The sequence below is a fragment of the Arthrobacter sp. HS15c genome (genome assembly GCF_040812005.1).
GTDB lineage: Bacteria > Actinomycetota > Actinomycetes > Actinomycetales > Micrococcaceae > Arthrobacter.
The window spans coordinates 1-56036 of record NZ_JBFOHM010000011.1 but is presented as its reverse complement, the minus strand read 5'-3'; the positions used below and the strand labels follow the sequence as shown (position 1 = coordinate 56036).

The 56036-nt window shown below is 65.9% G+C and carries 53 protein-coding genes, 1 tRNA gene and 1 riboswitch (1 of these 55 running past the window's edge); of the genes, 24 read left to right on the top strand and 30 right to left on the bottom strand.

Going from position 1 to position 56036, the window contains the following annotated elements:
• On the bottom strand, positions 1-218 hold the beginning of the coding sequence (locus tag ABV518_RS18210; RefSeq protein WP_367769746.1) for a metal-dependent transcriptional regulator. It extends 478 nt beyond the left edge of the window; the window shows 218 of its 696 coding nt (coding positions 1-218); the start codon lies at positions 216-218; its stop codon lies off the left edge, out of view.
• A 278-nt stretch (positions 219-496) separates the two neighbouring features.
• Between ABV518_RS18210 and serC the strand changes: the two genes are divergently transcribed.
• The gene (gene serC, locus ABV518_RS18205; protein WP_367769743.1) at positions 497-1627 is read left to right on the top strand and encodes a phosphoserine transaminase; all 1131 of its coding nucleotides are present in this window, start codon (positions 497-499) and stop codon (positions 1625-1627) included.
• Between the two features lie 157 nt (positions 1628-1784).
• Here serC and ABV518_RS18200 read toward each other — a convergent pair whose 3' ends face one another.
• Entirely contained in the window at positions 1785-2411 is a 627-nt protein-coding gene (locus tag ABV518_RS18200) for a DUF3027 domain-containing protein (protein WP_367769740.1), read from the bottom strand.
• Positions 2412-2419: 8 nt separating this feature from the next.
• A complete protein-coding gene (locus tag ABV518_RS18195) occupies positions 2420-2803 on the bottom strand; it encodes a cold-shock protein (RefSeq protein ID WP_108597270.1) in 384 nt (127 codons plus the stop codon).
• Between the two features lie 195 nt (positions 2804-2998).
• On the opposite strand from ABV518_RS18195, the gene ABV518_RS18190 reads away from it, so the two are divergent.
• The 7 genes from ABV518_RS18190 to ABV518_RS18160 all read left to right on the top strand — a co-directional run bounded on the left by ABV518_RS18190 (position 2999) and on the right by ABV518_RS18160 (position 10567).
• Entirely contained in the window at positions 2999-3232 is a 234-nt protein-coding gene (locus ABV518_RS18190; RefSeq protein WP_310166994.1) for a hypothetical protein, read from the top strand.
• Between the two features lie 10 nt (positions 3233-3242).
• Positions 3243-5780 carry a helicase-associated domain-containing protein gene (locus ABV518_RS18185; protein ID WP_367769736.1) on the top strand — a complete coding sequence of 846 codons (2538 nt, stop codon included), beginning with the start codon at positions 3243-3245 and terminating at the stop codon, positions 5778-5780.
• A 13-nt stretch (positions 5781-5793) separates the two neighbouring features.
• Positions 5794-7440, top strand: coding sequence for a DNA repair helicase XPB (locus ABV518_RS18180; RefSeq protein ID WP_367769733.1), 1647 nt, complete (start codon positions 5794-5796; stop codon positions 7438-7440).
• Positions 7441-7493: 53 nt separating this feature from the next.
• Positions 7494-7817: a hypothetical protein gene (locus ABV518_RS18175; protein WP_367769730.1), complete on the top strand. Its 324-nt coding sequence runs from the start codon at positions 7494-7496 to the stop codon at positions 7815-7817.
• Positions 7818-7893: 76 nt separating this feature from the next.
• Positions 7894-8607: a response regulator transcription factor gene (locus tag ABV518_RS18170; RefSeq protein WP_131134146.1), complete on the top strand. Its 714-nt coding sequence runs from the start codon at positions 7894-7896 to the stop codon at positions 8605-8607.
• Positions 8608-8609: 2 nt separating this feature from the next.
• On the top strand, positions 8610-10172 hold the full coding sequence (locus tag ABV518_RS18165; RefSeq protein ID WP_367769726.1) for an ATP-binding protein: 1563 nt from the start codon (positions 8610-8612) through the stop codon (positions 10170-10172).
• Between the two features lie 107 nt (positions 10173-10279).
• Positions 10280-10567, top strand: a complete 288-nt coding sequence (locus ABV518_RS18160) for a WXG100 family type VII secretion target (RefSeq protein ID WP_367769723.1) — start codon at positions 10280-10282, stop codon at positions 10565-10567.
• 93 nt (positions 10568-10660) lie between these two features.
• Here ABV518_RS18160 and ABV518_RS18155 read toward each other — a convergent pair whose 3' ends face one another.
• Entirely contained in the window at positions 10661-11776 is a 1116-nt protein-coding gene (locus ABV518_RS18155; RefSeq protein WP_367769721.1) for an RNase H family protein, read from the bottom strand.
• A gap of 211 nt (positions 11777-11987) precedes the next feature.
• On the opposite strand from ABV518_RS18155, the gene ABV518_RS18150 reads away from it, so the two are divergent.
• Positions 11988-13298, top strand: coding sequence for an ABC transporter substrate-binding protein (locus ABV518_RS18150; protein ID WP_367769718.1), 1311 nt, complete (start codon positions 11988-11990; stop codon positions 13296-13298).
• Between the two features lie 126 nt (positions 13299-13424).
• On the opposite strand, the gene groL is transcribed toward ABV518_RS18150, so the two are convergent.
• From groL to ABV518_RS18125, 5 genes are all read right to left on the bottom strand, one after another.
• Positions 13425-15053 (bottom strand): chaperonin GroEL, encoded by a 1629-nt coding sequence (gene groL, locus ABV518_RS18145; RefSeq protein ID WP_131134151.1) that lies wholly within the window; start codon positions 15051-15053, stop codon positions 13425-13427.
• 293 nt (positions 15054-15346) lie between these two features.
• A complete protein-coding gene (locus ABV518_RS18140) occupies positions 15347-16612 on the bottom strand; it encodes an ABC transporter substrate-binding protein (protein ID WP_367769715.1) in 1266 nt (421 codons plus the stop codon).
• Positions 16609-16815, bottom strand: a complete 207-nt coding sequence (locus tag ABV518_RS18135; protein ID WP_131134153.1) for a cold-shock protein — start codon at positions 16813-16815, stop codon at positions 16609-16611. The genes ABV518_RS18140 and ABV518_RS18135 overlap by 4 nt, the downstream gene beginning before the upstream one ends.
• A 157-nt stretch (positions 16816-16972) precedes the next feature.
• Positions 16973-17590 carry a LytR C-terminal domain-containing protein gene (locus ABV518_RS18130; protein ID WP_367769711.1) on the bottom strand — a complete coding sequence of 206 codons (618 nt, stop codon included), beginning with the start codon at positions 17588-17590 and terminating at the stop codon, positions 16973-16975.
• A 51-nt stretch (positions 17591-17641) separates the two neighbouring features.
• A complete protein-coding gene (locus ABV518_RS18125; RefSeq protein WP_310167008.1) occupies positions 17642-17971 on the bottom strand; it encodes a DUF3263 domain-containing protein in 330 nt (109 codons plus the stop codon).
• A gap of 134 nt (positions 17972-18105) precedes the next feature.
• On the opposite strand from ABV518_RS18125, the gene ABV518_RS18120 reads away from it, so the two are divergent.
• Together ABV518_RS18120 and ABV518_RS18115 are read left to right on the top strand one after the other, a co-directional pair.
• Positions 18106-18876, top strand: coding sequence for a uracil-DNA glycosylase (locus ABV518_RS18120; protein WP_367769707.1), 771 nt, complete (start codon positions 18106-18108; stop codon positions 18874-18876).
• 14 nt (positions 18877-18890) lie between these two features.
• The gene (locus ABV518_RS18115; protein ID WP_367769704.1) at positions 18891-19733 is read left to right on the top strand and encodes a siderophore-interacting protein; all 843 of its coding nucleotides are present in this window, start codon (positions 18891-18893) and stop codon (positions 19731-19733) included.
• On the opposite strand, the gene ABV518_RS18110 is transcribed toward ABV518_RS18115, so the two are convergent.
• The 3 genes from ABV518_RS18110 to ABV518_RS18100 form a co-directional block, all read right to left on the bottom strand.
• Positions 19730-21217, bottom strand: a complete 1488-nt coding sequence (locus ABV518_RS18110) for a threonine/serine exporter ThrE family protein (protein WP_367769701.1) — start codon at positions 21215-21217, stop codon at positions 19730-19732. The genes ABV518_RS18115 and ABV518_RS18110 overlap by 4 nt on opposite strands.
• A gap of 26 nt (positions 21218-21243) precedes the next feature.
• Positions 21244-22614 (bottom strand): peptidoglycan bridge formation glycyltransferase FemA/FemB family protein, encoded by a 1371-nt coding sequence (locus ABV518_RS18105; RefSeq protein ID WP_367769698.1) that lies wholly within the window; start codon positions 22612-22614, stop codon positions 21244-21246.
• An 80-nt stretch (positions 22615-22694) separates the two neighbouring features.
• Positions 22695-23831 carry a lipid II:glycine glycyltransferase FemX gene (locus ABV518_RS18100; RefSeq protein WP_367769695.1) on the bottom strand — a complete coding sequence of 379 codons (1137 nt, stop codon included), beginning with the start codon at positions 23829-23831 and terminating at the stop codon, positions 22695-22697.
• 98 nt (positions 23832-23929) lie between these two features.
• Between ABV518_RS18100 and ABV518_RS18095 the strand changes: the two genes are divergently transcribed.
• The gene (locus ABV518_RS18095; RefSeq protein ID WP_367769692.1) at positions 23930-24475 is read left to right on the top strand and encodes a TspO/MBR family protein; all 546 of its coding nucleotides are present in this window, start codon (positions 23930-23932) and stop codon (positions 24473-24475) included.
• On the opposite strand, the gene ABV518_RS18090 is transcribed toward ABV518_RS18095, so the two are convergent.
• The 6 genes from ABV518_RS18090 to ABV518_RS18065 all read right to left on the bottom strand — a co-directional run bounded on the left by ABV518_RS18090 (position 24472) and on the right by ABV518_RS18065 (position 32827).
• Positions 24472-25884 carry an L-serine ammonia-lyase gene (locus ABV518_RS18090; protein WP_367769688.1) on the bottom strand — a complete coding sequence of 471 codons (1413 nt, stop codon included), beginning with the start codon at positions 25882-25884 and terminating at the stop codon, positions 24472-24474. The genes ABV518_RS18095 and ABV518_RS18090 overlap by 4 nt on opposite strands.
• A 103-nt stretch (positions 25885-25987) precedes the next feature.
• Complete coding sequence (gene glyA, locus ABV518_RS18085) at positions 25988-27322, bottom strand: serine hydroxymethyltransferase (RefSeq protein WP_367769685.1); 1335 nt, start codon at positions 27320-27322, stop codon at positions 25988-25990.
• Positions 27319-27702: a glycine cleavage system protein GcvH gene (gene gcvH / locus ABV518_RS18080; protein ID WP_367769682.1), complete on the bottom strand. Its 384-nt coding sequence runs from the start codon at positions 27700-27702 to the stop codon at positions 27319-27321. The genes glyA and gcvH overlap by 4 nt, the downstream gene beginning before the upstream one ends.
• 156 nt (positions 27703-27858) lie before the next feature.
• Positions 27859-29007 (bottom strand): glycine cleavage system aminomethyltransferase GcvT, encoded by a 1149-nt coding sequence (gene gcvT / locus ABV518_RS18075; protein WP_367769679.1) that lies wholly within the window; start codon positions 29005-29007, stop codon positions 27859-27861.
• Between the two features lie 10 nt (positions 29008-29017).
• Positions 29018-31864, bottom strand: a complete 2847-nt coding sequence (gene gcvP / locus ABV518_RS18070; RefSeq protein ID WP_367769676.1) for an aminomethyl-transferring glycine dehydrogenase — start codon at positions 31862-31864, stop codon at positions 29018-29020.
• A gap of 199 nt (positions 31865-32063) precedes the next feature.
• Positions 32064-32162, bottom strand: a riboswitch (glycine riboswitch).
• A 125-nt stretch (positions 32163-32287) separates the two neighbouring features.
• The gene (locus ABV518_RS18065) at positions 32288-32827 is read right to left on the bottom strand and encodes a TetR/AcrR family transcriptional regulator (RefSeq protein ID WP_367769673.1); all 540 of its coding nucleotides are present in this window, start codon (positions 32825-32827) and stop codon (positions 32288-32290) included.
• Between the two features lie 68 nt (positions 32828-32895).
• Between ABV518_RS18065 and ABV518_RS18060 the strand changes: the two genes are divergently transcribed.
• On the top strand, positions 32896-34503 hold the full coding sequence (locus tag ABV518_RS18060) for an MFS transporter (protein WP_367769670.1): 1608 nt from the start codon (positions 32896-32898) through the stop codon (positions 34501-34503).
• 117 nt (positions 34504-34620) lie between these two features.
• On the opposite strand, the gene ABV518_RS18055 is transcribed toward ABV518_RS18060, so the two are convergent.
• Positions 34621-35100: a Dps family protein gene (locus ABV518_RS18055; protein ID WP_131134167.1), complete on the bottom strand. Its 480-nt coding sequence runs from the start codon at positions 35098-35100 to the stop codon at positions 34621-34623.
• 204 nt (positions 35101-35304) lie between these two features.
• On the opposite strand from ABV518_RS18055, the gene ABV518_RS18050 reads away from it, so the two are divergent.
• Genes ABV518_RS18050 through ABV518_RS18040 form a run of 3 tightly spaced genes read left to right on the top strand, consistent with a single transcriptional unit; the run spans position 35305 to position 38955 of the window.
• The gene (locus ABV518_RS18050) at positions 35305-36357 is read left to right on the top strand and encodes a nitrilase-related carbon-nitrogen hydrolase (RefSeq protein WP_367769667.1); all 1053 of its coding nucleotides are present in this window, start codon (positions 35305-35307) and stop codon (positions 36355-36357) included.
• Positions 36354-37379 carry an agmatine/peptidylarginine deiminase gene (locus ABV518_RS18045; RefSeq protein ID WP_367769663.1) on the top strand — a complete coding sequence of 342 codons (1026 nt, stop codon included), beginning with the start codon at positions 36354-36356 and terminating at the stop codon, positions 37377-37379. Before ABV518_RS18050 ends, ABV518_RS18045 begins: the two co-directional genes overlap by 4 nt.
• Before the next feature lie 13 nt (positions 37380-37392).
• Entirely contained in the window at positions 37393-38955 is a 1563-nt protein-coding gene (locus ABV518_RS18040; RefSeq protein WP_367769661.1) for an APC family permease, read from the top strand.
• Positions 38956-39058: 103 nt separating this feature from the next.
• Here ABV518_RS18040 and ABV518_RS18035 read toward each other — a convergent pair whose 3' ends face one another.
• The 3 genes from ABV518_RS18035 to ABV518_RS18025 form a co-directional block, all read right to left on the bottom strand.
• Entirely contained in the window at positions 39059-39610 is a 552-nt protein-coding gene (locus tag ABV518_RS18035; protein ID WP_367769659.1) for a hypothetical protein, read from the bottom strand.
• 293 nt (positions 39611-39903) lie between these two features.
• Entirely contained in the window at positions 39904-40206 is a 303-nt protein-coding gene (locus ABV518_RS18030; RefSeq protein WP_131134172.1) for a DUF4193 domain-containing protein, read from the bottom strand.
• A gap of 108 nt (positions 40207-40314) precedes the next feature.
• Complete coding sequence (locus ABV518_RS18025; RefSeq protein ID WP_367769657.1) at positions 40315-40512, bottom strand: hypothetical protein; 198 nt, start codon at positions 40510-40512, stop codon at positions 40315-40317.
• A gap of 161 nt (positions 40513-40673) precedes the next feature.
• On the opposite strand from ABV518_RS18025, the gene ABV518_RS18020 reads away from it, so the two are divergent.
• Positions 40674-41021, top strand: a complete 348-nt coding sequence (locus tag ABV518_RS18020) for a hypothetical protein (protein WP_367769654.1) — start codon at positions 40674-40676, stop codon at positions 41019-41021.
• 103 nt (positions 41022-41124) lie between these two features.
• On the top strand, positions 41125-41973 hold the full coding sequence (locus tag ABV518_RS18015) for an HAD-IIB family hydrolase (protein WP_367769651.1): 849 nt from the start codon (positions 41125-41127) through the stop codon (positions 41971-41973).
• A gap of 11 nt (positions 41974-41984) precedes the next feature.
• Here ABV518_RS18015 and ABV518_RS18010 read toward each other — a convergent pair whose 3' ends face one another.
• The 6 genes from ABV518_RS18010 to ABV518_RS17985 all read right to left on the bottom strand — a co-directional run bounded on the left by ABV518_RS18010 (position 41985) and on the right by ABV518_RS17985 (position 45479).
• The gene (locus tag ABV518_RS18010; protein ID WP_367769648.1) at positions 41985-42344 is read right to left on the bottom strand and encodes a DUF6510 family protein; all 360 of its coding nucleotides are present in this window, start codon (positions 42342-42344) and stop codon (positions 41985-41987) included.
• Positions 42341-43078 (bottom strand): FAD-binding oxidoreductase, encoded by a 738-nt coding sequence (locus ABV518_RS18005; RefSeq protein WP_367769645.1) that lies wholly within the window; start codon positions 43076-43078, stop codon positions 42341-42343. Before ABV518_RS18005 ends, ABV518_RS18010 begins: the two co-directional genes overlap by 4 nt.
• A 10-nt stretch (positions 43079-43088) precedes the next feature.
• On the bottom strand, positions 43089-43682 hold the full coding sequence (locus ABV518_RS18000; protein WP_367770131.1) for a sulfite oxidase-like oxidoreductase: 594 nt from the start codon (positions 43680-43682) through the stop codon (positions 43089-43091).
• Positions 43683-43864: 182 nt separating this feature from the next.
• Positions 43865-44302 (bottom strand): VOC family protein, encoded by a 438-nt coding sequence (locus ABV518_RS17995; RefSeq protein WP_367769643.1) that lies wholly within the window; start codon positions 44300-44302, stop codon positions 43865-43867.
• 60 nt (positions 44303-44362) lie between these two features.
• Positions 44363-44439 (bottom strand) — tRNA-Thr (locus ABV518_RS17990).
• A gap of 152 nt (positions 44440-44591) precedes the next feature.
• Positions 44592-45479, bottom strand: a complete 888-nt coding sequence (locus tag ABV518_RS17985) for a DsbA family protein (protein ID WP_367769641.1) — start codon at positions 45477-45479, stop codon at positions 44592-44594.
• 179 nt (positions 45480-45658) lie between these two features.
• On the opposite strand from ABV518_RS17985, the gene ABV518_RS17980 reads away from it, so the two are divergent.
• From ABV518_RS17980 to ABV518_RS17965, 4 genes are all read left to right on the top strand, one after another.
• The gene (locus ABV518_RS17980; protein ID WP_367769638.1) at positions 45659-47161 is read left to right on the top strand and encodes a trehalose-6-phosphate synthase; all 1503 of its coding nucleotides are present in this window, start codon (positions 45659-45661) and stop codon (positions 47159-47161) included.
• Complete coding sequence (gene otsB, locus ABV518_RS17975; protein WP_367769635.1) at positions 47151-47996, top strand: trehalose-phosphatase; 846 nt, start codon at positions 47151-47153, stop codon at positions 47994-47996. Before ABV518_RS17980 ends, otsB begins: the two co-directional genes overlap by 11 nt.
• Before the next feature lie 220 nt (positions 47997-48216).
• Positions 48217-49299: a sn-glycerol-3-phosphate ABC transporter ATP-binding protein UgpC gene (locus ABV518_RS17970; protein WP_310167036.1), complete on the top strand. Its 1083-nt coding sequence runs from the start codon at positions 48217-48219 to the stop codon at positions 49297-49299.
• Between the two features lie 107 nt (positions 49300-49406).
• On the top strand, positions 49407-50825 hold the full coding sequence (locus tag ABV518_RS17965) for a DUF4032 domain-containing protein (protein WP_367769631.1): 1419 nt from the start codon (positions 49407-49409) through the stop codon (positions 50823-50825).
• 66 nt (positions 50826-50891) lie between these two features.
• Here ABV518_RS17965 and ABV518_RS17960 read toward each other — a convergent pair whose 3' ends face one another.
• Positions 50892-52262 (bottom strand): FAD-binding oxidoreductase, encoded by a 1371-nt coding sequence (locus tag ABV518_RS17960; RefSeq protein ID WP_367769628.1) that lies wholly within the window; start codon positions 52260-52262, stop codon positions 50892-50894.
• Between the two features lie 204 nt (positions 52263-52466).
• Here ABV518_RS17960 and ABV518_RS17955 point away from each other — a divergent pair, with 204 nt between their 5' ends.
• Both ABV518_RS17955 and ABV518_RS17950 read left to right on the top strand, forming a co-directional pair.
• Positions 52467-54194: a glycoside hydrolase family 13 protein gene (locus ABV518_RS17955; protein WP_367769625.1), complete on the top strand. Its 1728-nt coding sequence runs from the start codon at positions 52467-52469 to the stop codon at positions 54192-54194.
• Positions 54195-54197: 3 nt separating this feature from the next.
• Complete coding sequence (locus ABV518_RS17950) at positions 54198-55223, top strand: LacI family DNA-binding transcriptional regulator (protein WP_367769622.1); 1026 nt, start codon at positions 54198-54200, stop codon at positions 55221-55223.
• On the opposite strand, the gene ABV518_RS17945 is transcribed toward ABV518_RS17950, so the two are convergent.
• The gene (locus ABV518_RS17945; protein ID WP_367769618.1) at positions 55220-55735 is read right to left on the bottom strand and encodes an SRPBCC domain-containing protein; all 516 of its coding nucleotides are present in this window, start codon (positions 55733-55735) and stop codon (positions 55220-55222) included. The two genes, ABV518_RS17950 and ABV518_RS17945, sit on opposite strands and share 4 nt — an antisense overlap.
• Positions 55736-56036 lie beyond the last annotated feature (301 nt).

Sequence of the window (56036 nt, the reverse complement as noted above, 5' to 3'; positions counted from 1 at the left end):
GTGGCCCGCTTGCGGCCTGCCTCCGTCAGCTCCAGGTGGCGGTCTCCGGAGACCACCACAAGGCCATCACGTTCCATCCGGCCGATGGTTTGGGACACCGTGGGCCCGGAGTGTCGGAGCCGCTCGGCGATGCGTGCGCGAAGAGCAACGATGTTCTCTTCCTCAAGCTCCAAAATGGTCCGAAGATACATCTCCGTGGTATCGATCAGATCCGTCATCCAGCTCAGCTCCTCGAGCGCAGTACCTTGCGTTGTCCCACCGTATCGCGTACCGACAGCGACGTAGTCCGTTGAAAAGCTTAGCCTATTTTGAGTTTGTCCGGATAATTCCTGGGCCGCCGGAGGCTTGTCTCAATGGCTGGACTATGACGGTGCCGGTTCCCGCCCAATCGGCGGTTCAGGCAGAATAAGGGAGGTCCGTGTTGCAGCCATCGTCGACTGCCGGCCATCCCACCGTCCCGGACGTGAGTTACGTCCACGCCGAAATTGGAGCCCCTGTGAGCGAAACCAGCATCACTATTCCTGCCGACCTCCTGCCAAAGGACGGACGGTTCGGCGCAGGACCTTCCAAGGTCAGGCCGGAACAGATTGAAGCACTCTCAGCCGCGTCCAAGACCATCCTGGGCACCTCCCACCGCCAGGCCCCGGTCAAGAACCTCGTCGGTTCTGTCCGCGAGGGCCTCAGCCAGTTCTTCCGTGCCCCCGAGGGATACGAAGTAGTACTGGGCGTCGGCGGCTCAACCGCGTTCTGGGATGTTGCCAGCTTTGGCCTGGTGGAAAAGAAGGCCCAGCACCTGTCCTTCGGCGAGTTCGGCTCCAAGTTTGCCTCCGCCACCAACAAGGCGCCGTTCCTGGACGCTTCCTCCATCATCAAGTCCGAGCCCGGTACCCGCCCGGTTGCCCAGGCCGAGGCCGGCGTGGACGTCTACGCCTGGCCGCAGAACGAGACCTCCACTGGTGTGTCCGCGCCGGTAAAGCGCGTGTCCGGAGCCGACGACGGCGCCCTGGTCCTGGTGGACGCGACGTCGGCCGCCGGCGGCCTGGACGTGGATGTTGCCGAAGCGGACGTGTACTACTTCGCTCCGCAGAAGAACTTTGCGTCCGACGGCGGCCTGTGGCTTGGCCTCTTCTCCCCCGCCGCGCTGGAGCGCGCTGCCCGGATCAAGGCAAGCGACCGCTGGATCCCGGACTTCCTGGACCTGCAGACGGCGATCGACAACTCCCGCCTCAACCAGACCTACAACACGCCGTCGTTGTCCACCCTGGTGACCCTGGACGCCCAGGTGCAGTGGCTGAACGCCAACGGCGGCCTGGACTTCGCGTCGGCCCGCACGGCAGACTCCGCCGGCCGGATCTACTCTTGGGCTGAGGCCTCCGACTACGCCACCCCGTTTGTGGCCAAGGCCGAGGAACGCTCCAACGTCATCGCCACGATCGACTTTGACGACTCCGTTGACGCGGCTGTGGTTGCCAAGGTGCTGCGTGCCAACGGCATTGTGGACACCGAGCCCTATCGCAAGCTGGGCCGCAACCAGCTCCGGATCGCAACGTTCGTGGCCATCGAACCGGCTGATGTCACCGCGCTGCTGGCCAGCATCGACTTTGTGGTGGGCGAACTGCGCAAGTAACTCCCCGCCACCTCATCGATTGCTCCGCAGGCGCCGTTTTGGGAGTGCTAAAGGGCGCTGTTGGAGCAATCGATGGGACGGCGTGGCAGGGCGTTAACGTTCGACGGCGCCGTCCGGGTGTGGTCCCGGGCGGCGCCGTCTGCTGTTTGAATCGGATTTACTCGGAGTCTTCGTCGGGCTCTTCAGTGCCCGGCTCCGCGTCTGCTTCGTCCGTGTCCGGCTCACCGGCGTCAGACTCGTCAGCGTCCGGCTTACCGGCGCTGGGCTCTTCCGTGTCAGCCTCTTCCGTGCCCGGCTCCTCGGTGTCGGACACTGCCTCGGCATCGGCTGCCCTATACCCGGAGTCCAGCGCTTCCTCGTCCTGGGCGTCCTCGGGGCGTACGCGTTCTGCCCAGGGCACCCATTCCGGTGCAAGGATGGACTCCTCGGACGGCAGCAGGCCAAGCTCGCTGATGGTGACCACCTTGGAGCGCGAGTTGCGCGTCAGGACGGCGAACCACTGCCACCCCTGGTAACCGGGCAGGCGCGACTCAAAAAGGTGTGTCACCAGCCGGTCACCTTCACTCTTGGCGCCGAGGTGGGTGCCTATGGTGGACGCCGCGGTGATGCTTTCGACGGCGGAGCGGGCCACATCAACCGCTCCGGCAAGGAAGGCATCCGGTTTGCCGACGCGCCACACGGGCACACCCGCACGGCGCTTGGTTTCGGCCACGGCGGCAGCGGCGGCCGGGGCGATTACCTGCTCCGTTGCCGTAGGGTCGGGCTGTTCAGCTTCCGGGTTCATCAGCAGGCCTAAACGTCCAGCTCGTCGGCAACCTTACGCAGGGCTGCGGCGATGGCCTTGCCCTTGTTGCCTTCCGGGTACTTGCCGGCGGACAGCGTGCCGGAGAGGTTGTCCAGCACGCTGACGAGGTCCTGCACCAGCGGTGCAAGGTCCTTAGCGCTGGGCCGCTTGGCCTTGGCGATGGACGGCGTCTTGTCCAGGACGCGGAGGCCCAGGGCCTGTGCGCCCTTGCGGCCGTCAGCCACGCCGAACTCCACGCGGGTTCCGGCCTTCAGCTCGGTGACGCCCTCGGGGAGCGATGATTTGGGCAGGAAAACCTCCTGGCCGTCCTCGCCCGCGAGGAATCCGAAACCTTTTTCCTTGTCATACCACTTGACCTTGCCGGTAGGCACGTAATCAACCTTCTTCGTTCTGACGTCTTGAGACACGGCCGGCAGTCACCGCATCCGCATTGATATGCGGGTTCAGGGTATGACTGCCCGGGCCGAGTTGGTCTGTTGCTTTCAAGGTTATCCTGCCGGGCGCCCGAATCCTGCTTTACGGGCCGTTATACGAAGGCCCGCCGAAGGACTGTTAGCGTTACGTCCATGACACCCTCGCGTTACCGGCGCCTCCTGATGATCTGCGCGGCTGCGGTCGCCCTGCTCTCGCTCGCGGCAGTAGGTGCGGTGATGGCACTGGCGTTTGCCGGCTCCGCCGCCCCCGTGTGGGTCACCTCCACTGCCCTGTACGGCCTGCCGGTTGCCTTCCTGCTGATGCTCTTCCTGATCCTGGACAGCGTGGCAGGGCGGCGCCGGGCAGGAAAGCCCGGCGGGCGGTAACGTTGGACTGATGTCCCTTATCCGCGCGCTGAGCAAAGAACTGGAGGCACGCAGCGACGAGTCGTTGCGTGCGCTGTTCGCCGCGCGGCCCGACCTCATTTCGCCCGCAGTTCCGGACTTTTCCGCCCTGGCCGCACGTGCCAGCGCCAGGGTCAGCGTGCAGCGCGCACTGGAGCGCCTGAACAAACCGCAGATGCAGGTCCTGGAGACACTGCACCTCTGCACCAATACCGACACCGCACACAGTGCCTGCGCGGCCGGACTGCGGAAGTTCATTCCCGGCGCGTCGGTGGCGGCCATCGAGCGGATCCTCGGCTCCCTGCAGGACCTCGCGCTCGTGCACCGGGCGGAACCCCCGCACGGCACCGCGCCCACGGGCCACCGTCAGCACTTCTACCTCCCGGTGGGAACACTTCGGGATGTTGTGGGCATCTACCCGGCAGGGCTGGGACGGAGCTACACGGAGCTGGTCCGCCTGCAGCCTGCGTTCGCCCAGCGCGTGGTCCAGCTCGTCGCTGAGCTGCACCGCAGCGGGGTGGCCATCCATGAGGCCACCACGCCCATGGAGGCCGCGCTTGCCCTGCAGCACTGGACGTCCTCGCCGGAGGCGCTGCAGGCGATCCTGGCCGGCGCTCCGGAACGGACGACGGCGTTGCTCGCCCGATTCGGGAACTGGGCCATGGGTGCCGTCCCCCAGGCGCAACGGAAAGCCTCCGTGGCCACCGAAGCCGCCGACGTCGGGCCCGTTGACTGGCTGCTGGCCCGCGGCCTGCTGGTTCCCCTGGACGCAGCCCACGTGGAGCTGCCCCACAGCGTGGGAGTATCCCTTCGGGGCGGCGCGATTATTGAGGACTTCACGCTGACACCGCCGGTTCCGGAACTTGGCCACACCACTGCCGCGCTCCGCCGCAATGCCGCCCTGGGCGCCATCGCGGAAACGCTTCGGCTGGTGGGTGAACTCCTTTATGCGGTCAGGGAGCAGCCGCTGGCAACACTGCGCACGGGCGGTGTGGGGGTCCGGGAGATGCGGCGGCTGTCAGAAGGGCTCCGGATCGAGCAGCACCGCACTGGCGTCATGGTGGAGTTGTGCGCCCTGTCCGGCCTGATCCGGCTTGACGTCGATTCCTCGGCTTGGGTCCAGCCACCGGACCTGGAATGGCTGGTCCTCCCGCGGCAGGAGCAGTGGCTGTGGCTCGTTAATGCCTGGCTGGCCAGTGAACGTGTTCCGTCGATGGTGGGCCAGCCGGTCAATGGGCAGCAAAGCACGCCGGCCGTTCATCGCGGCGCGGCCGGAACCACCATCAATGCGCTCTCGGCAGAGGCCCAGCGGCCGGACGCGCCGGTTGTCAGGAAGCGGATCCTGGAAATCCTGAACCACCTGACGAACGAGGCCGCGGCACCGGAAGCCCATGCCCCCGTCCTGGACGCCGCCGCCGTGCTGCAGCGGGCCGAATGGGAACAGCCTCGGATGGCGCGCCGGTTCAGTTCGCTGATCCGTGGCGTCCTGGCAGAGGCCGACATGCTCGGCCTGACCGGTTCAGGTGCACTCAGCCAGCTGGGAAGCGCGATCGCCGAGGACAAACCCGACGAAGCGCTGGGGATCCTCGGTGAGCACCTGCCCGCGGCGCTGAACCATGTGCTGCTCCAGGCCGATCTCACCGCCATCGCGCCGGGATACCTGAGTCCCGAACTCAGCGAAAAACTGCTGCTGATGGCCGACGCCGAGGGCCAGGGCCCGGCCACGATCTACCGGTTTTCCACCGCGTCGGTGAGGCGGGCGCTGGAGGCCGGACAGGACGCGTCAAGCCTGCTGGCCTTCCTGCGGGAGCACTCCGCCACCGCCGTGCCGCAACCCCTCGAATACCTGGTGGAGGACACGGCCTCCCGCCACGGCCGGCTTCGGGTGGGCATAGCGGCGAGCTTCGTCCAGAGCGACGACGAAACGGCAGTGCTGGAGCTTGCCGCGGAGTCGAAGGCATCCGGGCTTGGCCTGGTGCGGATCGCGCCGACGGTCCTGATTTCCACGGCGCCGCCGCGCGAAACGGCACAGGTCCTGCGCGGCCTCGGACTTTCCCCGTCGGTGGAGGAATCCGAGCCGTCCCTGATCCGGCTGCGCCGCAGCATGCCGGCCCCGGCCAGCGCGCGGCCGGTCTACACCGCGCCGCGGACCGCGCCCGCCGACGCCGAAATGGATTCCCAGCTGGCCGTGCTGCGCCACCTCAAAACGTCCCACTCCGGTGGCCCGGACGGCCACGGGGCGGTCAGGGCACCGGGAGTGGGGGCGCCGCCGTCGTCCGTGTCTTTGTCCGGGTCCGGCGAAACCGCGACCCAGCTCGGCCTGGAGACCTTGCAGCGGGCCATCCGGCTCAAACAGACAGTGTGCATGAACGTGGTGGACGGCGGCGGCAACGCCAACCTGGAGACCGTTGTTCCCTTGTCGGTAAGCGGCGGACGGGTCAGGGTCTTCGATCCCGCGCGGGAGACCGAACGGGTGGTCTCCATCCACCGGATCATTGATATTGAGGCCGCAGAGGAACTGCGCCAGTGAAGGACGCCACCGCGTGAACGACGGACCGCTGATTGTCCAGAGCGACAAGACCATACTGCTGGAGGTGGACCATGAACTGGCCACCGAGGCCCGCCATGCCATCGCCCCGTTCGCCGAGCTGGAACGCGCCCCGGAGCACATGCACAGCTACCGGCTGACGCCGCTGGGCCTGTGGAACGCCCGCGCTGCGGGCCTGGATGCGGAGAAGGTCCTGGACACGCTGCTGAAGTACTCGCGCTTCCCGGTGCCGCATTCCCTCCTGATCGACGTCGAAGAGACCATGTCGCGTTACGGGCGGCTGCGCCTGGAGAAGGATCCGCAGCATGGCTTGGTCATGCGGACCGACGACTATCCGGTCCTGGAAGAGGTCATCCGGGCCAAGAAAATCCAGCCCCTGCTGGGGCCCCGGATCGACGGCGAAACCATTGTGGTGCATTCCTCCCAGCGGGGCCAGCTCAAGCAGCTGCTGCTGAAGATCGGCTGGCCGGCGGAGGACCTCGCAGGCTACGTGGACGGAACCCCGCACCTGATCGCCCTGAACGAGGACGGCTGGAAGCTCCGGCCCTACCAGCAGCTGGCCACCGAGAACTTCTGGGCCGGCGGCAGCGGTGTTGTGGTGCTGCCGTGCGGCGCGGGTAAGACGCTCGTGGGTGCAGCGGCCATGGCCGTCAGCTCAACAACAACGCTGATCCTGGTGACCAACACCGTGGCTGCGCGGCAGTGGAAGGACGAGCTGCTCAAGCGCACCTCCCTGACGGAGGACGAAATCGGCGAGTACTCCGGTGCGGTCAAGGAAGTCCGGCCCGTCACCATCGCCACGTACCAGGTCCTCACCACCAAACGCGGCGGCCTCTACCCCCATCTGGAGCTCGTGGACGGCAATGACTGGGGCCTGATCATCTACGACGAAGTCCACCTGCTGCCCGCCCCGATCTTCCGCATGACCGCTGACCTGCAGGCGCGCCGCCGGCTGGGCCTCACCGCCACCCTCGTCCGCGAGGACGGCCGCGAAGGGGAAGTCTTCAGCCTGATCGGGCCCAAACGGTATGACGCGCCCTGGAAGGACATCGAAGCGCAGGGGTACATCGCGCCGGCGGATTGCGTGGAGGTCCGGGTGGACCTCCCCCGCGACGAGCGTGTGGCCTATGCCATGGCCGAGGACGCCGACAAGTACCGGCTGTGTTCCACATCGGAGACCAAGACCCGGATCGTCGAGCAGCTCGTGGCCCGGCACCAGGGCGAGCAGTTGCTGGTGATCGGGCAGTACATCGACCAGCTGGACGAAATCGGCGAGCGCCTCAACGCTCCGGTGATCAAGGGTGAGACGTCCGTCAAGGAACGGCAGAAGCTGTTCGATGCCTTCCGGGCAGGCGACGTGCACACGCTGGTGGTGTCCAAGGTGGCCAACTTCTCCATCGACTTGCCCGAAGCGTCCGTGGCCATCCAGGTCTCGGGCTCGTTCGGATCCCGGCAGGAGGAAGCGCAGCGGCTGGGACGGCTGCTCCGTCCCAAGAAGGACGGGCGGGCTGCCCGCTTCTACTCACTCGTGGCACGGGACACCCTGGACCAGGATTTCGCGGCCAAACGCCAGCGCTTCCTGGCCGAGCAGGGCTATGCCTACCGGATCATGGACGCGAAAGATGTAGAGCAGCCCGGCTAGGCATTACAGCAGGTCAGCTCTTGCACGGCCGCGCCGGAGCGCACACTGTTGGAATGCGCCCCAAACTCCGCCCCGACGTTCCCCTGCCAGGCCAGGAATCCGTGTGGGACTATCCGCGTCCACCGCGCATCGAGCCAACCACAGAACGTGTGCTGATCGCCCTGGGCGGTGAAATCATCCTCGACACACAGGACGCCGCGCGGGTGCTGGAGACGAGCCATCCGCCCGACCGGGTCGCAGTCTATGCCGGCCGGATGGACTACTGCGAGGTGGACGGCGAGCGAGTGCTGCCGCAGGCCGGCGGCTTCTATGGCGGATGGATCACCGGCCGCGTGGCGGGACCGTTCAAGGGCGAGCCAGGCACGCTCGGTTGGTGATGCTTCATCCGGGCCCCGCATGGAACACCCACCATCCATCCAGAAAACTCCCAGACTCTGGGAGCATCATGGGAGTATGAAAAAGAACGGCCCAGAAGCGAAGCTCCTTGTTGTTGATGACGAACCCAACATCCGCGAACTGCTGTCCACCTCCCTGCGGTTCGCAGGCTTCGAGGTCGTCTCGGCAGGCAACGGGCGCGATGCCCTGGCGGCCGCCGAACTCCACTCGCCGGACCTCGCCGTACTGGACGTGATGCTGCCGGACATGGACGGCTTCACGGTCACCCGCCGCCTCCGCGCGTCCGGCAAACACTTCCCGGTGCTCTTCCTGACCGCAAAGGACGACACCGAGGACAAAGTCACCGGCCTCACCGTGGGCGGGGACGACTACGTCACCAAGCCCTTCAGCCTGGACGAGGTCGTGGCCCGGATCCGTGCCGTCCTTCGCCGCACCCAGCCACTGCTCGATGACGACGATGCCGTCATCCGGGTGGATGACCTGGAGCTCGACGACGACGCCCACGAAGTCCGCCGCGGCGGCACCGTCATCGAACTCTCCCCCACCGAGTTCAAGCTCCTCCGGTACCTGATGCTCAACCCCAACCGGGTGCTCTCCAAGTCCCAGATCCTGGACCATGTCTGGGAGTACGACTTCAACGGCGACGCCTCCATTGTGGAGTCCTACATTTCCTACCTCCGCCGCAAGGTGGACATTGATCCGGACGCCCCGGCACTGATCCAGACCAAGCGCGGCGTGGGCTACGTGCTCCGGACAGCAGAGAAGCGCTGACCTTGCTGGAGCGGTGGAAATCGGCCTCACTGAGGTCCCAGCTCGTCGCCATCATCATGGCGCTGCTGATCGTTGCGCTGACGGTGACCGGCGCGGGCACGCTGACGCTGCTCCATAGTTACCTCCAGGGCCAGGTGGACGACAAACTCAATGCCGCCGTCGAACTGGCCCACAAACAGCGGTCCTTCACGCAGCTGCAGGCCCCCAATCCGGTGCCCACCGACTACTCCCTGATCCTTTACACACCGGGCGAGGACCCCTACCCGTTCGGCGGTGATGCCATAAACCGCCCGGACATCAGCAACATCACCTCGGATGAAGCGCAGGATCTGGGAACCCGCCCCTACCAGGTCCGCGGCACCGACGGCCAGAACTGGCGGGTGGTGGCCGTGCCCGTCCTGGACAACGGACGCAGCGCGGTGGTTGTCATCGGCCTGCCCCTGCAAAGCGTGGACGACGTCCTCAAGCACGCCACACTCGTGGTCACAGGCGTGGGACTGCTGACCCTCCTGCTCGCCTCCCTGATTGCCAGCTGGACCGTGTCCCGCTCCTTCCGTCCGCTCGCCCGCGTGGAGAAGACCGCCGCCGCGATCGCCGCCGGCGACCTGTCCCGGCGCGTGGAAGTGGAGAATTCCGGAACGGAAGTGGGCCGGCTTGCCAGTTCCCTCAACGCCATGCTGGCGCACATCGAAACGGCCTTTGCCGCCAGGACGGCATCCGAAGGAAGGATGCGCAGGTTTGCGGCCGACGCCTCGCACGAACTCCGCACCCCGCTGGTGACCATCAGGGGCTTCTCCGAGCTGTACCGCCACGGCGCACTGGCAACCGACGAGGACGTGGCCACCGCGATGGGCCGGATCGAAAGCGAAGCCAAACGGATGGGCTCCATGGTGGAGGACCTCCTGCTCCTGGCCCGCCTCGACGAACAGCGGCCCCTCCAGCAGAAGCCCGTTGACCTTCAGCTGATCGCCCACGATGCCGTGGTGGATACTCAGGCCAGCGACCGTACCCGCAGCATCTCCCTGACCGGTCTCGACGGCGGCAACGCGGCTCCGGCGCCCGTCCTCGGCGACGAGGCGAAGCTCCGCCAGGTCCTGGGCAATCTGGTGGGCAACGCCCTGCGCTACACCCCGGAGGGCAGCCCGATCGAACTGGCAGTGGGCGTCCGGACGTCCGACGGCGGCCTGCCCGCCTCTGTGATCGAAGTCCGGGACCATGGCCCCGGGATTTCCGAGGACGACGCCGCGAAGGTCTTTGAGCGCTTCTACCGGGCGGATACGTCACGGACCCGCGAAACGGGCGGCAGCGGCCTCGGACTGGCCATCGTGGCGGCCATCGTGGGCTCACACGGCGGCAGCGTCAGGGTCCAGGCAACGGACGGCGGCGGGGCGACCCTGGTGGTCAGCCTTCCGGTCCGGGATGAGGAAGCCGATGGGCAGAACCCTGAGGCCCGTGCCGGTGAGGCGGGGATCCGCGAAGTCCAGGACCACGAAGTTTGGGACGACGGGCCTCGGGACCACGGAGACGGCGGAAGCGCCAACGACGGCCGCGTTATCCACATATAGGAACTCTCCGTGGCCCTCCCGGCGCCCCGCTCCTTAAGCTCGTTGCAGAGGTCCGGAGCAGCCGGACCGGGCAGCCTGGCTGTCCACCACCGTGAGAGGCAGCAGCCATGAGCATCATTTCCGTCGACACCGAACTCCTCCAGCTCAAGTCCGCCAACGTCAAGGCGACGGTGGACCGGATCAGCGCCGACGTCCAGGCCATGAAGCGCGGCCTGGACGAGCTCCAGTCCACGTGGCGGGGTTCGGCGGCCACCAACTTCCAGGCGCTGGTGACCGAATGGACCCTGACCCAAGGCAAGGTCGAAGCCTCACTGGCCTCAATCAACCTCGCACTGGCTTCGGCGGCGGCGACTTACGCGCAGGCCGAACAGGGCAACACCCAGCGCTTCAGCTGACGGTGATGGTGACTGTGACGTCAGGAAGTGGCGGACACGCCGTTCATCACGGGTGCTCCCCTGTGCCGATTGCGGCTGGCTGGTTGGCAGCTGTCAGGCTTCGGGGGTGCCCTGGTGGAAGCGGAGCCGCCACCTGCCGTTATCGAGGACCCACAGCGAGCTGCGGAGGATCGTGCCCGAGCGTGCGTAGCTCCGGTATGTCAGCAGGACCGCGCCGGCGCCGATGCGGTCCGCACCCAGAATTTCCAGCTCCGTCCGTTCACCGGGGTCTTCCTCCAACGCCATCATCATGGCATCGCGGGTCCAGACCCGCCCCGAGCTTCCGATCTCCATAAAGTCGGGGTGCAGCAGGACGCCGGTTCGGCCGATGTCGCCACGGACCTCTGGGCCGAGAAGCTCCCGTTCGAGGCCCTCCACGAGTTCCTCCGGCGACTTTCCGGCGACACCGGACGTGCCTAGTGGATCCTCCTCCAGCTCACTGAACAGATCCGGCTCGCTCAGCACGTCCTGGTCATTAAACAGGGAAGGTTCGCTGAAGAGATCGGGTCCGCCGGTGTCCGCCGCCGCACCGAACGCGCCGGGCCCCGAGCCTGCTGCAGCTGCTTTGGCTCCCGAGGCGTTCGCCGGGCCGTTGGCAGAGCCAGCGGCGTTGGCGGAGCCAGCGGCGTTGGCGGAGCCAGCGGCGTTGGCGGAGGCGCGCTCAGGCGCAGTGGCAGAAGCGGCTGCTTCCGGGCGGCCCGGGGCTCCGGCGAAACCCGGCCCCGAACGGGCCGCTACGCCCTGCTGGTATGCCGTGGCGGCAGCACGGGCCCGGTCATCGGCAGCCTCATTGAGGTCGTGGCCTGCATGCCCTTTGACCCATTCGAACGTGTACTTCCGGCCCGCGATTTCACGGTCCAGTTCCTTCAGCAGCTCGACGTTCAGGACGGGCTTGCCGTCCGCCTTCCGCCATCCCTTGCGCTTCCACCCGGGCATCCATTTGGTGATGGAGTTGATCACGTACTGGCTGTCGCACAAGACCCTCAGGTCTTCGTCGGGAACGTGGGCTGTGGCGCGGAACAGGTCCAGGACAGCCATCAGCTCGCCCTGGTTGTTCGTGCCGTGCGGCCAGCCGCCGGCCCGCCAGCAGTCGTCATTCACGTACCAGGCCCAGCCGGCCGGGCCTGGATTTCCTAAAGCCGAACCGTCGGCCGCTGCAGTAATCGTCACGGAACCATCCTGCCAGACAGCGCCGACAGCACATTTCGCCGGCCTCGCGGGAAACCGCTTACCGAAAACTCTTGACGTCAATGTCGAAGCGCGGCAGAATCGGAATCCTAACCGAGAAAGCGCTTTCTCGATTGAGCTGTCCCACCGGCACCGAGGCCGTCACGGGAACACAGACTGGGTGGACCTCCACCCTTTTGAGGAAGGCACATCAATGAAGATTCGGGCCAACAGCCGCAGGAAGTTCCAGTTCGGCGCGGTCGCCGTCGCTGTTTCACTGCTTGCCACAGGCTGCGGTGCATCCGGGGGTTCCAGCGAGAATGACCAGGTCACCCTCCGGTTCGCCTGGTGGGGCAACGAGTACCTCAACGCGCAGACGGAAAAAGTCATCGACGCGTTCGAGGCCGAACATCCCAACATCAAGATCGAATCCGAGCCGGGCGAATGGGCCAGCTACTGGGACAAGCTCGCCACCAAAACGGCGGCCAATGATGCGCCTGACGTCATCCAGATGGACCAGAAGTACATCGCCGAGTACGGCGGCCGCGGGGCGCTGCTGGACCTGTCCAAGCAAAGCGGGATCGACACCTCCAAACTGGACAAGGAATCCCTGGCGTCCGGGCAATACGACAAAGCACAGTACGGCCTGAGCACCGGCAAGAACGCGTACGTCATCATGGCCAACACGAAGGTCTTCGAGGCAGCCAACGTGCCTGTCCCTGACGACACCACGTGGACCTGGGACGACTTTATGGACACGGCAGCGAAGCTCAGCGCGGCGGGCGACGGGAAGAGCTACGGTGCCGCCTATGGCAGCAACGAGGCAGACCTCATCATCTGGCTGCGGCAGCACGGCGAGAACCTGTATTCCCAGGACGGGAAACTGGATTTCGACGCCTCTACCGCAGCGTCGTTCTGGGAGCGCCTCAAGGAGCAGCGTGATTCCAAGGCCAGCCCTCCGGCCACGGTAGCAACGGAGGACTCCGGCGCCGGCCTGGAGGAGAGCCTGTTCGGCACCAACCGGGTAGGCATGGCCTGGTGGTGGACCAACCAGCTGGGTTCGCTGGAAACCACCACGGGGAGCGGCATCAAGATGCTCCGCGCCCCCAGTGTCGACGGGAAGTCTGCTGACAACGGCATGTATTACAAGCCCACAATGTTCTGGTCCGCGTCCTCACGGTCCAAGCACCCGGAAGCTGCCGCAACGTTCATCAACTACCTGGCCAACAGCCCGGCGGCAGGCGCCATCCTCATGACCGACCGCGGAGTGCCCAGCAACTCCGAGATCGTGGAGAAGATCACGCCCGCCCTCAAGCCCGCGGACACCACCGTGGTGGCCTTCCTGAAGGACATCGAACCGGATGTTGCCGACGCGCCTCCCGTCCCGCCGGTGGGTGCAGGCAGCGTCCAGAACGTCATCAAGCGCTTCACCGACGAAGTCCTCTACGACCGGATGTCTCCCCAGGCAGCCGCCGAGGCCTTCAAGAAGGAAGTCGAAGGAATGCTGGCAACGGCCCGCAAGTAGCGGAGCCCGGAAGCCTGCACACGCCCGGCAACAAAGCACGGGTCACCGGCAAAAAAATAATGCGGCCCCCTCCAGTGGAGGGGGCCGCATTATGGTTTGCGCGGACCGTAGTCCGGGCGGTGGGGACTAGAAGCCGCCCATGCCGCCCATGTCGTCGCCGCCACCCATGGCCGGAGCGTTCTTCTCCGGCTTGTCGGCCACTACGGCCTCGGTGGTGAGGAACAGACCGGCGATGGAGGCCGCGTTCTGCAGTGCAGAGCGGGTCACCTTGACGGGGTCGTTGATGCCGGCGGCCAGCAGGTCGACGTATTCGCCGGTTGCTGCGTTCAGGCCGTGGCCTGCGGGCAGGCCGCGGACCTTGTCGACGACAACGCCCGGCTCGAGGCCGGCGTTGAAGGCGATCTGCTTCAGCGGGGCGTCGATGGCAACGCGGACAATGTTCGCGCCCGTTGCTTCGTCACCGGTCAGGTTCAGGTTAGCGAACGCCTTGGCGCCGGCCTGGATCAGTGCAACGCCACCACCGGCGACGATGCCTTCTTCAACGGCAGCCTTCGCGTTGCGGACGGCGTCCTCAATGCGGTGCTTGCGTTCCTTGAGCTCAACCTCGGTTGCGGCTCCGGCCTTGATGACTGCAACGCCGCCGGCCAGCTTGGCCAGGCGTTCCTGCAGCTTCTCGCGGTCGTAGTCAGAATCGGAGTTCTCGATCTCGGCACGGATCTGGGAAACGCGGCCAGCGATCTGGTCGGCGTCGCCGGCACCTTCAACAATGGTGGTTTCGTCCTTGGTGACAACAACCTTGCGGGCGCGTCCCAGGAGCTCCAGGCCGGCGGTCTCAAGCTTGAGGCCAACTTCCTCTGCAATGACCTGGCCGCCGGTCAGAACGGCGATGTCGGCCAGCTGTGCCTTGCGGCGGTCGCCGAAGCCCGGAGCCTTGACGGCGACGGACTTGAAGGTGCCACGGATCTTGTTGACGATCAGGGTGGCCAGGGCCTCGCCCTCGATGTCCTCGGCAATGATCAGCAGCGGCTTGTTGGACTGCATGACCTTTTCCAGGACAGCAACCAGTTCCTTGACGTTGGAGATCTTGGAGTTGACGATCAGGATGTACGGGTCCTCGAGGACCGTTTCCTGGCGATCGGCGTCGGTGACGAAGTACGCGGAGATGTAGCCCTTGTCGAAGCGCATGCCTTCGGTGAGTTCCAGCTCCAGGCCGAAGGTGTTGGACTCCTCGACGGTGATAACACCTTCCTTGCCAACCTTGTCCAGGGCCTCGGCAATGAGGGCGCCGATTTCGTCGTCGCCGGCAGAGATGGACGCCGTGGCGGCGATCTCTTCCTTGGTTTCGATTTCCTTGGCCGAAGCAAGCAGCTCCACCGTGACGGCTTCTACAGCCTTCTCGATGCCGCGCTTGAGGGACAGCGGGTCAGCGCCGGCCGCGACGTTGCGCAGGCCTTCCTTGACCAGTGCCTGGGCCAGGACGGTGGCCGTGGTGGTGCCGTCGCCTGCGACGTCATCGGTCTTCTTGGCAACTTCCTTGACCAGCTCGGCGCCGATCTTCTCGTAAGGATCGTCCAGCTCGATCTCCTTGGCGATGGAAACACCATCGTTGGTGATCGTGGGGGCGCCCCACTTCTTTTCGAGGACGACGTTGCGTCCACGCGGGCCGAGGGTGACCTTAACGGCGTCGGCGAGGATGTTCAGGCCCCGCTCAAGGCCGCGGCGTGCCTCTTCATCAAATGCAATGATCTTGGCCATAACGGCAGTAGTCCTTTCGGGACAGACGTTAAGAATGAACCCACTGCAGTGCCCGCGACGGACGATCCTTCGCCGGCGGCCTCTGTACGCCGCAGGATCCGGATCTCACTCCAGTAAGGTATTTCTTTCGCTCCTCGACCGGCGCCTGGGCTCCGGGACCGGCCTGGGCCGGGCGTCGCTTTAGCAGTCGGTGCGTAAGAGTGCTAAGTCAATAATTAGCACTCCATAGGTGAGAGTGCAAGCGAATAGTCCCGGAAACCAGTGTCTGCGGGCCCTCGTTTCGCTCCCGGCGATCAGCCAGCGGCGCGCCCTGCCGATTCCCGCCCGCTGAGCTTGGCCTTGTTGTCGGCTCCGTAGGTGAACACCATGAAGTTTGCGGAGGTGATGTCCCCGCTGGCGTCGAATCCGATCGGACCGGATTGCCCGTCGTAGTTGGCACTGGCCCCGGTCTTGAGCGCCGACACGCAGTCCTTGTAGGACGAGCAGGGGGCAGTCTGCTTCGTTTCCGTCCCCGGAGCCGTGCCGCCGGAGACGGCAATCAGGTTTGCGGCGATGGACCGGCCCGAGTCGTCGTCTGCGGCCGCGGCTGCCAGGACAGCCAGCGTCACGGCGTCGTAGGCCTCGGCAGCGTACGAGAGGTCCTTCAGCGACGGGTCGACGGTAAGGAGACGGGCCTGGAAATCCACGGAGGGGAACACGCCCGGCACCACTGCCCGGGCGCCGTCGAGCGCCTTGGATCCCAGTCCCGGACCATACTGGCCGAACGCGCCGTCGCTGAGGATGATCTTGCTCCCGGACAGTCCCGCATTGGTAAGCTCCGCGATGGCCCCCTGCGCGTCGTCCCGCGCGATGAGCACCACCGCATCAGGCGCCGCCTTCCGGGCCGCAGCGGCGGCCTGCCGCGCCTCGCCGGGCTTGAACGCTGGCGTGCTGGAGGTTTCCAGGCCGGCCCCCTTGGCTGCGCTGGCCACCGCGGCGGAGACATCCTTGCCGTAGGTGCTGTCCTGGTGCACGATCGCCAGGGTCTTTGCGCCGCCGTCCTTGGCGAGTTTGACGAGCACCGAGGCCTGGGCGACGTCGGCCGCCGCGGTGCGGAAGTAGTAGCCGCCGCTTTTGTACTTGCTCAGCCCGGCAGCCGAGTTGGCCGGTGAGATGAGCGGAATCCGTGCGGCGGAGAGAACGTCGATGACGGCGGCAGCGTGGCTGGAATCGGTGGGTCCGATCACGACGTCGGCCTTGGCTGCGGCCAGCTCCCTGGCCTGCGCGTCGGAGTCGCCTGCCGGCTGGGGCAGCAGTTCAACCGGCTTTCCCTTGAGGCCGCCGGTGCTGTTGATTTCCTGCACGGCAAGTTTGGCCGCGGCAAGCTGTGAGGCGTTGAGGAAGTCCTGCGCTCCGGTGCTGTCCAGGATCAGCCCGACGCGCAGTGTTCCGTCACCCGAGGCTTCCACCGAATCCAGCCGGGCATTTCCCGCCGCGGCGCCGCACCCGGCCAGCGCAAGCAGGAGGGCCGACGTTGCGGGTATGCGGACAAGCGAAGAACGGAAACTCGAGGACTTCACTCGGCCGGCCGGACGCTTTCTGCCTGCGGGCCCTTCTCGCCTTCGCCGATTTCCAGCTCCACGCGCTGGCCCTCATCGAGTGCGCGGTAGCCCTCACCCTGGATCGCGGACCAGTGGACAAAGACGTCGTCACCGGAGCCGTCCACGGTAATAAAGCCGTAGCCCTTTTCAGCGTTGAACCATTTCACGGTTCCCAGTGCCATGATGCCCACTCTTTCAGTAGCGTCCGTAAGGCCCACGCCACTGTGTGCCGCTTATTACGAACCGAAGCCTGAAATAACTCTAGCCAATGGCCGCCGGACCGGCCGAGGGGCAGGGCCGGGCGGGCCGTCAATAGTTATTCAGGTGTAACCCGGATGCCTACTTGAAGCCTGGCCCCAGCACCACAACCAGCGGCACCTGGAACTCGGCACTGTTGACCAGCGTGGGAATATTCAGGAGTTTGGAGAGTGCCTCGGCGTTGGCCTGCTGGGCAGCACCGGCATAGAAGATCACGGAGGTCTGCTGCGGCGTGCCGCCCCAGTTGCCTACCTGCCCCAGGGTCCAGCCGTCCGCCTGGACTATTGAGCTGACCCTGCCCGCAAGGCCGGCTGTACCTGCCCCGTTGTAGACCGCGAGGCCCTGGGACTTGTTCACGACGGCGGTGGGGACAGTAGCGGATGGCGTTGCACTCGGCTCAGGTTCGGTGCTGGCGGAAGCCTCGGAGCTCGCGGACGGTTCGGCGCTGGCGGACGGGTCCGCGCTTGCCTCCTGCGCAGCCGGCGTCTCCAGGCTCGTGGCGGCCTGGCTGCCTGCCTGGGTGAAGCCCAGCTGCGGGAGGAACAGGAAGGAGACGACGCCGATGGCCAGGGCTACGATGCCAACGGCAAGCAGCGGCCACAGGCGCGGCCTCGACGGCGCAGAAGCTGCCCGGTGGACGCCCTGGCGGGAGGCGGTCTCCGGAACCTTGTCGAATTCATCCCGAGCGTATCTGGTCATGGTGGCGAGACATCCTTGTTGATTGCTGCTGATGGCTCAGCACGTGCGTGGTTACGCGTCCGAACCCAGGCGGCGTGCAGTACGTGCCCGCTGTCGCGACGTACGTAGTCTACGCAATCTCTTGACGAGCATCGGATCGTGGGCAAGCGCATCCTCGGTGTCGATCAGCGCGTTGAGAAGCTGGTAGTAGTGCGTGGCGGAGAGGTCGAACAGTTCCCTGATGGCCTGTTCCTTGGCTCCGGCGTACTTCCACCATTGCCGCTCCAGGGCGAGCATCTGCTGCTCCCGCTCGCCCAGCGGCGAGTCACGGAGCGAAAAGTCAGCCAGCAGCAAGCCACGCTCTTCAGGCTCCGGCAGGTGTTCCCGAGCAGGTTCCGCCACGGCACACTCCTTCGCTGGATTTCGCTTGGATAAGGGTAAAAGTCCCACCCCCATGCTACGGACGAATAACAGCCTTGTCATTTACGCCGCGTTACGTCCTCTGCGGATCGGGGGCATGCTGAGACAATGGGTGCGTGTTTGATTCAGAGCCCCTCTTCGAGCTGGAGCCGGAAGCGGCGGAGTCTGTCGGGTTTGCCGAGATGGCTATGCTGCCGCTCCGCGACCTGATGGCCGGCGACTGGGCTGCCGCCCTGGCGGGGGTGGAAGAAGACCTGCGCGCCGTCCTGCGTTTCCTGGCCGCCGACGTCGCGGCCGGGCACCAGGTGCTGCCGTCGCCGTCGAACGTCCTCCGCGCCTTCCGGCAGCCGCTGGCGGAGGTCAAAGTACTGATCGTCGGGCAGGACCCGTATCCAACGCCAGGGCACGCCGTCGGCCTGTCCTTCGCCGTTGCCCCCGGTACCCGCCCCATTCCGCGCAGCCTGGCCAACATCTACAAGGAGCTCGAAGCCGACTTGGGGTTTCCCGCACGCGTCCATGGCGACCTGACGGCCTGGACGGAGCAGGGTGTGCTGCTCCTCAACCGCGTGATGAGCGTCCGGGCCGGCGCCGCGGGCTCCCACCGCGGGAAGGGCTGGGAGGAAATCACGACGGCGGCAGTCACCGCGGTGGCCTGCCGGCAGCGCGCTGACGGCAGCAGGCCGCCGCTGGTGGCGGTGTTGTGGGGCAAGGACGCGGAATCGGTCCGGCCCCTTTTGTCCGGCGCCGCGGTAGTCTCCAGCGCGCACCCCAGCCCGCTGTCGGCGTCGCGCGGTTTTTTCGGTTCCCGGCCTTTCAGCCAGGCCAACGCACTGCTGGAGATGCAGGGAAGCCCGGGCGTAACCTGGGAACTCCCGCCGGTCCCTTAGCTTAGGCTTGCCTTATGAGCACAGTTCCCGCCGCCACCAGCGCCACCAAAAAGACCCGTCCGCAGATCAACCTCACCGTGATCCGCCGCGAAGAGTTGTCGCCGCACATGGTCAGGATCGTTGCCGGCGGCGACGGCTTCGCCGATTACGTCAACAACGATTTTGTTGACCGCTACGTAAAGATCGCCTTTCCCCAGCCGGGCGTCAGCTACGAGCAGCCGCTGGACCTGTGGAAGATCCGGGAAACCATGCCCCGCGAGCAGTGGCCCTTCACACGCACCTACACGGTCCGCTGGGTGGACTCGGTGGCACAGGAACTGGCCATCGATTTTGTGATCCACGGAGACAAGGGGCTGGCCGGCCCGTGGGCGGCTTCCGCCCGGCCCGGCGATCCGTTGACTTTCACTGGACCCGGCGGCGCCTACAACCCGGCGTCGGACGCCGACTGGTACCTCTTTGCCGGTGACGAAGCTGCGCTTCCCGCCATCGCTGCTTCTTTGGAGTCACTGCCCGCGTCTGCGAAGGGAGTTGCGTTCCTCGAGGTGGACAGCGACGCCGACATCCAGCCCGTCACGGCCCCGGCCGGCGTGGAGGTCACCTGGCTCCGGCGCAACGGCGCTCCCGCCGGCACCGGCGACCTGCTGGTGTCGGCCGTCGCCAACGCCAACTGGCCCGCGGCCGGGAAAGTCGATGTTTTTGCCCACGGCGAGCGCGGCTACATGAAGGGCCTGCGCGACGTGTTTTTTGTCCAGCGGGGCCTCGAGCGCAAGCAGGTGTCACTGTCCGGTTACTGGGCCGCGGGCCGGGTCGAGGACGATTTCCAGGCCGAAAAGAAACTGCCCATCGGGCAGATCTAGCGGCGCCGGGCGCGCCTGCGCTCGTTGCTCGCCAGGCTGCGGGTCAGCGGCCTGGCCAGGGTGTCGCCCAGCACGATGCCGCCGGCCGCCCCCAGGACGATGGCGCCTGCGTTGAGCATGCCGCCCGCGCCGAGGAGGATCTCGGACTCCTCGATGGTCAGCACATACATGGAGCGGAAAATGGTCAGGCCCGGCAGCAGGATCAGGGCAGCCGGCACAGCGACCACCAGCTGCGGGGCTCCCATCTTCAGGGCCACCACCCGCGCCAGCAGGCCGATCACCACTGCGGACAATGCGGGCGAGAACCTGTCGCCGATGCCCAGGGCACCGCCGGCCAGCAGCACCAGGTAGCCGGCAACGCCCACGGCCGCAGTGGGCAGGAGTAGTTTCCATGCCGTCTGCTCGGTCACGCCGATGGCCATCACCGCCAGGGCAGTCAGGATCACCAGCACCCACAGGTCGTACGCGGGGGCGAACGTTTCCGTGACGTCGATCTCCTGCATTCCCGTCATGGACCCCACCACAAACGCAACGGCGATGCCGGCCACGAGTGCGCCGAAGGTCAGGACGGTGGACAGGAACCTTCCGGCGGCCGTCACCGGGAAGCCGTTGATCGCATCCTGCACGGACGAGACCAGGCGCCCGGTGGGCAGGAGCAGCAGGATGCCTCCCACCACCACAATGGCCGGCGCCGTGGTGAGGTTGAACTGCCAGAGCAGGAGTGCCATGAACGTCACCACAAACGAACACGTTGCCGTGGTGAAGAAGTCCGGCACCCGCCAGCGGCCCAGCCGGCGTGCCAGGAGGCTCACGCCGATGTTGACCACAAAAGCGATGGCTGACGACACCGGACCGCCGCCAAGGACGCCAACGAAAGCCGCTGCAAAGACGCCGAAGGCCACCGTCACCATCCAACGCGGGAAGGGCTTGGGGCTGGTGATGGCCTCGTCGAGGCGGCGGATGGCCTCGTCACGGCCCACTCCCCCGGCCACAATGTCCGTGACCAGCTGGTGGACCTTGGCCAGTCCGGCGTAGTTGTTGGTCCAGGACCGCACCACCCGCAGCAGGGCTATGGGCGTCTGGTCCTTGGGCGCGTAGTTGATTCCCACCGACTGGTTGGTGATGTCCACTTCGATGTTCTTGAGCCCCAGGGCTGCCGTCACGGCGATGATGCTGGTCTCCACTTCGAGGGCACCGGCGCCGTACCGGAACATGGTCTCGGCCAGGTGCAGGGCAAAGTCGAGGGTTTTGCGCGCGGAGGTGTCCACGCCGCCCACCTGGATCATCGGGTTGGCGTAGGGGCTGCCGGCGAGCCGGTCAACAATGCTCAGCGGCGCCGTCGGCGGATTCTCCCCCTGGACCAGGCGGCGGAGCATTCTTTTGGCCGCGACGTTCTGGCGGATCTGGGAGGGTGAGAGCGGCTCAGTCTTGGGCAGGCCGTCAGTTGGCGGCCTCTTCCCGGGTTCCTCGGGTCGATCTGTCACGCTGGTCCTCCTCCCGGGGATCGTGGTTAAGCGGTGTTTTCGGCCGGAGTCCGGTCTGCGGCAGGTGCGGCGTCCCCTGCCGGAGCCAGTCGTTTCAGCGGCAGCCTGCCCAGCAGGGTCCGGGCCGCCGACACCGCGGCGCGGGCCACGCGGTTGGCCTGGAACAGTACCGGCCGTACGGGCATCACGAAGTCTCCCAGCAGCTGGACCACTTCCCCGCCGAAGCCTTTCTTGAACGCGTAACCGCCGTGGCCTTCCTCGTCCTGTCCCTCGATGCCGAAGGTGCCATAGAAGTTGTAGCGCGTGTAGCCCTTTTCCAGCGCGTGCAGCATCATGCCCCAGTACAGGGACGTGGCGCCGTTGAAGTAGATGTAGTCCTGCTTGGTGCCGCCAATAACGCACACTAGCTCGTCGCCGAAGCAGACAAAGTGGATGGCAGCCACGGTGGCCACCCCCACGGAATCCGGGAACCGCTCAATGTCCTTGAGGCTGCGCTCGTAGCTGTCAACGAGGTCCTGCACCACCTTGAGGCGGTTGGCCTTCTTTTTGCTGCCGGTCTCCTCTACTTCGCGGCGGAGTTCGGCGGCCGCCGCCGACTCGGATTCAAGCCGTTCGGTGATGGATTTGCGGTACGCGGGGATGTCGATCTTGGCCATCATGAGCTTCGTGAACTCGGACGAGGTGGTCCGCAGCAGCTGCTCGTAGTATTCGCGTTCGCGGTAGATGAAGCCCTTTTCATCACCCGCCGTGCTCAGGGCGTCGTAGAACTCGTCCAGGGTTTCCAGGGTGGCCTGCTCGAGGAAGACGCCGTTCTTTTCGGCCTTCCGGATGGCTTTGCGGGTCCGGTAGCTGGTGCCCATGATGAGCTCCTCGGAGTCCTGGGTGCCCGCGAGGGTCTTGATGAACATCCAGTTGACGTTGGCGAAGTTCATCTCCGAGCCCTGGTGGGCGAATCCCAGGCTGGCGAGGGCAGCCACCAGCGGCCGGTTGTCCGTGATCTCAGGGTGCTCGGCGCCGTCCTCGTCGCGGGCGACGAAGGGCAGGTTCGGGGAAATCCGCAGCTCGGCGGCCTTGCGCTCCGTTGCCCTGGCTTTGAGGAGTTCGACGACGTCACGCACCAGGGCGTTGTCGGTGTAGTCCATGAGCGGGCCCTTGGCGCACTCGCACACCGTGTAGCCCCAGCGGTTGGTGGTGTAGTTCAGCTTGCCGGCGGCCACGAGTTCGCCGTTGCGCCGGACGCCGAAGAGCTCCACCGCCTGCCCGCGGGCACGCTGGAACCGGGCGAAGTCGGCGGACTGGATGAAGCTGTTTTGCGGGTGCGTGACGGAGAAGGCCTCGAAATCGGCGTCGCTGAGGACAGCGAACTCGAGCTCGGTTCCGGCCTTGATTGAATTCACGGAAAAATTCCTCACCTGTGGATGTGCTGCCGGGATGGTGGCAGCGCTGACCTGTTGTGGACGTGGTTGGGTGGCGCGGCTCAGTAGAACTGGTTGCCGGTGCGCATGGTTTCGAGGCGACGGAAGACACGTTCGGCGCCCTGGACCCAAAGCCGGTGCCGGACGGGTGCCAGGACAAAGTCGTAGCAGCCGACAAAGTCCGTGACTGTTTTGCTGAAGCTGGTCTTGAACATGCCCATGCCGTGAAGGGTGTGGGATTTGTCCTTGATCCGGGCGGCGGGCGGGGTGCCGCAGAAGTCGTACTCGGTGCAGCCAAGCTCCTTCATCCTGCGGATCGCGGCCCACTGGACCAGGTGTGAGTCGCCGTACTGCTTCCGGTTCTGCGTGGAACCGCCGTCTTTGTAGGTTGCTTTGGATCCGTAGTTGATGACAAAGGCGCCCACGCTGGGTTTGCCGTCTTCGTAGACAAAAAAGAAGCTTCCCTGCCCGCGGTCGCAGAATTCGTCCCAGAACCGGGCGTAGTACTCGTAGCTGCGCAGCGGCATGGACCCTTTGGCGTTTACGGTGTCCGCCATCAGGTCGTAGAGGGCGCGGTAGGTTTCCGGGCCCTGCTCCCGCTGGACCACCTCACAGCCTTCGCGCTCCGCGCGGCGGATGGCGTTGCGGGCGCGGGAGGAAATGGACCGGAACACTTCGTTCTCCGGCGCGGAGATGTCCAGCAGGGCCGTGGAGTCGTTGGACTGGATGTTGGGGGCCTTGACCAGGCCGGCGGCAGCGAGCTGCGACTGGACCTCCGGGGCGCCGACGATGTCCGGCTCCACCTTGATCGCGAAGACGTTCAGCTTTGCGGCCTTCACGAATTCGGCGCAGGCGGCGAGAGCCGGCTTGAGGTCCGCCGCGGAACCGATGTCGGGTCCCTTGATGAGGTACCAGAGGCGGCCCAGGACCGGGAATTTCTTCTCCAGCACCAGGTTGTAGCTGGCGCCCCCGCCGGACTCCAGGACCAGGAAGCGGACGTCCCAGCCGTTGCCGTTCTTCACTGACGCGTAGGCCGCGGACTGCAGCATGTTGCCGCCGTTTGGGTTGGCGGTGACGTGCTTGTCCCAGTTCTCAATTTCCTCGCCTGTGGCAAAGCGGGCGGTGAATTCTCGCAAGGGGGCCGTGTCCCGTCTGTTGGTCTTGTGCGCGGTTTTGTATGTGTGGCTGCGTGCGGACATGTAGCCACAAGTCTAAAGCCTGATCCTCTCCGGGCATTCCAGGGCCGCCCTCCGGGGCCCGCCTTGACTCGTTGTCCGCGCTTCGCGAGGGTTGACGGATGGAGCCGTACCCTGAACAGTCCAGCCGCCCGTCCGGGACCGCCGCACGGAAATATGGGACCGGCGCACAGGTCCTGGCTCTCGCCGTCTTCCTCGGAGCCTCCGCGCTGGTCGCCTGGCTGGGGGCCTTTGCCACGGTGAGCAACGTGAACGGCTGGTATGTCAGCGCCGACAAGGCTCCGTGGACCCCGCCGAACTGGGTGTTCGGTCCGGTCTGGACGGCGCTTTATGCGGCCATGGCGGTGGCCGCCTGGCTGGTGTGGCGCCGCCGTGTCCCGGAGTCGCGCCCGGCGCTGGCCGCCTACGGCATCCAGCTGGTGCTCAACCTGCTGTGGACGCCCGTGTTCTTTGGCCTCTACCCCGTGCTGGGCACGGTTGCGCTGTGGCTGGCGTTCGCGATCATCCTTGCACTGATTGTGGCTGTGACGGTGACGGTGCTCCGCTTTGGACCGATCAGCCCGGCAGCCGGACTGCTCCTGCTGCCCTATGTCACCTGGATTGTGTTCGCGTCATCCCTGAACGTCTGGGCGGCGCTGCACAATTAGCATTCGACGACGTTGACGGCGAGGCCGCCCATGGCCGTTTCCTTGTATTTGGAGCTCATGTCGCGGCCGGTTTCGCGCATGGTGACGATGACCTCGTCGAGGGACACCCGGTGCGAACCGTCGCCCCAGAGCGCCATTTTCGCGGCATTGATGGCCTTGGCTGCGGCGATGGCGTTGCGTTCGATGCAGGGCACCTGGACCAGCCCGCCGATGGGATCACACGTCAGGCCCAGGTTGTGCTCCATCGCAATCTCCGCCGCGTTCTCTACCTGCGAGGGGGTTCCGCCCATCACCTCGGCGAGGCCGGCGGCCGCCATGGACGACGCCGACCCCACCTCACCCTGGCAGCCCACTTCAGCACCCGAGATGGAGGCCTGCTCCTTGTACAGCACCCCGATGGCGCCGGCCGTGAGCAGGAACTTGACCACAACGTCATCCCGGTCCTGCTGCGTGGCGCTCTCCATGCCAGGGGCGAAGTGCAGGGCGTAGTACAGCACGGCCGGAATGATTCCGGCGGCGCCGTTGGTGGGGGCGGTGACCACGCGTCCGCCTGAGGCGTTCTCTTCGTTGACGGCCAGTGCGATCAGGTTGACCCATTCCTGCCAGTATTTGGGGTCCCGGTAATCGGGATCGTGGTCCCGGCTTTCCTTCAGGAGCCGCTCGTGCCAGTCGGGGGCGCGACGGCGGACCCTCAGACCGCCGGGCAGCAGGCCTTCGCGCTTGAGGCTGACCTGGACGCAGCTCTCCATGACGGAGTAGATGTGGAGAAGCCCTTCGCGGATCTCCTGCTCGGACCGGGAGGCCCGTTCGTTGACGAACATGACCTCGCCGATGGACAGTCCCTTGGACTGGCAACGGCCCAGGAGTTCGGCTGCCGTCCGGAACGGCAGGGGAAGTTCCTTCTTTGATTCATCGAGTTCCTTCAGCGCTGCATCTTCCTCCCCCTCGCGGACGATGAATCCGCCGCCGACGGAGAAGAAGGTGGCACTGTGGAGGACTTCGCCGTCGGCGTCGGAGACGGTGAAGGTCATGCCGTTGGTGTGCCGCGGCAGGATGGTCAGCGGGCGCAGGACCATGTCCTTCACGGCGTAGGGCAGGGGGACGGAACCGGACAGTTGCAGGGTGCCCGTTTCGGCGATGGCGGCCAGCCTGTCCTCCACCTCGTCGGGAAGGATCTTCTCGGGGTGGAAGCCCTCCAGGCCCAACAAAATCGCGGTCATCGTCCCGTGCCCGTGGCCGGTGGCGGCGAGCGAGCCGTACAGGTCGACCCGAAGGCCGGCCACTTTGTCCAGGGCGCCGGACTGCTTGAGCTCCTCGGCAAACACCGCAGCAGCCCGCATCGGCCCGACAGTATGCGAGCTCGAAGGTCCAATTCCGATCGAAAAAAGATCAAAGACACCAACAGCCATAACTAATCCTTACTCATTTGTGACTCATGTGCAGTTGGTCGGGTGCAGAGCACGCGGAGGATGCCGGTCCCACCGGGCAACCAGCCCGGCGGGACCGTTGGCGTCAGGCGAGGTTGGCAACGCCCGGGTAGAGCGGGTGGGCTGCGGCGAGGACCTCGACGCGGTGACGCAGCCCGGAAAGGTCCGCGCCGGCGTCGGCCATCAAAGCCTCGGCGATGATGTCCGCGACCTCGCGGAAGGCTGCCTCACCGAAGCCGCGGGTGGCCAGCGCCGGGGTGCCGATCCGCAGCCCGGAAGTGACCATCGGCGGGCGCGGGTCGAACGGCACAGCGTTGCGGTTGACCGTGATGTCGATCTCCGCGAGCCGGTCCTCGGCCTGCTGGCCGTCCAGTTCGCAGCTGCGGAGGTCCACGAGGACCAGGTGCACGTCGGTGCCGCCGGAGATCACATTGATCCCCTTGGCGGTGACGTCCGGCTGGACCAGGCGGTCGGCCAGGATCCGGGCGCCGGCCAGGACGCGTTCCTGGCGTTCCTTGAACTCGGCGGACGCGGCGATCTTGAAGGCCACGGCCTTGCCGGCGATGACGTGCTCCAGCGGCCCGCCCTGCTGGCCCGGGAACACCGCCGAGTTGATCTTCTTGGCGATCGCGGCGTCGTTGGTCAGGATGATGCCGCCGCGCGGACCGGCGAGGGTCTTGTGCGTGGTGGAGGTGGTCACGTGGGCGTGCGGCACGGGTGAGGGGTGCAGCCCGGCGGCGACGAGGCCGGCGAAGTGGGCCATGTCCACCATCAGGTAGGCGCCCACGGAATCGGCGATCCGGCGGAACTCGGCAAAGTCCAGCTGCCGGGCGTACGCGGACCAGCCGGCAACGATCAGCTGCGGCTTGTGCTCCTGGGCCAGGCGCTCCACCTCGGCCATGTCGATCCGGTGGTCCTCTTCGCGGACCTGGTACGGGATGACGTTGTAGAGCCGGCCGGAGAAGTTGATCTTCATGCCGTGGGTCAGGTGCCCGCCATGGGCCAGGTTCAGGCCCATGATGGTGTCGCCCGGCTTGATCAGCGCGTGCATCACCGAGGCGTTCGCCTGCGCACCGGAGTGCGGCTGGACGTTCGCGAACTCGGCGCCAAACAGGGCCTTGACCCGGTCGATGGCCAGCTGCTCGATGACGTCGACGTGCTCGCAGCCGCCGTAGTAGCGCTTGCCCGGGTAACCCTCGGCGTACTTGTTGGTCAGGACCGAGCCCTGCGCCTGCATAACAGCCACCGCGGTGTGGTTCTCCGAAGCGATCATCTCCAGGCCGTCCCGCTGGCGGCCCAGTTCGTCGTCGATCTTGGCTGCGATCTCCGGGTCCAGCACGGACAGGTCCGCGTCCAGGCTCGGGGAGACAACCTGCTCGAACACTGCCGTGCTGGTGCCTGCGGCAGCGGCGCCGCTCACAGCTCGCCGCCGTTCTTGGAGGCGTAGTCCTGGGCGGAGAGCAGCGGGCCCTCGGACTCGGCAGCCACCTTGAACAGCCAGCCGGCGCCGTACGGGTCGCTGTTGATCAGTGCGGGGTCATCGACGACCGCCGGGTTGGTTTCCGTGACTTCACCGGTCACCGGGGCGTACAGGTCCGAAACGGACTTGGTGGATTCCACCTCGCCGCAGGTCTCCCCCGCGGTCACGGTCGAGCCGACCTCGGGCAGGTCCACGTACACAATGTCACCGAGGGCGTCCGTGGCCACGGCGGAAATGCCGATGGACACCACGTTCCCGTCCTCACGGGAGACCCACTCGTGTTCCTCGGAGTACTGCAGTTCAGCGGCAACTTTAGCCATGTGTTTTTCCTTCAGTTAGGTTTGCGAAAAGCGAGAGAGCGTCGGTTAAAAACCTGCGAAAAGTGAGAGAGCGTTGGGGCTGGGATTCCGGCAGCGTGCGTCAGAGCGACGAAGGAGCAGCACGCAGAGGATCTCAGCCCCAACGCAACCCGAAAGCTACTTTTGGCGCTTGTAGAACGGCAGGGCCACCACTTCGAACGGCTCCGTCTTGCCGCGGAGGTCGATGTCCAGGGCGGTGCCGGGCTCGGTGAGGGCGACGTCGACGTAGGCCATGGCCACCGGATAGCCCAGGCTTGGCGAGGGCTGGCCGGAGGTGACTTCGCCAACCACTGCGCCGTCCTTGAGGACCGGGTAGTGGCCGCGGCCGGCACGGCGGCCCAGGCCCTTGAGGCCCACCAGCCGGCGGCCGGTGGTGGTGCTGGCGCCGGCTTCCTTCTTGGCGGCGAGCGCGGCCTTGCCCACGAAGTCGCCTTCCTTGGAAAGCGCGACGACGGGTCCCAGGCCGGCGGCGAACGGGTCGCCTTCCAGGGAGAGCTCGTTGCCGTACAGCGGCATGCCGGCCTCGAGGCGGAGCGAGTCGCGGGAGGCGAGGCCGGCAGGCACCAGTTCCCCCTCGTCGGCAATGGCGACGATGGCCTGCCAGAGCGCGGCGGCGTCGTCGTTGGCCACGAAGATCTCGAAGCCGTCCTCGCCGGTGTAGCCGGTGCGTGCCAGCAGGAGCTCCTGGCCGGCTCCGGCCACGAGGAAGGGGACCTCGACGGCGGCGTAGTACTTGAGCCCGGTGACCAGGCTGTGCTGGGCGGCGGGGACCAGGCGGAGGAGGAGCTCCTCTGCTTTGGGGCCCTGGACGGCGATGAGCGAGGTCTCGGCGGAGACGTCCTCAACCACGACGTCGAAGCCGGCGGCCCGCTCGGCCAGCGCAGCTGCCACCGTCATGGCGTTGCCGGCGTTGGGGACCACCAGGAAGCGGTCCGTGCCGTCCGCAGCGGCCGGACGGCGGTAGGTGATGAGGTCGTCGATGATGCCGCCGTCCTCATTGCAGATCAGCGAGTACTTTGCCTTGCCCACGGCCATCGCGGAAATCTTGCCCACCAGGGCGTAGTCCAGGAATGCTGCGGCGTCCGGGCCGGTCACCCAGACTTCGCCCATGTGGGAGAGGTCGAAGATGCCGGCCGCCTTGCGGACGGCGTGGTGCTCGGCGAGCTCGGAGCTGTACTTGAGCGGCATCTGCCAGCCGCCGAAGTCGGTGAAGGAGGCGCCGAGCTTCTTGTGCTCTTCGTAGAGCGCTGTGTAGTTCTCAGTCATCACGGAATCCTTAGTTTTCAAACTCGGAAAGCGGCGGGCAGGAGCAGATCAGGTTTCGGTCCCCTGCGGCGCCGTCAATGCGGCCCACGGGCGGGAAGTACTTGTCCTGCTTGAGCGAGGCAACCGGGAAGACGGCCTGCTCACGCGGGTAGGCGCGGTCCCAGTCAGTGCTGATCACGGCGGCCGCGGTGTGCGGGGAGTTGCGCAGCGGGCTGTCCACAACGGTGAAGTCGCCGTCGGCCACCTGATCGATTTCGGCCCGGATCGCGATCATCGCGGTGATGAAGCGGTCGATCTCGTGCAGGTCCTCGGACTCCGTGGGTTCCACCATCAGTGTGCCTGCCACGGGGAACGCCAGGGTGGGGGCGTGGAAACCGTAGTCGATGAGGCGCTTGGCCACGTCCTCGGCCGTGACGCCGGTCTTGGCGGTCAGCTCGCGCAGGTCCAGGATGCACTCGTGTGCCACCAGTCCGCCTTCGCCCGTGTACAGCACCGGGAAGAAGTCGTTGAGGCGGGCAGCGATGTAGTTGGCCGCGAGCAGCGCCGACTTGGTGGCCTCGGTCAGGCCCGCACCGCCCATAAGCTTCACGTAGGCCCAGGAAATCGGCAGGACGCCTGCGGAGCCGAAGCGGGAGGCGGAGATCGGGACGTCGTTGCCTTCGGTCCAGGTGGCCGCGTTGCCCGGCATGAACGGTGCCAGGTGCGCCTTGGCCGCGACCGGGCCAACGCCCGGGCCGCCGCCGCCGTGCGGGATGCAGAACGTCTTGTGCAGGTTCAGGTGCGACACGTCGCCGCCGAACTGGCCCGGCTGGGCCAGACCAACCAGGGCGTTGAGGTTGGCGCCGTCAATGTAGACCTGGCCGCCTGCGGCGTGGATGGCGTCGCAGACCTCTCGGACGTCGGCGTCGTACACCCCGTGGGTGGACGGGTAGGTGATCATGATGCAGGACAGCGCGTCCCTGTTGGCCTCGATCTTCGCGTACAGGTCGGTGTGGTCAATCGTGCCGTCGGCAGCCGTGGCCACCACCACTACCTTCATGCCGGCCAGGACGGCGGAGGCCGCGTTGGTGCCGTGCGCCGACGCCGGGATGAGGCAGACGGTGCGCTGGTCGTCGCCGCGGGAGAGGTGGTAGCCGCGGATGGCCAGCAGGCCTGCGAGCTCGCCCTGGGAGCCGGCGTTGGGCTGGATGGACACCTGGTCGTAGCCGGTGATCTCCGTGAGCTGGGCTTCCAGGTCCGCGATCAGTTCCCGCCAGCCTTCGGTCTGGGAGTCAGGCGCGAACGGGTGGATGGAGGCGAACTCGGGCCAGGAGATGGCTTCCATTTCGGCCGTGGCGTTCAGCTTCATGGTGCAGGAGCCCAGCGGGATCATGGTGCGGTCCAGCGCGAGGTCGCGGTCCGAAAGCTTCCGGATGTAGCGCAGCAGCTGGGTTTCGGAACGGTGGGTGCTGAACACGGGGTGCTGCAGGAAGTCGGAGGAACGCTCGACGGCGGCATCCAGGGCGAACGCGTCCGTCACCTCCGCCGGGGCGGCACCAAAGGCGGCCAGGACGCCGTCGACGATTGCCGGCGTCGTGGTTTCGTCCGTGGAGAAGCCCACGGTGTCCGCGTCGATGCTGCGCAGGTTGATGCCCTTGGCTTCGGCGGCGGCAACGATCCCGGCCGCCTTGCCGGGGACGGACACGGTGACGGTATCGAAGAAGCTGGTGTGGAGCACGTCCAGGCCGGAGGCCTTCAGGGACGCGGCCAGGGTCTTCGCGTGGCCGTGGGCGGTCTGGGCGATCGCCTTCAGGCCGTCCGGGCCGTGGTACACGGCGTACATGGACGCCACGATGGCCAGCAGTGCCTGCGCGGTGCAGATGTTGGACGTGGCCTTTTCGCGGCGGATGTGCTGCTCGCGGGTCTGCAGCGCCAGGCGGTAGGCGGGAATGCCGGCGGAGTCCTTGGAGACGCCCACCAGGCGGCCCGGCATGGAGCGCTCGAGGCCCTTCTGCACGGCCATGTAGGCAGCGTGGGGTCCGCCGTAGAAGAGCGGGACGCCGAAGCGCTGGGCTGAGCCGACGGCGATATCGGCGCCCTGCTCGCCGGGCGGCGTGATGAGGGTGAGGGCCAGGAGGTCGGCGGCCACGGTCACCAGGGCACCGCGTTCCTTGGCGCCGGCGATGACGGCGGAGTGGTCGAAGACCCGGCCGGAAACACCGGGCTGCTGCAGTACCACGCCGTTGATGACGCCGTCGGGCAGGCCCTTGGAAAGGTCAGCAACCTCCACTTCGAAGCCCAGCGCCTCGGCGCGTCCCTTCACGATGGCGATGGTCTGCGGCAGGCAATCGGCATCGAGCACCGTCTTGCCGTCGCGGGCGTCCTTGTTCTTGTTGGCCCGGCGCATCATCAGGACGGCTTCGGCCACGGCGGTGGCTTCGTCCAGCAGCGACGCGTTGGCGATGGGCAGGCCCACCAGGTCCTGGACCATGGTCTGGAAGTTCAGCAGCGCCTCGAGGCGGCCCTGGGAGATCTCCGGCTGGTAGGGCGTGTACGCGGTGTACCAGGCCGGGCCTTCGAGGATGTTCCGGCGGATCACCGCGGGCGTCACGGTGTCGTAGTAGCCCTGGCCGATCATCTGCACGGCGGTTTTGTTCTTCGCGGCGAGCTTGCGCAGTTCGGCGAGGGCTTCCACCTCGCTCAGGGCCTCTGCCAGCTGGAGGCCGGAGTCCTGGCGGATGTCCTTCGGGACCGCGGTATCCACGAGCGCATCGACGGTGTCGTAGCCGACAGCCTTGAGCATGGCGTCGACGTCGGCCTGGCGGCGGGCGCCGATGTGCCGGTCAACGAAAGACGTAGAGGCTGAATTGACAGTCAAAAGGAACTCCATAACTCAGGCGGCGCAGGGTACGCCACATCGATTCGGGTTCCTCCCCACTCTGTATTGGACCTGAGAGTTTCCGCGCGGTCCGCTGCTGCGGGGCCGGCGCTTGCACCGTCGGTGAGCACAGCAGTCCTGATGTTCCGGAGCGATCCGGGACACGTCAGGCGGACAGCCTGCTACTTTCCAGAGTTGCCTCGCCGCGGCGGTACATGGGCCTGAGAGATTCCTGGGGAGGATTTGCTCCTACGGCGCCTGCTTGTACCTACTAGCAGAACTCTCCCGCCGCAGATCAAAGGCTTATTCATTTGGGATTGACATCTTGCATGGCCGGTGACAGCCATCACCAATTGTCCTATGCCGCAGGCTTTCGGGCAAATGGCGACCGCCCGGGACGTGCACCGCCAGCCCTGCGGGCATTCAGCCCCTCAGCCGCTCCACCGCGGCAAGGAGTTCCGCCACATCCCCCTGCCGGCCGTCGGCGTTCCCGGACGGACCGCTTTCCCACATGGCGTTGAAATACAGCCCGTCACCCATATAGAGCACGGCCTTGGCCATTGCCTTGCCGACGTCGGCGCCGATCAGTTCCAGCCACTGCTGCTGGATGGCCGCGAAACGGCGGCGGGCCTCCTCGTGGGCCACCTCGGCCAGGCGGGTGGCGGCAACAAACGAACGGTCCATCGGGGTGTCGGACCAGAGCGATGAACGGATGAAGTACGCGGCGGCACCCTCGGGCGCGGCCGCCATGGCGGCGAGGTCCTCGCCGGCCAGGCGGTCCAGCCGTTCAAGGGTGGCGGTGATCAACGCCTCCTTGTTCGGGAAGTGGTACAGCAGTCCGCCCTTGGACACGCCGGCCTTTTTGGCCACGGCATCCAGCGTGGCTGCGCGCTCCCCCACGTCGATGAGGAGTTCTTCGAAGGCGTCGAGGACGGCATCATGCGCAACGGGTTTTCTGGCCATGGTTCCAATCATGCATCCTTGGGGGCTTCGATTTCTTAACTATACCGTCCAGACGGTACAGTTATTGCATGACCACGTCCGCAGCCTCCCGGCAGAACACCAACAGCACCTCCGTCACGCCGTCCACCGCCCGGTCGACGCCGGCTCCCGGTCCGGCACCGGTTCCGGCGAGGGGCCAATGGCGCGACTGGCTTGCGCTGGGACTGCTGATGTTCCCGGTACTCCTTGTTGCAGTGGACAACACGGCGCTGACGTTTGCACTGCCGGCCATTGCGCGGAGCCTGGAAACATCGGGCGTCCAGCTGCTCTGGATCGTGGACGCCTATCCGCTGGTGCTCGCCGGGTTGCTGGTTGCCATGGGCAGCCTCGGTGACCGGATAGGACGCCGGCGGCTCCTCCTGATTGGCAGCGTCGGCTTCGCGGCCGTCTCGGCGGTGACGGCTTTCGCGCCGAGCGCCGAGTGGCTCATCGCCGGCAGGGCGATGCTGGGGTTCTTCGGGGCCATGCTGATGCCGTCCACGCTGTCCCTGATCCGGAACATCTTTCCGGACCCCAACCGGCGCCGGCTAGCTGTTGCCATCTGGGCGGCAGGCTTTTCCGGCGGCGCCGCGCTGGGCCCCATTTTCGGCGGCTGGCTGGTGGAGCAGTTCTGGTGGGGCGCCATCCTGCTGGTCGCGGTGCCCATCATGCTGCCTCTGCTGGTATTCGGTCCGGCTTTCATCCCGGAGTCCAGGGATCCCCGTCCCGGGCGGGTGGACATGCCCAGCATTCTGCTGTCCCTGCTGGTGATGGTGCCGGTGGTTTATGGCATCAAGGAGCTGGCCACCGAGGGTTTTGGAACAATTCCGGTGTTCCTCATAGGGTTTGGCCTGGCCATGGGGTTTATATTTGTCCGCCGCCAGCTCCGCATTGCCAGTCCCCTGCTGGACATGTCCCTGTTCCGCAACAGGGTGTTCAGCACGGCCATTACGGCCAACGTCCTGGCGCTGTTTTCCTTCAACGGCTTCATCCTGTTCCTGGCCCAGCACCTCCAGCTCCTGGAGGGCATGACACCGTCCGCGTCCGGAGTGGCCATGATCCCGGCCCTGCTGGCCACGGTGGTGGCCGGACTGGTGGCGGTGCCACTGGTGCGGAAGGTCCGTCCGGGATTCGTGGTGGCCGGCGGCCTGGCCCTGAGCGCCACCGGCCACGGGCTGGTGGCCTTCGGCAACCACAGCGCGGGTCCGGCCCTCCTGCTGGGAGCACTGCTCATCCTGGCGCTGGGCGTGGGTACGGCCGAAACCATCTCGAACGACCTCATCCTTGGTGCCGTTCCAGCTGAAAAGTCAGGGGCGGCGGCCGCGATCTCCGAGACGGGCTACGAGGTGGGGTCACTGCTGGGGACGGCAGTCCTGGGCTCCATCCTGACGGCTTCGTACCAGCACAATCTGCTGTTTCCCGCCGGGCTCGCAGAGGCCACGTCCGGCACAGCTGCGCATCAGGCAGGCGAAACCCTGGCAGGTGCCATGGAGCTGGCCGCCACCCTGCCTGCTCCGCTTGCTGAAGCGCTCCGCGGCGCGGCGCGCGCGGCGTTCGATTCCGGGGTGCACATCACTGCGGGGATCGCGCTGGTACTGATGGCGGGGGCGGCAGTCCTGGCCGCCGTCGCGCTTCACCGGGTTCCCAAGGCGCACTAGGCGGCCCGCCTTCGACCAGGGATCCGCCCCGCAGCAAAGGCGCCGCATGAAAAAGCGCCCGGCGCCGGAGTTGACTCCGGCGCCGGGCGCTCCAGTATTTGATCTGCGAGCGCTGCGCTACTTTGCGTCCGGCGCGGTGACGCTGGCGGAGGCCTTCATCGTCTCGGCGTTCACCATCCAGGCGTACTGCTCCAGCTTGGCGATGAATGCATGCAGCAGGTCCGCGGTGGTGGGATCCTCTTCATCCACTTCGTCATGGACCTTGCGCATGGTCCCGACGGCGGCTTCGAGGGCGGCGACGATCCGTTCGATGGCGTCCTTGGTGTTGATAAGTCCTTCCGGGAACTGGGCCAGGCTGGTGCTCTTGGCCACCGTCGAGCTGCGGCCGTCGGGAAGGGCATGCAGTGCACGCATTCTTTCGGCCATGTCGTCGGCGAACTGGCGGGCGGCATCAACAATTTCATCGAGCTGCAGGTGGAGGTCCCGGAAGTTGGTGCCCACGATGTTCCAGTGGGCCTGCTTGCCCTGGATGTGCAGCTCGATCAGGTCCGCAAGAACGGCCTGAAGATTGTTGGTCAGCGTCGGTGAAGCTTTCATAAATCCTCCTCGATTGGTCCAGTGATCCTGACGCTATCAGCCGTTTTGGGAGCCCGGAGCAAAATTTCTCAGTGAGCTTACTAATTAGGTCCCGGCGACACAAAAGAACGTGATTCATTTAAGCCCTTGCGCGAAAGCCCGGTACCGTCCATACTAAATGAACGTCATTCATTTAGTGACGGTCGTCTCACTGGAAGTAAGCCCATGATTGAAATTTCCTGCCTCGACTCTCCCGCTTCCCTGGCCCGGACAACGCCGTCCGAACGCCCCGCCCTGCGGGTGGGCGTGGTGCAGCACCGCTGGCATGCAGACACTGCTGTCCTGCAGGCTGAACTGGACGAAGGCATCGGCCGCGCCGCCCGGCTGGGTGCCACGGCGGTGTTCCTGCCCGAACTCACGCTCTCCCGCTACCCCGCGGACACCCGCCCCGAAAATGACATTTCGCGGCCCGGAGCGGCGCGGCCCCGGCCGTCGGACACCGCTGAGGACCTGCTCACCGGGCCCACGTTCCGGTTTGCTGCCGAGTCCGCCCGCCGCCACGGCGTGGCCGTCCACGCCTCGCTGTACCAGCAGGCACCGGCCCCGGACGGCAGCGACGACGGCCTTGGCCTGAACACCGCCATCCTGGTGTCGTCCGAGGGTGAACTGCTCGCCCGGACGCACAAGCTGCACATCCCGGTCACCGCCGGCTACTACGAGGACAAGTTCTTCCGCCAGGGGCCGGCGGCAGCGGATGCCTACGAGGTCCACGCGCCGGCAGAATTGGGTGGAGCGCGGCTGGGCATGCCCACCTGCTGGGACGAATGGTTCCCGGAAGTCGCCCGGCTGTACTCCCTGGGCGGCGCCGAGATCCTGGTGTACCCCACCGCGATCGGCTCCGAACCGGACCACCCGGACTTCGACACGCAGCCGCTGTGGCAGCAGGTCATTGTGGGCAACGGCATCGCCAACGGCCTCTTTATGATTGCCCCCAACCGCTGGGGCAGCGAGGGAACCCTGGACTTCTACGGCTCCTCGTTTATCTCCGACCCCTACGGCCGGATCCTGGTCCAGGCCCCGCGCGACGAGTCCGCCGTCCTGGTGGCAGACCTGGACCTGGACCAGCGCCGGGACTGGCTCACGCTCTTCCCGTTCCTGGCCACCCGCCGCCCTGACACCTACGGCCGGCTGACCGAGCCCGTGCGCCGTGACCAGCCGCTCGGCGGCGAGGAGGCGGGGATCCCGACGTCGGCAGTGCACACCGAGGTGACCGCATGAACGCGTGGCGGATGCCGGCCGAGACAGCTCCACAGGAGCGGCTCTGGATGGCGTTCCCCACCGGCGGCTACACCCTGGGCGACACCGCCGAGGATGCCCATGCTGCCCGGTCCACCTGGGCAGCGGTGGCCAACGCCGCCGTCGAATTTGAGCCGGTCACCGTGGTGGTGGACCCGGCCGACGTCGGCATCGCCGCCCGCGACCTCCACCCGGACGTCGAGGTGCTTGCCGCCCCGCTCAACGACGCGTGGATGCGGGACATCGGCCCCACCTTTGTGCTCGCCGAGGACGGGCGCCTCGGCGCCGTCGACTGGGTGTTCAACGGCTGGGGCGCCCAGGACTGGGCACGCTGGGACAAGGACGCGCTGGTCGCCGGCGAGGTTTCCGGCCGCGCAGGCGCCACGCACATCGTGTCCGCGTTGGTCAACGAAGGCGGCGGCATCCAGGTGGACGGCGAGGGAACCGTGCTGGTGACCGAAACCGTGCAGCTGGATCCGGGCCGCAACCCCGGACTCAGCCGGGCCGACGTCGAAGCCGAGCTCGCGCGGACCATCGGCGCAACCCACGTCGTCTGGCTCCCCCGCGGGCTGGCCAGGGACTCGGAAAGGTTCGGCACCCGCGGGCATGTGGACATCGTCGCAGCCATCCCCTCCCCCGGCACGCTGCTGGTGCATTCCCAGCAGGACCCGCGGCACCCGGATTACCAGGTGAGCCGCGAGATCATCGCACACCTCCGCACCACGAAGGACGCGGCCGGACGGGAGTGGAACATCATCGAAGTCCCCGCCCCGGAAACTTTGCGGGATGACGAGGGGTTTGTGGACTACAGCTACATCAACCACGTGGTGGTCAACGGCGGCGTCATTGCCTGTACCTTCGGGGACGCCAATGATGACAAGGCGCTGCAGATCCTGGCAGAGGCCTACCCCGGCCGGCGGGTGGTCGGGATCGACGCCCGCGAACTCTTCGCCCGCGGCGGCGGCATCCATTGCATCACCCAACAGCAGCCTGCTGCCTCGTAGAAAGCGCTGGACAATGACGCAAACCATCCGCAAGGGCACCCCCGCAGGCCAGCAGTCGGGGGCTGATGCAGCCGGCACGGCGCACGGCATCACGGCCAAGGGCCTGAAGGGCGGGCAGCTGGGCCTGCTCGCCGTCGTGGTCCTGGGCATCTCCACCATCGCGCCGGCGTACACGCTGACCAGCGCCCTGGGCCCGACGATCAACGAAGCCGGGCTCCAACTGCCTGTCATCTTCCTCATCGGCTTTATCCCCATGATTCTGGTGTCCCTCGCCTACCGGGAGCTCAACGCCGACTCCCCGGACAGCGGCACCACGTTCACCTGGGTCACCAAGGCCTTCGGCCCGTGGGTTGGCTGGATGGGCGGCTGGGGACTCCTCGCCGCCAACATCATCGTCCTGTCCAACCTCGCGGGCGTGGCCGTGGACTTCTTCTACCTCTTCCTGTCACAGCTGACCGGCTCACCCGAGCTTGCGGACCTCGCGGCCAACAAGCCCCTGAACGTCCTGACCTGCTTCGTTTTTGTGGCCCTCGCCGTCTGGGTCAGCTACCGCGGCCTGCACACCACCAAGCTGGTGCAGTACGGCCTCGTGGGCTTCCAGCTGCTGGTCTTGGGGCTCTTCGTGGGCCTGGCGTTCGCCAACTGGTCCACGTCCGACACGGCCATCCCGTTCAGCTGGGAATGGTTCGACGTCACCAAAATCGAGACGTTCGGGCAGATCGCCGCCGGCATCTCCCTGTCGATCTTTGTCTACTGGGGCTGGGACGTGTGCCTGACCGTGAACGAGGAAACCGCCAACGGCAAAAAGACCGCGGGCCTGGCCGGCACCCTCACCGCCGTGGCCGTCCTGGGCATCTACCTCCTGGTCAGCATCGCCACCATGATGTTCGCCGGCGTCGGCGATACCGGGGTGGGGCTGAACAACCCGGAGAACCACGAGAACCTCTTCACGGCGCTTGCGTCACCGATCATGGGGCCGTTCGCCATCCTGATGTCCCTGGCGGTGTTGTCCAGTTCGGCGGCGTCCCTGCAGTCCACGTTCACGTCGCCGTCGCGCAGCCTGCTGGCCATGGCCCACTACGGCGCCCTGCCCAAGCCGTTCAGCCACCTGAGCAAGCGCTTCTCGACGCCGGGCTTCGCCACTGTTGCAGCCGGCGTGGTGTCCGCCGGTTTCTATGCGGTGATGCACGTTATCAGCGAGAACGTTCTCAACGACACCATCCTGGCGCTGGGCCTGATGATCTGCTTCTACTACGGCCTGACCGCCATCGCCTGCGCCTGGTACTTCCGGAACAGCGTCTTCAGCAGCGTCCGCAACTTCATGCTGCGGCTCGTGTGCCCAGTGCTCGGCGGGGTCGGGCTGTTCGTGGTGTTCCTGCAGACGGCGGTGGACAGCTGGGCGCCGGAGTTCGGCAGCGGTTCGGAGGTCTTCGGCGTCGGACTGGTATTTGTCCTGGGCATCGGGATCCTGCTGCTCGGGGCGGTGTTCATGCTGGTCATGGCACGCCTCCGCCCCGGGTTCTTCCGGGGCGAGACCATCCGCAGCGACACTCCGGCACTGGTAGTGCCCGAGTAGCCCGGGCGCACAGGACGGCACCCTGGTCCGGATTTCCGGAACAGGGTGCCGTTCTTGGGTTTACTGTGCTTATCTCAACGCCGGTTCGCCATTGAACCGGAGGTCACCAGAAGTGCGCCACGTCCACAACCAGCCGCGATCCGGAGCCCGGTCCGTCCAGGGTGAAGACCCGGAACGGGAGCCGTGCACGGACGCCGAGGCCGATGCTTGTGTAGCCTTCAAAGCTGCCTGCGTAAGCTACCTGGCGGAACGTCTGGTATCCAGCTACGTTGGACAGTTCGGCTTTCGCTGCCGGGCTGTACGTGACGTTGCCGGTCTCGTTGTCGTAGGACGGAGCGTTCACAGTGACCTGGAGGAACGCGCTGCCCTGCAGCGGGATACTGAAACCTGAACCGTCCTGGACCACCACGGGAACGTACTGGGCGGTGTAGCCGGCCACAGGGCCGTTGAGATCAACCACCATCCGGTCGAAGCAATAGTGCTGCCCCGTCCGAACGTTGGTTACTGATGCGGTGCTCATCGCTGGATTTGTTTCGGCCAGCGAACCCCAAACAAGTCCGCAATAGGACGTGGTTGCCGAGGCGGGCCCCGGAGCCAGGAAACCCAATCCGACAGCCATCAGAATGACTGCCAGCCACGTATGAACCTTTTTCATTGTGGGCCACCTTTCGAGTGATTGGATAGCTCAAGCGTAGGAGTCCAAACCACCCTTAAGAAGGGTTGTATCCGCTTCGGCGCGGAACCGTTAAATGCACCTGATTCCGGTCACGCGGGCGTAAATTCGGCACCGTTTGTGGCCGGAAAGAATCCCTATTTACACCGTTTCTGCACGCTACCGTTATGCACATAACGACGCCGGCACATGGCTCCTGGGGTCCTGCCCCCGGACAGCAGGAAGGCGCCGCCCACTGACAGTGGACGGCGCCTTTCATGGGGCGTTCGGGCTGCCTAGCCTTCGCAGTCGCGGCAGTACTTCATGCCGTTCTTTTCGCGGGCAATCTGGGACCGGTGGCGGACAAGGAAGCAGGACGAGCAGGTGAATTCGTCGGATTGCTCGGGAACAACAATGACAGTCAGTTCTTCGTTGGAGAGGTCGGCGCCCGGAAGGTCGATGCCTTCGGCGGTGTCGTTCTCATCGACGTCGATAACCGCGGTCTGGGCAGCACCTGAACGGGAGGCCTGGAGGGCCTCCAGCGATTCTGCGGGAGACTCTTCTTCTTGCTTACGTGGAGCGTCGTAATCGGTAGCCATGGCATGTTCACTTTCGTTGCTGCGCAGCGCCATTTCAGGCACCTCAGTGAAGCAGTTTAGGTCATTATGCCGTGACTTGGAGAATAGTGTGCCCAAGCAGACAAATTGCTACCGCCCGGCTGATTCCGAAGCCCCGGAAGCGTGCGCGGCCCGGGCATGGTCGCCGGCAACAGCGATGCCGCTGAGCGCCGGCAGCCAGCCCCAGCGGGTGGCATCAGCCATGGCGTCCGCCGCCTGCTCGACAGTGTCACAGAAAAAGACATCGGCGAGCCATGAGCGGACGGAAGCCAGCAGCGGAGGAGTCATGCACCGACGGTACGGGGCGAATGTTGTGGGCTCGTTTCGCGCCAGTCTCGGGGCCGTTAAGCCTTGGCCTTTGCTGCGGCGTCCCATGGCTGTGGCGCCCCGCGCCTGCCGGTCCTACCCTGATAGGGCAAGCAAACTCAGCGGCTACCTGAGGAGGCACCATGGCAGTCAAACTCAACCGCAAGGCCCTGACGCACGCGCGCGAACTCGTCAAGGAGGGGAAGGTCCAACGCGACGTCCGCGATGACTGGAGCGAACACGCACCATCGGCCGACGACGAAAACGCCTTCATCGACAAGCATGGCTTTGGCGACTTCGCGGAATGGCATCTGGGACGCGATGACGATAAATCGGACGAAACCAAAGGCAGCGTGAGTTTCCCGTTCGGGGACTTCAAGAAGGTCCACCGCTGCGCCGTCATTTCCCTGGAGAGCCGGGCAGCCCAATACGGCCATGACGACATCCGGGACGCCGCAAAAAAACTGCTGGAGCTGATCGACTCGGAGTGAGGCTGTGCAGCTTCGTTCGCGGATCCCGCCTGGACCAGGTCAAGTCGACCCCAGGACTGCCCGGTTGGGGCCGGGTGGGGCTGCTTCGGTATGATCCGGGATCATGAGCGCAAAGCCGAGTACTGCCGGAACTGTCCGCGCTGTCTTCCTCGATGTGGATGGCACCTACGCGGACTACGGCGTTGTCCCCGAGGGCCATGTGCGTGCTGTACGGGCTGCGCGGGAGGCCGGCCACCGGGTCCTGCTGTGCACCGGGCGGCCGGTGTCGATGTTGCCCCAGAGTATCCTCGCCGCGGGCTTCGACGGCCTGGTAGCCAGCGCCGGCGCCTATGCGGAGGTAGCCGGGGAGGTGCTCGTGGACCGGCGTTTTCCGGCAGACCTCGCGGCCAGGACGGTTGCGGAGCTGGACGCGCACGACGCCGTGTACATCCTCGAGGCGCAGGAAGCGCTGCACGTTCCGCCCGCCGCCGCGGAGCGTTTGCGGGCCATCCTGGACGCCCACTTCCGGCAGGTACCAGGAGGCCCGATGGGTTCGTCCGCCATCCTCGGCGCGGTGCAGCGTACGGCGGACCGCGCGGCGGTGTCGTTCGCCAAGGTCTCCGTTTTTGACTCCCCCGTTGCCATGGAAGACCTGGTGCGCGAAATCGGCCAGGACATTGCCGTCGTCGCCAACTCGGTCGCCGACGAGGGCCGGCACGCGGGTGAGCTGTTCCAGCGCGGGATCAGCAAAGCCGACGGCGTCGCAGCCGTGATCGCGCACTTGGGCATCGCCCGGGAGGACACCATTGCGATCGGCGACGGCGCCAACGACCTGGAGATGATCGCGTACGCGGGCATCGGCGTGGCCATCGAAGGATCCATCCCGGAGCTGATGGCCATCGCGGACCGCACCGCCCGGGGTCCGCGGCAGGAGGGCCTCGTTGCTGCCTTCGCCGAGCTCGGCCTGCACTGAGGCAGAAGCGATCAGCCCAAACCTTGGTCCTCCCGGTCAATCTGGAGGTAGCTCAGTCCGCTCACATCGAGCCAGAAGCTGGTGGGGGTTTCGACGAGGCGAAGGAGGACGCCCTCGCAGGACTTGCACCGCACAACGATTCCCGGGGCGTCGGTGTAGACCAGGGCTTCTCCGAAGGCCCGGACAGCGCCGCAGTTCCTGCACCGGCCGATCGCTGCAATGATGTCGATGCGGAATACTTCCCACAACGGCCCTGCCACCGCGTTTCCGTCGAGATGGGGTATGGGATTGCCCGCAATTCCGGCGATATCCTGGTCCTCGAAGCGCGGGTCTCCGGCGCCTTGGGACGGCGCACCATTTGTGCCAGTCACCGTAAACCTCCAGTTCCGCCGAAGCGTTCGGTCTTGATGGAGGCGGACGGGTAGCCCGCCTGCACGAGCCAGCCTGAGACCGTTTCGACAAATATCGTCTGGCCACAGATGAAGATATCTGGGGCAGCCTCCACCGGCAGGATGGTTGACAGGAGCGCTTCTTCCGAGAGCCGTTGAGGTGGATCCGGCCAGTCCGGCGGCGCCTGGCGTGTGTAGGCGTAGTCGACCACGAGTTTGGCGGATTCCCGGCTGAGAGTGAGGAGCTCCTCCCGATAGAACCCAGCCGCTGGCGATTTGAGGGAGTACAGCAGCCGGAACGGCGACGGATTATCCGAGGCCTCGTGGGCCCGGATCATGGACATGAGCGGCACGATGCCGGATCCTCCGGCGATCAGCTGGACCGGATTGGGGTCCGTTGGCCGCCAGACGAACCAGCCGCCGACGGGGCCACGGATCTCCAGTTGGTCGCCGACCATCAGGTTCCTGACCAAGTAGGGAGAGACTTCCCCATTGGCCAATTCGTCGACGGTGATCTCGATGATTTCATCCATGCCTGCCGTGGCCAGGGAGTAGGACCGAACAGCTGTGTAACCGTCGTCGGCGGTGAGCCGGATATCGATGTGCTGGCCGGCGAGGTTGCCGTTCAATCCGCCGACCCGCAGCCCGATGGTCCTGGACGTTTCCGATTCGGGAATGCCGCTGACCACCTCGGCGACCCGCCAGAGCGTGCTCATGTGGGCGGCCTCATGAGTAGCGCTGCTCGCGCCACGGATCGCCGTGCAGGTGGTAACCATTCGATTCCCAGAAGCCGGGAACGTCTTCCTGGATCAGTTCGATGCCGTTGATCCACTTCGCACTCTTCCAAAGGTACAAGTGGGGTACCAGGAGTCGGGCGGGTCCGCCGTGGGCCCGCTCCAATGGCCGGCCGCCGAATTCCCAGGCCACCCAGGCCTGGCCGTCAAGAAGGTCCTGAAGCGGGACATTGGTTGTATAACCGCCGTAGGAATGGGCCATCGTGAACTCGGAGGTTGTTTCCACGCCGTCGAACAACGTGTCCAGGGATACGCCCCGCCACGTGGTGCCCAGCTGGGACCAGCTGGTGACGCAGTGGATGTCGGTCCGGATCTCAACCTGCGGCAACGCCATGAAGGCATCCCAGGACCACGTGTGACGCTGCCCCGGGCCGGTTGTAATGAAGAATTCCCAGTCTGCCGTGGCGATATTGGGTGCAGGTCCTGCCGTCAAAACGGGAAAGGTGTCCGTCTCGTGTTGGCCGGGTGGCAATGCCGGGTTGCCGGCATGCCGTTTTCCGTGGAAACCAGACGAGATAATGCCCATCATGCACCTCCGCTGCGGAGACTGCCGACCGACTGTGATCGGTTCCCCAACGATAGGGCAACGGCTGGCCTGGGTCCAGAGCTTCGTCATTGCCCACCGATGAACGCCGGAGTCCCCGCCAACGCGGGAAATCCGGCGTCTTCCCCTGTTGACGTCGTACCGGGACCGGGCCGCGCCGGGTGTCAGTCCTTCTTCAGTTTCTGGGCGAGCATCACGAGGATTCCGCTGGGACCGCGGAGGTACGTGAGCTTATAGACGTCGCCGTAGGTCGCCACGCCGCGTAGCGGAGTACATCCGTGCTTCGCGGCTATCTCGAGGGCTTGGTCCATGTCATCAACCGAGAAGGCCACGCGGTGCATGCCGATGTCGTTGGGGCGGGTCGGGTTCGTCTCGATCGCGTCAGGGTGGATGTATTCGAAGAGTTCCAGTTGGCCATGACCGTCCGGGGTTTGGAGCACCGCAATTTTCGCGTGGTTGCCATCAAGCCCGACGGCGGTGTCGGTCCACTCGCCGCTGACGGTGTCACGGCCAACGACCGTGAGACCAAGGTCGGTGAAAAAGGCGATGGTTGCTTCGAGGTCGCGAACGGCGATACCGACGTTTTCAAGTTTGATGGCCATGCGTTGAAGCTACCAAGGCGGACCGGTTAGCTCCAGTGCCCAGATCTTCGTCTGGCAGAATGGAGCCTCCTGTCGGATTCGAACCGACGACCCCCGCTTTACAAGAGCGGTGCTCTGGCCAACTGAGCTAAGGAGGCGCGCCCTGACGGGCCTGCTGAACGGCGCTAGATAAGGTTAGCCCAAGTCCGCCCGCTGGTAAAAACGCCGCAACCCGGACATCAGGCGAATCGAAAAAGGCCCGGCCCCGGAGCAAGTCCGGGACCGGGCCTTCACCGTGTACTGGGGCAGGTTATGCCTTCGCGTCGATCGCTGCCTGCAGGAAGTCGGGGAACTGGGTCTGGGCGCTGTCGCCCTTGCCCCACTGCTTGCCGTCCACGAACACGGACGGCGTGCCGGTGACGCCAATGGCTGCAGCTTCTTTGGTCGTGAACTTCACGTACGGACGGTAGGTCTTGTCGTTCACGCAGCTGTCGATATTGACGCCCATGTCAGAGGCCAGGGACTTGAGCTTGTCGTCCGAAAGGCCGGCGCCGCCTTCGGCAGGCTGGTTGGCGAACAGCGTATCCACAAACTCCGCGTACTTTTCCGGAGACTGGTTCACAACGCATGCGGCGGCGTTGGCCGCGCGGGAGGAGTAGTTCGTGGAGGAACGGTTGTCCAGGAACCCGAGCGCGCGGTATTCCACCGTAATCTTGCCCTCGTTGCGCAGGGCAGTCAGCTGCTCGTTGTACTGTGCCTCGAAGTTCTTGCACACCGGGCAGATGAAGTCGACGTAAAGGACAACCTTCACGGGCTTTCCTGCCTCAGCCTCGGCGCCGGGGGCAACAACTTCCGCCGGGGCGGTCTCGGGCGGGTTTCCCACGGAAGCGGCGTCCACGGTGGACGCATCCAGCTTCGCCACTTCGGTGTTGGCGAGCAAGGTGATGCCGCCGTGCACGTTGCCGTTGGCCGGCGTCGGTCCCTGGTCTGCGATCGGGGCGTTCTGCCGCATGGTGGTGGTCACCACGAGTGCCACAACCGCCAGGATGGCCACCACTGCCACCACAATGCCCCAGCCGATCAGCAGCTTGTTTCGCTTGTCCTTCTTAAGCTGGGCTTCGCGGATCAGGCGCGCCTTCTCGCGTGCCTCCGCTGTTCGCTCAGCCTTGGACTTACGTACTTCATTTGCGGGGCTCATGTGTTCCTTGGGTCGATCGACGTGGGGGGACCACTCAGTGGCAACTCCATCATTTTAGGGGAGAAACCTGAGAGCTTGCGCTTTCAACTATTCCTCCAGTTGACCAACGGATGAATAGCAAGGAAGATTCCGCCCCGTTAGGGTGGGCTTAGAGGCACAAGCAACCCCAGGGGGCCGCAATGCAAACACCTGTCCAGGAAAAACCTACCTCCGAGCCTGACTCCGGACCTGCCGGACACGGCCAGGGCGATGGCACAAAATACGACTTCATGGTGGTGTCCAACAGACTGCCCGTAGACCGTTGCGCCCCGGGAGAGAGCGGCGACGACGGCTCCGGCTGGCGGCGCTCGCCCGGCGGCCTGGTGACTGCGCTGGCTCCGATGATGACCAAGACCGACGGCGCGTGGGTGGGCTGGCACGGGGCCCCGGATGAGACGGTCAAACCGTTCAGCCACGGCGGAATGGATCTCGTCCCGGTCCAGCTCAGCACCGACGATGTTGAGTTGTATTACGAGGGCTTCTCCAACGCCACCCTGTGGCCCCTGTACCACGATGTGATCGCTCCCCCGGAGTTCCACCGGACCTGGTGGGACGCCTACCGCAGGGTCAACAAAAGGTTCGCGGACGCCGTCGTACGCCATGCAGACCACGGCGCCACCGTGTGGATCCAGGACTACCAGCTGCAGCTGGTGCCCCGGCTGCTGCGCGAGGCGCGGCCCGACCTCCGGATCGGCTTCTTTAACCACATCCCGTTTCCCCCGCCGGAAATCTTCGCCCAGCTGCCGTGGCGGCACGCCATCATCGACGGCCTGATGGGCGCAGACCTGGTGGGCTTCCAGCGCCCCAGCGATGCCGGGAACTTCATGCGCTCCGCCCGGCGGTTCCTGGGCGCCAGCGTCAAGCAGCAGCAGGTGCACGTCAAGGGACACGACGGCGAGATCACCCACATCGCCAGGGCCCAGTCATTCCCCATCTCCATCGATGTTGCCCAGATCAGCGAGCTGGCCAACAAGCCGGAGATCATCGAGCGCGCCCGCCAGATCCGCCAGGACCTTGGCAACCCCAAAACCATCCTCCTGGGCGTGGACCGGCTGGACTACACCAAGGGCATCCGGCACCGGCTCAAGGCCTTCGAGGAACTTCTCAACGAAGGCAAGCTGACCGTCGGCGACGCCACACTCATCCAGGTGGCCAGCCCCAGCCGTGAGCGCGTGGAACAGTACCGGCTCCTGCGTGAGGAGATCGAGGGCACCGTGGGCCACATCAACGGCACCTACGACACCATCCAGAACACGGCCGTACGCTACCTGCACCACAGCTACCCGGTCGAGGAAATGGTGGCGCTCTACCTCGCCGCGGACGTCATGCTGGTTACTGCCCTGCGGGACGGAATGAACCTTGTGGCCAAGGAATACGTCACTGCCCGCACGCAGAACGACGGCGCGCTGGTCCTGAGCGAGTTTGCCGGCGCGGCAGACCAGTTGAAGCAGGCCCTCTTGATGAACCCGCACGACATCGACGGGCTGAAGGACACCATCATGCGGGCCGTCAACTTGCCCCCCAAGGATTCCGCCCGCCGGATGCGGTCCATGCGCAAGCAGATCCTGGAACACGACGTGGACCACTGGTCTGCGGACTTCCTCCAGGCACTCAACGAAAAGGTGGTCCGCGATGACTCCTGATGCCCGCCGCGCAAAAGGCCCGCTGACGCTCTCCCCTGAACTCCTCGAGGCCGTCCGGCGCATCGCCCAGACAGAACACCTCCTGGTGGCCATGGACTTCGACGGCACCATCTCGCCGCTGGTGGACCATGCCGGCGACGCCCGCCCCCTGCCGCGCTCCGCCACCGCGTTTGCCGGGCTCGCCGCCCTGCCGCGCACGACGACGGCACTCATCTCGGGGCGCGCCCTCGCCAGCCTGCGCGCCGTGGCTTCGCCCCCGGTGGACACGCTGCTGATCGGCAGCCACGGCGCCGAGGCCTGGCTGGGTCCCGGATCCACGGAACTGACCCTGGACGAGGACCAGCGTGCGCTGCTCGCCGAAGTCCGGGGCATCCTGGAGGAGATCGTTGAACAGGCACCGGGCACGCTCCTGGAGGACAAGCCTGCCGGCGTGGTCCTGCACACCAGGCTGGCCACCCCGGACGTGGCCGAGGACGCCGTGGCAGCCGCCCGGGCCGTGCTGCAGGAACGCCGTGGCGTGTTCCTCAAGAACGGCAAGCAGGTCCTCGAAACGTCCGTGGTTAACGCCTCGAAGGGTGAGGGCGTGACCTTCCTCCGGCAGATCACCGGGGCAACGGCGGTCCTGTTCGCGGGAGACGACACCACGGACGAGGACGCGCTGGCCCGGCTGGAGTCCGGCGACGTCGGCGTGAAGGTGGGGCTCGACTTTACCCAGGCGCAGTTCAGGGTGGAAGCTCCGGTGCACGTCGCCGAACTGCTGGAGACCCTGCTGCAGGAGCGGAGCCTGGCGGTGGCTGAAGAGGAACCGGAAAACTTCGGCGGACACGGAGAGTAGCCAAGCTCATATGTGACGTCCGTAACATTTGGTTCTTTTCCCCATTCATCTGACATACTCTTGCTTGTGATGTGGCGCACAGACACCGTGCGGCGTCACGCGATACTCCTCGGCTTCGGCCGGGGAGTACACGGCTGAAAAACCGTGGACAACTGAACAAACATGAACCATTCACAACGGATCGTCCGGCACGTACCTGCCGGTGAAGGGATTGATAACTGTGGCTACAGTTACTTTTGATAACGCTACGCGTCTGTACCCGGGCACAGAAAAGCCCGCCGTCGATAAGCTCAACATCGACATCGCCGATGGCGAATTCCTGGTCCTCGTTGGACCCTCCGGTTGCGGTAAGTCCACCTCGCTGCGCATGCTCGCAGGCCTTGAGGATGTCAACGCCGGCCGTATCCTCATTGGCGACCGCGATGTCACCGATGTTCCGCCGAAGGACCGCGACATCGCCATGGTTTTCCAGAACTACGCGCTGTACCCGCACATGACGGTTGCAGACAACATGGGCTTCGCACTGAAGATCGCCGGCGTCAGCAAGGAAGAGCGCGCCGAGCGTGTCCGCGAAGCAGCCAAGCTTCTTGACCTCGAGCCGTACCTGGACCGCAAGCCGAAGGCACTCTCCGGCGGTCAGCGCCAGCGTGTCGCCATGGGCCGCGCTATCGTGCGTAACCCGCAGGTCTTCCTCATGGATGAGCCGCTTTCCAACCTGGACGCCAAGCTCCGTGTCCAGACCCGTACGCAGATCGCATCCCTGACCCGCCGCCTGGGCGTCACCACGGTCTACGTGACCCACGACCAGGTCGAGGCCATGACCATGGGTGACCGCGTGGCTGTGCTGAAGGACGGCCTGCTCATGCAGGTTGACACCCCGCGCAACCTGTACGACAAGCCCAAGAACGTCTTCGTTGCCGGCTTCATCGGCTCCCCCGCCATGAACCTGCTGGAACTGCCCGTCGTCGACGGCGGCGTCCAGTTCGGCGGAACGGTTTACCCCGTGCCGCGCAACGTCCTCGAAGAGGCACACGGCAGCACCGTTACCCTGGGCTCCCGTCCCGAGGACCTCGAGCAAGTTGCCGCCGGCGAAGGCCTCCAGGTTGAGGTCGACGTCGTCGAAGAGCTCGGAGCTGACGCCTACGTCTACGGCCACACCATCCTGGACGGCAAGAGCCACGACATCGTGGCCCGTGTCGACGGTCGCCGCCCCCCGATGAAGGGCGAGTCCATCCACGTCCGTCCGCAGTCGGGCCACGTGCACCTGTTCGACACCAAGACCGGTCTGCGCCTGGGCGACTAATCCCCAGCACTAACCAACCGACGGCGGCCCTCCTTCCTGGACGGGCCGCCGTCGGCGTTAACCCACGATGTTTAGGCAGCCGCCCCTATGTACGGAAGAATTGACCCATGACCGAGGAAAACAGCGCCCAGTGGCACGACGAACCCACCGACTACGCGCAGATCGGCAAACTGCCCCGGTTTGAGGCGGCCAGCGCCAATGATAGCAAGCTCTCCGCGGTCTCCAGCTCGCTGAACATCACGGCGGCAGCCGCCGATCCGGAGCTCCTGGACCTCCCCTGGCACATCGCACTCGAGGACTGGCCAGCCGAGAACCTCGCAGCACTCCCCCGCGGCATCTCCCGGCACATTGTGCGCTTTGCCCACCTGGGCGGCTCCGTCATCGCCATCAAGGAAACCTCCGAACACGTGGCCCGCCACGAGTACCACATGCTCCGGAAGCTCGCCCGGCTGGACGTCCCCTGTGTCGAGCCCGTAGCCGTGATAACCGGCCGTACCACGCTCGACGGCCGGCCCCTGAACCCGGTGCTGGTCACCCGCCACCTGAAGTTCTCCATGCCGTACCGCGCACTCTTCTCCCAGATGCTGCGCAAGGACACGCTCACCCGCCTCATCGACGCCCAGGCACTCCTGATGGTGCGCCTGCACCTGATCGGCTTCTACTGGGGCGACGTCTCCCTCTCCAACACCCTGTTCCGCCGCGACGCCGGGGCCTTCGCGGCGTACCTGGTGGACGCCGAGACCGGCGAGCTGTACCCGGACCTGTCCACCGGGCAGCGCGAATACGACCTCGAAATCGCCCGGGTAAACATCGCCGGCGAGCTGATGGACCTGCTGGACGGCGGCCTGATCGAGGAGAAGGTGGACCCCGTTGCCACCAGCGAGCTCATCATGGACAGCTACCGCCGCCTCTGGACCGAGCTGACGGAGAAGGAATCGTTCGAACTCGGCGAACGCTGGCGTGTGGGCGCCCGCATCCGCCGCCTCAACGAACTGGGTTTCGACGTCGAGGAATACGCCATCAAAACCACCCAGAACGGTTCCACCATCCAGCTCCAGCCCAAGGTGGTCGACGCCGGCCACCACATGCGCCGGCTGCTGCGCCTGACCGGTCTGGATGCCCAGGAGAACCAGGCACGCCGCCTGCTCAACGACATGGACTCCTTCCGTGCGGACAACAACCCGGAGATGGACGAGGAATACAGCGCCCACCTCTGGGTCAGCCAGGTCTTCGAGCCGATTGTCCGTTCCATCCCGCGGGACCTGTCCCGCAAGCTCGAACCCGCCGAAGCCGTCCACGAGGTGCTCGAACACCGCTGGTACATGTCCGAGAAGCAGGAACGGCACATCCCGCTGGCCGAAGCAGTGCAGTCCTACATCGACTCCATCCTGCGGCACCGCCGGGACGAGGCAGCCATCATGCTGAACCCGGACACCGAAATGCTGAAGATCCTTGAGGTGGAAACCGAGGAGTCCAGGTACGGCGCCGACGAAGACATCGACGAATACCCGGACGTCGACGACTGAGCAGGTCCCCGGGAGCCGCCCGCCGGTTGCAGCACGGCTGTGTTAAATCAGCCAGATGGGCGCAGGCTAGATGGCTTTCCCCGGGTTCAGGATGCCGGCCGGGTCAAAGAGCTCTTTGACCCGGCGCTGCAGCTCCCTGACGGGTTCCGGTTGCTCAAGTCCGAGCCAGCGCAATTTGTACTGCCCGATGCCGTGCTCCCCCGTGATGGTGCCGCCCATCTCCAGAGCGGCGTCAATCGACGCGTCCAGTGCGAGGTTCAGTCTCTGCATGGCGTCCTCATCCACGGCATCGTCCAGCCGGTCCACCCAGAACGTCGGGTGCAGGTTGCCGTCCCCGGCGTGGGCCACCACCTTGAGGCTGACCTTGTGGGCGGCAGCGATGGCCTCCAGCGCTGCCACGTAGTCCACCAGGCGAGAGCGGGGCACGGCGACGTCCTCACCCACCCGGTATTCGTCGTCGACCTCCACGCCGCGGCTGTTGCGGCGCAGCTCCACCAGCTGCTCGGCCTCGGCGGTGGATTCGGTGGTGACCAGCGCTCCGCCGTCCGCCAGCACCGCCCGGACGACGTCGGCCTCCGCGGCAGCGCCGAAGCCATCGGTCTGGATGAGCAGCAGGGAGCGTCCGCGCGTGGTGAGATCCGATCCGTGGATGCTGTCCAGCTGGGCCAGCGTGCCGCCGTCGAGCAGTTCCATGATGGCGGGCTGGACGCGGGCCCTGCCAACGGCCAGGACTCCGGCGGCGGCCTGCCTGAAGTCGGGGTAGAACGCGGCGATGGTGTGCACGTCGTGGGGCAGGTACTTCAGCCGCACCGTTACGCCGACCACGATGCCCAGGGTCCCCTCGGAACCGACGAACAGCCCGGTAAGGTCGTAGCCGGCCACGCCTTTGAACGTCTGGTGTCCGGTGTGGATGAGGGACCCGTCAGCGAGCACCACGTCCAGCGCGAGGACCGAATCCCGGGTGACCCCATACTTGGCGCAGCGCAGGCCACCGGCGTTGGTGGCGACGTTGCCGCCGATCGTGGAGGTACGGAAGCTCGCCGGGTCGGGCGCATACATCAGCCCGTGGACGGCCGCCGCCTCGTTCAGGACGGCGTTCACCACGCCGGGTTCGACGACGGCGGTCTCGTCGTCGGGGTTAAGGTCCAGGATGCGGTCCATCCGTTCCAGGGACAGGACCACGGAATTCCTGCTGGCGTGGGCCCCGCCGGAGACACCCGTTCCGGCGCCACGGGCCACCAGTGCAATGCCCCGGCTGGCACAACACCTCACCGTGGCCTGGACGTCCGCCACTGATTCAGCGAAAACCACCGCCAGCGGCAACTGGAAATCCAGCACAGGCGCCTGGTCCACTGCGTACCGGGCGAGCGTGGCTTCCTCGGTACTGACCATGCCCGGCCGGAGCGCAGTCTCCAGCTCCTCAACTATGCTGCCCACGCAGCCTCCAGTCCCGTCGTCGCACATGTCCTTCCAGTCTAGGGCCGGGCTGGATGACGCGCCTGCGTCACAATTCCTCCCTCACCATGACTGCAAGCGTTTCCACAGGTCAGACCCAGGTCGCCCTGAAGGCTTGAACAATGGCCGCCTAAACTCCGGTGGAAGCGTTTTCATTTTGTTGGCGCCTCGTCTAGGCTAATTCCCATGTCTGTTGATTCCGTGATCTCCGCCACAGCAGCGCTGGCTGGACCGCTGACCCTGATCCACGACGCCGACAAGGCTCCGGGCTGGTGGCGCTCTGCCGTCACCTACCAGGTGTACCCGAGGTCATTCCGCGACCTTAATGGCGACGGCATCGGGGACATCGCCGGCATCACCGAAGGGCTGCCGCACCTTGCCGACCTGGATGTGGACGCCGTCTGGCTTTCCCCCTTTTACCGGTCTCCGCAGCGCGACGCCGGCTACGACGTCAGCGACTACTGCGACGTGGACCCGATCTTCGGAACCCTGGGCGATTTCGACATCATGATGGCCGAGGCCAACCGCCTGGGCCTGCGGGTGATCGTGGACCTGGTCCCCAACCACTGCTCAGACCAGCATGTGGCGTTCCAGGCTGCCTTGGCTGCACCCGCCGGAAGCCCCGAGCGAGACATGTTTATCTTCCGCGACGGCAGCGGCCCTGAGGGGCACGAGCCGCCCAACAACTGGCAGTCCCACTTTGGCGGACCTGCCTGGACGCGCGTCATCGGGCCCGACGGCCGGCCGGACCAGTGGTACCTGCACCTCTTCGATTCGTCCCAGCCGGATTTCAACTGGGACAACCCTGCCGTGCATGCCGAGTTTGAGCGCGTCCTCCGTTTCTGGCTGGACCGCGGCGTGTCCGGTTTCCGGGTGGACGTGGCCCACGCACTGGTCAAAGCTCCGGGGCTTCCGGCTTGGGGCGGCCGGGCCGACGGCGGGAGTTCGGACGGATTCCCGGGCCACGAGGCCCCCATGTTTGGCCAGCCGGCCATCCACGACATCTACCGCGCTTGGCGGCTGATCCTGGACGAATACGGCCCGGACAGGATCCTGTGCGCCGAAGCCAGCGTCGATCTCCCCCGACTGGCGCACTGGGTCAGGCCCGACGAGATGCACCAGGCGTTCAACTTCCCCTATCTGCACGCCGGCTTGGACGTGTACCGGCTGCGGTCCGTCATCACGGACTCCCTGACAGTTCTCGATGCCGTTGGTGCGCCCAGCACCTGGGTGCTGTCCAACCACGACGTCGTGCGGCACGCCAGCCGCTTCGGTTACAACGGCTCCGGCCCACGCGACGGCGACGGCATCGGCCCCGCGGACCAGCAGCCGGACACGGCATTGGGAAGGCGCCGTGCGGCCGCAGCCTCCCTCTTTATGCTCGGCCTGCCAGGCGCTGCCTACCTGTACCAGGGCGAAGAGCTCGGGCTTCCGGATGGCATCGACATCCCTGAAGGTATGCGGCAGGATCCCACTTTCGCGAGGACCGGAGGGGAACGCCTGGGCCGCGATGGGTGCAGGGTCCCACTGCCCTGGAATGCCGCGGAAACGCACCTGGGCTTCGGCTCCGGACAGCAGCCGTGGCTTCCCCTGCCGGCTTCCTTCAAGGAACTGGCGCGCGACGTCCAGGCCGCCACGCCGTCGTCGCACTTGAACCTGTACCGCCGCACACTGGCTGCACGGCGGGAACTGGGCTTGGGCCGCGGCTCCCTCGCTTGGGCAGAGGAATGGTGCACAGGCTCCTCCCTTGGTTTCGTGAACGGCACTACGCTGGTGCTTATGAACCTCAACCACGAGCCCCTGGAAATGCCCGCCGGCAACGTGCTCCTCCGCAGCGCGGATCCGGACTCCGGCCACTTCCTCGCCTCCGGCGAAACCGTCTGGCTGCAATTGGTGCACGGCGACACGGAGTAGTCCATGGCAGGCATCAAAGACGTTGCCGACCGGGCCGGCCTCTCCATTGCCACGGTATCGCGGGCACTCAGCGGGAAGGCCAACGTTTCGGCGAAGAGCCGCAAGCTCGCCAAAACGGCTGCCGCGGAGCTTGGCTTTGTGCCGTCCTACCATGCGTCAAGCCTGGCGTCCGGGCGGAACCACAACGTTGGCCTGGTGCTACCGTCCGTGCACCGCTGGTACTTCTCATCAGTCCTGGAGGGCGTCTCCGCCACGCTGCTGGATGCCGGGTACGACCTCACCCTGTACAACGTCGGGGACCAGGCGGTGCGGCGCGAGAGCGTCCTGAACGACTTCCTGCTGCGCAAACGGCTCGATGCTGTGATCGCCGTTGCGTTAGTGCTTACGGACGATGAGATCCAGCAGCTCCTGGCCATCCATCGTCCCATTGTGGGCATCGGCGGGGCGCTGGCTGGCGCATCGACGATCCGGATCAACGATTCCGGACTGTCGCGGATGGCAACCAACCACCTGATCCAGCTGGGCCACACGCGCATTGCCCACCTGACCGGTGATCCCGCGCTGAACCAGGACTTCAAACTGCCAGGCATCCGCCAGGCCGGATTTGAGGCCGCGATGAAGGACGCGGGTTTGTCTATCCGCCCTGAATGGCAGATCTCGGCTGACTTCACCATCCAGGGCGCGTATGCAAGTGCCCGCCGACTCCTCGGCATGGGGACCGAACGGCCCACGGCCGTCTTCGCGGCGTCGGACGAGATGGCCATCGGCACTATTCTCGCCGCCCGGGACTTTGGCCTCAGGGTTCCGCACGACCTCTCCGTCATCGGCATGGACGGCCACGAGCTCGGCGAGGTCTTTGGGCTGACCACTATTAACCAGGACGCCCGCGGCCAGGGTGCCCTCGCTGCCCGGCTCCTGTTGGAAACACTCGACGCCGGCACCCCTGCCGGTAATGATGGTGCGGCAACTGACCGGGAGTACCCGACGGAGCTGGTTATCCGCACAAGTACGGCCGTACCGCCTGCCTAAGCTGGCTCCGCCGTCGTATCCTCCGGAGTGCCGCCCATAAAGCGGACATACCGCTCAAGCACTATTGGCCAACCCGCGGCGTAGTCTGCCCGGGCACGTGCCGGGTCTTCGGCACCCTCCCAGCCGTCATGCACCAGCCGCACCTCAGTGCCGTCAGCTACGGCCCTGAAGGCCACACGCAGTTCCGTGGACCACAACGCCGTGGTTCCGGGGTGCCAGGTCGCGTGGAACGACAGGGGCGGCTGCCAGTCGTCGATGGTCCCCCAAATCGACGTCCGGCCATCGTCAGCGGTTTCCAGGATCAGGTTCTCTTCAAATTCCACATAGGACCCGGCGCCGTAGACGCCGTGGGACTCCAGCGGCCACCAGAGGTGCGTGTGGTCCGTGAACCCGGCAAAGGCCTGGGCCACGTGGCCAGGAACAGTCACCGCCAGGATCAGGGGGTCCAACGCGTCGGCGGCGTCTGAAGGATCCGGGGTGGGGCCACCTGCGTGGCTGAAGAGGTTATCCATGGACAGCAACTTTACCCGCGGGGCAGTGGTGGAGATCTTCACAGCCAGGACGCTCTCGCAGTTCCTGCGGGTTTTCCACGGACGCTCTCGCAGTTGATGCGGGTTTTCGGCCGCCGCTCTGTGACTTACGACGGCGGGCGGCTGGGCTGGGTGCCGGGGGCGGGGCTTGTTGCGGGTGGTGGGAGAGGGTCCGTTCAAAACCTGCAGGATGTGCGAGAGGGTTCGTCAAAAACATGCAGGATGTGGGAGAGGGTTCTGGGTGGGGTGCGGGGTGTGCTGTTAAATGGGAGGGCCCCCCAAC

What these genes read in the sequence shown, in the direction of transcription:
- ABV518_RS18200 (WP_367769740.1), bottom strand. Translation starts at nt 2,411, where the DNA reads ATGAACCCGGAAGCTGAACAGCCCGACCCTACGGCAACGGAGCAGGTA.
- ABV518_RS18190 (WP_310166994.1), top strand. Translation starts at nt 2,999, where the DNA reads ATGACACCCTCGCGTTACCGGCGCCTCCTGATGATCTGCGCGGCTGCG.
- ABV518_RS18185 (WP_367769736.1), top strand. Translation starts at nt 3,243, where the DNA reads ATGTCCCTTATCCGCGCGCTGAGCAAAGAACTGGAGGCACGCAGCGAC.
- ABV518_RS18175 (WP_367769730.1), top strand. Translation starts at nt 7,494, where the DNA reads ATGCGCCCCAAACTCCGCCCCGACGTTCCCCTGCCAGGCCAGGAATCC.
- ABV518_RS18170 (WP_131134146.1), top strand. Translation starts at nt 7,894, where the DNA reads ATGAAAAAGAACGGCCCAGAAGCGAAGCTCCTTGTTGTTGATGACGAA.
- ABV518_RS18160 (WP_367769723.1), top strand. Translation starts at nt 10,280, where the DNA reads ATGAGCATCATTTCCGTCGACACCGAACTCCTCCAGCTCAAGTCCGCC.
- ABV518_RS18150 (WP_367769718.1), top strand. Translation starts at nt 11,988, where the DNA reads ATGAAGATTCGGGCCAACAGCCGCAGGAAGTTCCAGTTCGGCGCGGTC.
- groL (WP_131134151.1), bottom strand. Translation starts at nt 15,053, where the DNA reads ATGGCCAAGATCATTGCATTTGATGAAGAGGCACGCCGCGGCCTTGAG.
- ABV518_RS18135 (WP_131134153.1), bottom strand. Translation starts at nt 16,815, where the DNA reads ATGGCACTGGGAACCGTGAAATGGTTCAACGCTGAAAAGGGCTACGGC.
- ABV518_RS18130 (WP_367769711.1), bottom strand. Translation starts at nt 17,590, where the DNA reads ATGACCAGATACGCTCGGGATGAATTCGACAAGGTTCCGGAGACCGCC.
- ABV518_RS18115 (WP_367769704.1), top strand. Translation starts at nt 18,891, where the DNA reads ATGAGCACAGTTCCCGCCGCCACCAGCGCCACCAAAAAGACCCGTCCG.
- ABV518_RS18100 (WP_367769695.1), bottom strand. Translation starts at nt 23,831, where the DNA reads ATGTCCGCACGCAGCCACACATACAAAACCGCGCACAAGACCAACAGA.
- ABV518_RS18095 (WP_367769692.1), top strand. Translation starts at nt 23,930, where the DNA reads ATGGAGCCGTACCCTGAACAGTCCAGCCGCCCGTCCGGGACCGCCGCA.
- ABV518_RS18090 (WP_367769688.1), bottom strand. Translation starts at nt 25,884, where the DNA reads ATGGCTGTTGGTGTCTTTGATCTTTTTTCGATCGGAATTGGACCTTCG.
- gcvH (WP_367769682.1), bottom strand. Translation starts at nt 27,702, where the DNA reads ATGGCTAAAGTTGCCGCTGAACTGCAGTACTCCGAGGAACACGAGTGG.
- gcvT (WP_367769679.1), bottom strand. Translation starts at nt 29,007, where the DNA reads ATGACTGAGAACTACACAGCGCTCTACGAAGAGCACAAGAAGCTCGGC.
- ABV518_RS18065 (WP_367769673.1), bottom strand. Translation starts at nt 32,827, where the DNA reads ATGGCCAGAAAACCCGTTGCGCATGATGCCGTCCTCGACGCCTTCGAA.
- ABV518_RS18060 (WP_367769670.1), top strand. Translation starts at nt 32,896, where the DNA reads ATGACCACGTCCGCAGCCTCCCGGCAGAACACCAACAGCACCTCCGTC.
- ABV518_RS18055 (WP_131134167.1), bottom strand. Translation starts at nt 35,100, where the DNA reads ATGAAAGCTTCACCGACGCTGACCAACAATCTTCAGGCCGTTCTTGCG.
- ABV518_RS18050 (WP_367769667.1), top strand. Translation starts at nt 35,305, where the DNA reads ATGATTGAAATTTCCTGCCTCGACTCTCCCGCTTCCCTGGCCCGGACA.
- ABV518_RS18045 (WP_367769663.1), top strand. Translation starts at nt 36,354, where the DNA reads ATGAACGCGTGGCGGATGCCGGCCGAGACAGCTCCACAGGAGCGGCTC.
- ABV518_RS18040 (WP_367769661.1), top strand. Translation starts at nt 37,393, where the DNA reads ATGACGCAAACCATCCGCAAGGGCACCCCCGCAGGCCAGCAGTCGGGG.
- ABV518_RS18035 (WP_367769659.1), bottom strand. Translation starts at nt 39,610, where the DNA reads ATGAAAAAGGTTCATACGTGGCTGGCAGTCATTCTGATGGCTGTCGGA.
- ABV518_RS18030 (WP_131134172.1), bottom strand. Translation starts at nt 40,206, where the DNA reads ATGGCTACCGATTACGACGCTCCACGTAAGCAAGAAGAAGAGTCTCCC.
- ABV518_RS18025 (WP_367769657.1), bottom strand. Translation starts at nt 40,512, where the DNA reads ATGACTCCTCCGCTGCTGGCTTCCGTCCGCTCATGGCTCGCCGATGTC.
- ABV518_RS18020 (WP_367769654.1), top strand. Translation starts at nt 40,674, where the DNA reads ATGGCAGTCAAACTCAACCGCAAGGCCCTGACGCACGCGCGCGAACTC.
- ABV518_RS18015 (WP_367769651.1), top strand. Translation starts at nt 41,125, where the DNA reads ATGAGCGCAAAGCCGAGTACTGCCGGAACTGTCCGCGCTGTCTTCCTC.
- ABV518_RS18005 (WP_367769645.1), bottom strand. Translation starts at nt 43,078, where the DNA reads ATGAGCACGCTCTGGCGGGTCGCCGAGGTGGTCAGCGGCATTCCCGAA.
- ABV518_RS18000 (WP_367770131.1), bottom strand. Translation starts at nt 43,682, where the DNA reads ATGGGCATTATCTCGTCTGGTTTCCACGGAAAACGGCATGCCGGCAAC.
- ABV518_RS17995 (WP_367769643.1), bottom strand. Translation starts at nt 44,302, where the DNA reads ATGGCCATCAAACTTGAAAACGTCGGTATCGCCGTTCGCGACCTCGAA.
- ABV518_RS17985 (WP_367769641.1), bottom strand. Translation starts at nt 45,479, where the DNA reads ATGAGCCCCGCAAATGAAGTACGTAAGTCCAAGGCTGAGCGAACAGCG.
- ABV518_RS17980 (WP_367769638.1), top strand. Translation starts at nt 45,659, where the DNA reads ATGCAAACACCTGTCCAGGAAAAACCTACCTCCGAGCCTGACTCCGGA.
- otsB (WP_367769635.1), top strand. Translation starts at nt 47,151, where the DNA reads ATGACTCCTGATGCCCGCCGCGCAAAAGGCCCGCTGACGCTCTCCCCT.
- ABV518_RS17965 (WP_367769631.1), top strand. Translation starts at nt 49,407, where the DNA reads ATGACCGAGGAAAACAGCGCCCAGTGGCACGACGAACCCACCGACTAC.
- ABV518_RS17955 (WP_367769625.1), top strand. Translation starts at nt 52,467, where the DNA reads ATGTCTGTTGATTCCGTGATCTCCGCCACAGCAGCGCTGGCTGGACCG.
- ABV518_RS17950 (WP_367769622.1), top strand. Translation starts at nt 54,198, where the DNA reads ATGGCAGGCATCAAAGACGTTGCCGACCGGGCCGGCCTCTCCATTGCC.
- ABV518_RS17945 (WP_367769618.1), bottom strand. Translation starts at nt 55,735, where the DNA reads ATGGATAACCTCTTCAGCCACGCAGGTGGCCCCACCCCGGATCCTTCA.